The organism is Trinickia sp., assembly GCF_051953405.1.
GTDB lineage: Bacteria > Pseudomonadota > Gammaproteobacteria > Burkholderiales > Burkholderiaceae > Trinickia.
In genome coordinates this window covers 1-45458 of record NZ_JBQCIV010000002.1, presented here as the reverse complement: position 1 = coordinate 45458, position 45458 = coordinate 1, and the positions used below count along the sequence as shown (strand labels likewise).

The window sequence follows — 45458 nt, the reverse complement described above, 5'->3', positions numbered from 1 at the left end:
AGGCGCGCGCGTGCTGTCGCAGGTGAAACGAGTGATCCGCACGAACTATTCGAACCCGCCCACGCACGGCGGCGCAATCGTGGCGACGGTGCTCGGCACGCCCGCGCTGCGCACGATGTGGGAGCAAGAGCTCGGAGAGATGCGCGACCGCATTCGGGCAATGCGCGGCGGCCTCGTCGAGCGCCTGAAGAGCGCCGGCGTCACGCGCGATTTCAGCTTCGTGAATGCGCAGCGCGGCATGTTCTCGTACTCGGGCTTGAGCGCCGCTCAAGTCGACCGCCTGCGGGAAGAATTCGGCATTTACGCCGTCAGCACGGGCCGGATCTGCGTAGCCGCGCTCAACACGCGCAACATCGATACGGTGGCGAACGCCATCGCCCAGGTGCTGAAGTAACGGCTGACGTAGTAGCGAAGCCGCGCTACGCGTAAAAGGCCGCACACCGGGCCGCGCACCGCGCGCGGCCGTACGATGCGCGATTCGGATGGCGCCCTTTCGAGGGCGCCATTTTCGTTATGGCACCGCTGGCCACGGCACCGCCATGCGAGCCAGGCCGGCCATGCGCCTGTGCCGCCTCGGATTGTTCTAGCGCTGGTCGCGATGGATATCGTGGGTGACGAATCCCGCGTCGTTCTCGGGCATGTCGAGCCAGCCCGGTTGCGCCAAGCTCTCGCGGATGTCGCGCAGCCCACAGCCCCAGTGCACGTTCATCGTCGACGAGCCGAATTGATAGTCCTTATAGTTGCCGTCGAATTCCTTGTCGCGATAGACGAGCTGGAAGACGTTGTACCGATGCGACGACGATAGTTCCTCGGCCAGCTTGCACCATGGGTCGTCCCGATGCTCGGGCGCGACACGCGAGAGCACTTCCCGCAGCACATGCCGGAAACGTTGCGAGTGCTGCATGACATCGGTCACAAGACGCGTGCGGCTCGAGTACTGGATGTCCTTCATCCGGCCCTGTACGTCCGTGAGGTTCGTCGGCACGGGGCCGCGCGCGCTCCACAGATCCACTTGGAATGCGAGGGTGTCGCGGCGCGGGGTGGCTTGAATGACTTCCGAAAGCGGCGTGTTGGACATGAGCCCGCCGTCCCAGTAGAACTCGCCGTCGATCTCGGTCGCCGCGAACCCGGGCGGCAGCGACCCGGACGCGATGAAATGTTCGGCCCGCAGCTTCGTATGTTGGTTATCGAAATAGGCGAAATTGCCGGTGCCGACATTGACCGCCGCGACCGAGACACGCGTCTCGCCCGAATTGATGCGATCAAAATCGCACAAGCGCTCGAGCGTCGCTTTCAGCGGTGCCGTGTCGTACCAACTGGCGGTATCCGGCGTGCCTTGCGTGAAGGGCAGCGGCGGCGGCACCCGCGGCACGAAGAAGCCCTTCTGACCATCCACGATCGCGCTGAGCGCCTGCATCGTGGTAAAGGCAGTACGCACGGGCGCGGACGAATCGAAAAAAGCATGTTCGACAGCCGCCGGCAAGGCTAAACCGTAGGCGGGCTGACACACCGTCTCCCAGAAGGTCTTCAGTTTCGCCACCCGGTGTTCCGGGGCGTTGCCGGCGATCAGCGCCGTATTGATCGCGCCGATCGAAATCCCTGCGATCCAGTTCGGCACGATGCCGGCCTCGTGCAGGCCCTCGTAGACACCGGCCTGGTAAGCGCCGAGCGCGCCGCCGCCTTGCAGCACCAGCGCAACCGTTTGATAGGGAGGCAAAGCAAGCGCGGGCGCGGCGCGCGCCGTTCGGCTTGCCGTGTGCTGCCCGCCGGTTTCGTCCACTATCGCGCTCGCGCGAACACGCCTAGCGTTGCGCTCCGCCATCTCGCCTCCTTAGACCATGCACCAGCCGTGCGACACGATGAACGACTGCCCCGTCAGCGCGGCGCTCGGGAACGTGCTGAGGAACAGCACCGTTTGGGCGACGTCTTCCACGGTGGTGAAAATGCCGTCGACCGTCTGGCCGAGCATCACGCGCTTGATCACTTCTTGCTCGGTGATACCGAGTTCCTTGGCCTGCTCGGGGATCTGCTTGTCGACGAGCGGCGTACGCACGAACCCGGGGCACACCACGTGCGAGCGCACATTATGGGCGGCGCCCTCTTTCGCGAGGACGCGCGACAGACCGAGCAGCGCATGCTTGGCGGCGACGTAGGCCGACTTCAGCGGCGAGGCTTCGTGCGAATGCACCGAGCCCATGTAGATGACGATCCCGCCGCGATCGTCCTTGTACATGTGCTTGAGCGCGGCCTTCGTGGTGAGAAAAGCACCGTCGACATGGATGGCCTGCATCTTCTTCCAATCGGAGAAGCTGTAGTTTTCGATCGGATTGACGATCTGGATCCCAGCGTTCGAAACGAGGATGTCGACCGAGCCGAACTGCGCCGCGACTTCGTCGATCCCCGCGTTCACCGCCTCTTCGTTGGTGACGTCCATGGCGATCCCGATCGCCTTGCCGCCCTCGGCGCGAATTTCCTCGGCGACGGCCTGGGCGCCGGCCAAATTCAAATCGGCGATCGCCACCGATGCGCCTTGTGCTGCCAGCGTGCGCGCGATTTCCTTGCCGATCCCGCTGGCCGCGCCCGTTACGACCGCGGCCTTCCCGTTCAGACTCGTATTCAACGACGACATTCGTCACCTCTTAAGCGTACGTGGACAATGACATCATGGCGCACGGCGCGTGACAACCTGGCCGAACTGCATATGCCGTTCGGCCGAGATGGCGCGCCGCGACCGACTTCGCTATTGTGCCCCATCGACCGGCGCAAGCGCGATTCGCCGCAAATCGGATTAAGCTCTCGTTGTTCGAGATTGCGCTTACCCCGTCTTAGGAGGCATACAAATGAATTACCGGCGACTCGGCCGTTCGGGCCTGCAAGTGAGCGAACTCTCGCTGGGTTCTTGGGTGACGTACGGCAATCAGGTGGATCGCCGCGCCGCGCGCGAATCGCTCGCGGCGGCGCGCGACGCGGGCGTGAATTTCTTCGACAATGCCGAAGTCTACGCAGGCGGCAAGGCCGAGGAGATCATGGGCCATGCGCTGAAGGAACTCGCCTGGCCGCGCGTGAGCTACGTGGTTTCCACGAAGTTCTATTGGGGTTTGCACGAAGCCCCCAATCAGTACCACACGCTCAACCGCAAATATCTGCACAACGCCATCGATGGTTCACTCGCCCGCCTACAACTGGATTACGTCGACCTGGTGTTTTGCCACCGGGCCGATCCGAACACGCCGCTCGAAGAGACGGTGTGGGCGATGAGCGACATGATCGCGCGCGGCAAGGCGCTCTATTGGGGCACGTCGGAATGGAGCGCGGACGAAATTCGCGCCGCCTATGAAATCGCCGAACGCCATCATCTGCACAAGCCCGTGATGGAGCAGCCCCAGTACAATCTTTTTTGCCGCAAGCGCGTCGAGCAGGAATACAAGCGTCTTTACGAAGACATCGGCCTCGGCTTGACCACCTGGAGCCCGCTCGCCTCCGGGCTGCTCACCGGGAAGTATCGAAGCGGCGTACCCGAGGGCAGCCGCGCGCAGTTGCAAGGCTACGATTGGTTGCGCACGCAACTGACCGACGCCGACAAGAATCGTCGCGTGGCCCAGCTCGAAGCGATCGCGCAGGAGCTGAACTGCGGCGTCGGCCAACTGGCGATCGCCTGGGTGCTCAAGAATCCGCACGTCAGCACCGTCATTACCGGCGCGTCGCGAGTCGAACAGATCGCTCAGAACATGCAGGCGGCTCAGGTGGCGACGCGAATCACGCCGGAGATCCAGCAAAGAATCGAGGAGATCGTCGACGACGTGGCGCAATGATCCCGATGGGGATGCGCGCAGCGCCGCTCCCATTGAACCGTAGGCCGTATGGCCGCCGTCCTGCTTGCCGTACCTTGCCGTACAATACGCGCCCCGTTCGAGCGCAAGCAAGCTCGAACCGGGCCGCCTGGTGCCGCCGCCCGAAGCGCCGCGTGTGCAACACGGCTTCCGTCTCACTTGGGCCCTGAACCGTTCCTCGTCCTTATGCTCAGCTACCGCCACGCCTTTCATGCAGGCAACCACGCCGATGTCCTCAAGCACACTGTCGTCGTGCAGTTGTTGCGCTACCTGAGTCAAAAGGACAAGGCCTATTGGTACATCGACACGCACGCCGGTGCAGGCGTGTACTCGCTGGCCGAAGGCTACGCGACGAAGACAGCGGAGTTCGAAACGGGCATCGCCAAGCTGTGGAAGCGTACCGACCTGCCCGCCGCCTTGGAAGATTACGTCGAGCAAGTCGGCGCGCTCAATGCGGACGGGCAATTGCACTATTACCCCGGCTCGCCGTATCTCGCTTGGCGCCTCATGCGCGACCAGGATCGGATGCGGCTGTTCGAGTTGCACTCCACCGAGATCGACGTGCTACGGCATAACTTTCGCGATGCGGGACGGCGGGCGATGCTCTACGCGGGAGACGGCTTCGATGGGATCAAGGCTTTACTGCCCCCACCGCCGCGCCGGGCGCTCGTACTCGTCGATCCCTCGTTCGAGGACAAGCGCGACTACGCGCGCACGATCACCTGCCTCGAAGAGAGCCTCAAGCGCTTTGCGACGGGTGTCTACGCGGTCTGGTATCCGCAAGTCACGCGTGCCGAATCGCAGCGGTTTCCTGAGCAATTGAAGCGGTTGCAGGCCACCAATTGGCTGCACGCCACCTTGACGGTCAGCCGGCCGCCGTCCGACGGCTTCGGGCTATACGGCAGCGGGATGTTCATTCTGAACCCGCCTTACACGCTCGCTAGCGCGTTGAAGGAAACGCTGCCCTATCTCGTCGATGCACTGGGCCAAGACGAAACCGCGCAATTTACGCTCGAGTCGCGCATCGCTTGACCGATGCAGAGCGCCGCCAGACTCCGGCCGAGCGGCGGATCGAGAAGACGCCTAGGTGAATTGCATCCGCCGATGTGAGCGATGAGCGATGCCGGCGATGCCAGCGATGTCCGCGGCAACGGCCATAGCGGCCGCCACCCGGATGAACGACTACTGCCGGCTTCCCCGCGACATCCGATAGCCGGGTCCGGCCGCGGGCGCGGCTCCGTTGGCGCCGGGCAAGGCGATATAGGGTGCAACGACGATCGGCGGCTGCCCGTCCGCGGCATCCGGCGGTTGGAGCGTAGGCAGTTGCTGGGCCGGGACCATCGGTGCTCGCGACAGCGGTGCGTTTTGCAGCACCACGCCGCTACGGCCATCGTGGATACCCGTTTGAGTATCGAGCACCACGCCGCTTTGGCCGTCTTGAATGCCGCCTCGGCTATCGAGTATCAGCGGTTGTCCGTCCGCCAGCGCGTGGGACGCCGCGCCCATGAGCGCCAGATAGGCCGCCGCGCGTACGAAGATGCGCAAGCGAAACGATGCGTAATAGCTCATGGGAACAATCCGTGAAAATGCGCGGCGGCGCCTGGCGAATGATCACACCTTAGCGCGGCGGCGATTTTCGCGCCAGTCGCCGGCCCGCATCGAAGCCCACGGCTGGCGTGCGGCTCAGATCGAGTAGCCGTGTGCCTCGAGCGAACGCAGGCGGCGCTCCAGGTCGACGATGTCCGACGACGACGCGAGATACGCTTCGCGGCGGTTACGTTCGGCCGATTCGAACCAGTTGCTGAGCTTTTCGAGGATGTACGCAAACATGATGTTCTCCAAGGGTCGGGTCGCTTCCCCAGCGGATCGCGCATCAGGGATTTCCCGTAAAAGGGTTAACCCGGATTATAGAGAGCTTGCGTCGAAAAGCGAGTGAAATGCTCGAATGATGTGCATTCCGATTTGGAATGGTGCAAGCATGTCATCAGATCGACACGAATGCACCATGGAAGTGCGCGCCCGGGAAAACTCGCTCACCCTTGTCGGCAGTGGCTTGGCGGGGCCTCGTCGCGTGAGTCCGCGCTAGCCAGCCCTTCTAAAATCGGGCAGTCCGGGCGCCCATCGCCGTGACAATGGTCGGCCAGGTGAGTCAGCGTGTCGCGCATTTCCGACAGTTCGGCAATGCGGCGCTCCAGGTCGGCCACGTGTTGGAGCGCGATCGTCTTTACTTCGGCACTAGCGCGCGAGCGATCCTGCCAAAGCGCCAACAGCCTGCGAATGTCGTCGATCGAGAAACCCAGATGCCTTGCCTGACGAATAAAGCGCAGCGTATGCACCTCTTGCCGGCCGTATACGCGGTACCCGGCATCGGTGCGCCCCTTTGGCGCCAGGAGGTCGACGCTTTCGTAGTAGCGAATCATTTTCGCCGTCACACCCGATTCTTGGGCTGCTTCCCCGATATTCATGCGATTGCTCCGGTCATGCGGACTATGTGACCAAAAGCGTATACCTTCCCACCACGGGAAGGTATACGCTTTGCGGGAACGAATCGGCGGTGCCGTTGCCCGAGTGCGGCCGAGCTTCTTTCAACCTGTCTCTTCTAAGAGGAAACCTTGCCATGATCGAATTTCAAGTCGAAGGCATGAGCTGCCAGCACTGTGTCGGCGCCGTCACGAAGGCGATTCGCACGCTCGACGCCAGCGCGCACGTCGATGTGGATCTCGACGCGGCACGGGTGCGCGTGCAATCGCAGGAGAAGGCCGAACGGTTGAGCGCCGCGATCGCCGAAGCCGGCTACACCGTGCAAAGCAGCCGCACGATCGTCGATGCCTGATCGTATGAGCGCATTGCCGATGCATACCGTCGCGGTCATCGGCGCCTCGGGGTTGGTGGGGCGCGCGCTCGTTAGCGCACTCGAAGCGCGCGCCGACTGGCGCATCGTGCCGACGGCGCGTCGCCGAACGGGCGGCCGGACGGTCGCGCTCGACATTCGCGATGCGAGCGCCGTCGTGTCGTTCATCGATCGAATCCGGCCCGATGCGATTGTCATCGCCGCCGCCGAGCGGCGGCCCGATGTCTGCGAACGCGATCCTGCGGCCGCGCGGGCATTGAACGTCGATGCGGTGACGACCATCGCGTCGGCTGCTCGCCGGCACGGCGCGTGGGTGCTGTCGATCTCGACCGATTACGTGTTCGACGGCAGTGCGCCGCCCTATCGCATCGACGATGCGCCCGCGCCCCTGAACGCCTACGGCCGCAGCAAGCTCGAAGGCGAACGCGCACTGGCCCAGGCGACCGATTTCGGCTGCGTGCTGAGATTGCCGCTGCTGTTCGGTCCCGTTCTCGATTGGTCGGAATCGGCGGTGACGAGTTTGGTGCCGGCCATCGTCGCGTCGGCCGCACCGGGTGCCGCCGCAGCGCCGATGGATGCTTGGGCGACGCGCTATCCGACTTACACGCCCGACGTCGCGCAGGCGATCCTCGGCATGCTCGAGCGGCACGCCGCTCGCCAGGCGGTCTGCGGTGTTGCCCAGTGGTCCGGCGACGAGCCGATGACGAAGTTCGACATCGCCTCGCGCATCGCCCGCGTGTTGGGCATCGACGCCCGCCTCGTCGCCCAAACGGCGAGCCTGGATGCCACGCCGCGTCCGCGCGACTGCCACCTCGATTCGAGCCGGCTGGACGCGCTCGGGATCGGCCGGCGCACACCGTTCGACGTGGCGTTCGCGCAAGTGCTCGAGACGTCGCCGGCGCTGACCTGACGGCAATAGCGGTAGCAACGGCACTAGCAGCGGCTTGCGGCCGTGCGCAAGCCACCAAGGCTACCGAATCCTTCGAAGTCAGCAGAAATTGCGGCTCTCCGATTGCAAGCCGCCGAGAAGATGCGACAAATCCACGAGCCGTTTGGCCACGAGATGTCGCACTTCTCCTTGACACTGCCATACGCCGTAGACGGCCAGCAGCGACGCGCCGAGCACTTCCTTGCGCTGCTTTTCGAGCAAGCTCGGCCAAATGATGACGTTGACGTTACCTGTCTCGTCCTCGAGCGTGACGAATATCACGCCTTTGGCCGTACCCGGCCGCTGCCGAACCGTGACGATGCCGCACCCTCGCGCCGGTTGGCCGTTCCGATAGCCGCGCAGCTTCGATGCCGGCATCAATCGCTTTTCCAGCAACTGTGCGCGCAATAACGCAAGCGGATGACGACGCAGCGTCAGCCCCGCCGAGCGGTAATCGGCCACGATGTTCTGTCCTTCTGTCGGCGCGCCGAGCGAAGGGGTATCGTCGGCGCTCGTCGCCACAGCCAGCATGTCCCGCTCGGGCACCGCGGCCACCGAATGCCATAGCGCTTCGCGCCGGTTTCCGGCGAGCGCGAACAGCGCGTTCGCATCGGCCAGCACGTGCAGATCGTGCCGATCGAGTTGCGCGCGGCGCGCGAGGTCGTGCACGCTCTCGAACGCGCGCACGGCCCGCGCGTTTTCGATACGCTCGGCCACCTCTTCCTTCATGCCGCGCAAAAGCGACAGCCCGAGACGCACAGCCGGACGCGCCGCGCCTTCGATCGGCTCGAGCACAGCATCCCACCCGCTAATGGCGACATCGACGGGCAACACTTTCACGCTGTGCCGCCGCGCATCCTGCACGAGTTGAGACGGCGAATAAAACCCCATCGGCTGGCTATTGAGCATCGCGGCGAGAAACGCTTCGGGCTCGTGACATTTGAGCCAACTGCTCGCATACACGAGCAGCGCGAAGCTCGCCGCATGGCTCTCGGGAAAACCGTATTCGCCGAAGCCTTTGATCTGCTCGAAGATGGAATCGGCGAAACTGCGGTCGTATCCCCGCTCGAGCATCCCGTTCACGATGCGATCGTAGTACCGCTGCAAATCGCCCTTGCGCTTCCAGGCCGCCATCGCGCGCCGTAACTGATCCGCTTCGCCCGCGCTGAAACCGGCCGCGAGAATCGCGACCTGCATCACCTGCTCCTGAAAAATCGGCACGCCGAGCGTGCGCCCCAATGCGGTTTCCAGCGCCCGGCTGGGATAAGTCACGGGTTCGAGCCCCTGACGCCGGCGCAAATACGGGTGCACGGCGCCGCCTTGGATCGGCCCCGGACGCACGATCGCCACTTCGATCACGAGGTCGTAGAAAGTTTGCGGCCGCAACCGCGGCAGCATGCTCATCTGCGCGCGCGATTCGATCTGGAACACGCCGATCGTATCGGCACGAGAGATCATCTCGTAGGTCTTACTTTCCTCGGGCGGGATGTCCTGCATCTCGAAGCGCTCGCCGCGCCGTTCGGAGACGAGTTCCAGCGCACGCCGTATCGCCGACAGCATGCCGAGCGCCAACACGTCGATCTTCAGCAATCCTAACGATTCGAGATCGTCCTTGTCCCATTGGATGACGGAGCGATCGGGCATCGCCGCGTTCTCCACCGGCACGAGCCGCGTCAGCTTGCCGCGGCTGATAACGAAACCGCCCGAGTGCTGCGACAGATGACGCGGAAAATTGAGCAGTTGCGCCGCCAGCCGTGCCCAAGCTTGAATCAGCGGCTGATTCGGATCGAGCCCCGACTCTTCGAAACGCTCGAGCAGATCGCGGCTCGTATCGAACCAATGATGCGATTTCGCGACGGCGTCGACGATTTGCGGATCGACCCCGAGCGCCTTGCCCGTTTCGCGCAGCGCGCCGCGCGGACGGTAAGTGGAGACGGCCGCCGCAATGGCCGCGCGATGCCGGCCGTATTTGCGGTAGATGTACTGCACGACGAGTTCGCGCCGCTGGTGTTCGAAATCGACGTCGATATCGGGCGGCTCGCCCCGTTCCTTGCTGATGAAGCGCTCGAAGAGCATGTTGCCGCGCGCGGGATCGACCTCCGTAATGCCGAGGCAATAGCAGACGGCCGAGTTGGCGGCCGATCCCCGCCCCTGGCACAGAATGTTTTGGCTGCGCGCGTAGCGCACGATATCGTAGACCGTCAGGAAATACGGCTCGTAGCGCAACTCGGCGATCAACGCGAGTTCGTGCTCGAGTTGTTGCTGCACGGTGTGCGGGATGCCGGCCGGAAAGCGTCGCAGCGCGCCCGCATACGTCTCCCGCCGCAAATAGGCGGTTGGCGTGAACCCCTCGGGCACGAGTTCGTCGGGATACTCGTAACGCAGCTCGTCGAGCGAAAAGGTGCACCGAGACAGGATGTTGATCGTCTCGCGCAAGGCTTCGTCCGGATAGAGATTGACGAGACGCAAGCGCGAACGTAAATGCGGCTCGGCATTCGGAGCGAGTTCGTAGCCGCACTCGTGCACGCTCTTGCCGACGCGAATGGCCGTCATCGTGTCTTGCAGCGGCTTGCGCGAGCGCACGTGCATGAGCACTTGCCCCAGCGCGACGATCGGGATGCCCTGGCGGTGCGCCACATATTCGAGCGCGCCGCGGTGAATATCGTCCATCGCTCGTTGATGCAGCACGAGCCCCGCCCAGGCGCGGCCCGGGAAGGTTTCGTCGAGCCATTCGAGTTGCGCGGCAAGCGCCTCTTCCTTGGCCGGAAAATCGGGCACGAGAATCGCCAGGCAATCGGGCATCCCGCGCAGGTGCGCATAGTCGGGCTCGGGCCGCGAGAGATCGTACGGCGTCAGCCGGTACTCGCCCTTCGGCGAGCGCGTGCGCGCGAGGGTAATGAGTTCCGATAGGTTGCCGTACCCCTCGCGATTTTGCGCGAGCAGGATCAGCCCGAACGATGGCGAACCATCGGCATGGGACAAACGGAAATACGAGCCGATGACAAGCGGCAACCCGGCTTCCTTGGCCGCATCGTGGGCCCGCACGACACCCGCGAGCGAGCATTCGTCGGTGATCGCGATGCCCGCGTAACCGAGTTGCGCCGCACGAGCGACGAGTTCTTGCGCATGCGACGCACCACGCAAGAACGTGAAGTTGGAGAAGCAAAAAAGCTCGGCGTACGCCGGCAACCCACTGAGACCGGGAACCATCGCCTCATCCGAATAAGCCGTGAAGGAACCAGCGCGGCCCTTCGTCCGCATCGCGGCTGCTCACGCGTTCGCGGTAAATCCAGTAATAGCTTTTATCGTCGGCCTCGGCGACGAAGTAATCGCGGGCGACGAGTTCGCCGTCGAACCAGCCCGCCTCGATGCGCTCGGCCGGCGACACGAGGCGCAGCGGCGATCCGTAAAACGGACGATGGGCGCGCATGAGCAAGCGCACCGGCGTGGCGAGCATCCATGTCGGCCGCGGCAACCCCTCGGGCAGCGAACCTCGATGCGAGCCTTGGGACGAGTCTTTCCACAAACCTTTCGACGCGCCCTTCGGCGAGCCTTTCGGCGAACCCTTCTGCTTCGTCTGAACCCCATCGAGCGGCACCCATCGGTTGGCGACCTCGGGCCGGTAATCGGCCGTGGGCACGGGGCGCAGTACGTTGTCTTCGCCCAGACGCGCCACCAGCAATTCGAGCAGACGCGCATGGCTTTGCGCCGAGCCGCCGGGCTCCGGGAAAAGCTGTTCGGCCGGCGGCTCGGCCGCCTCGACCTTCGACGCGTCGAGCCGCACCGCGATCATCGGCGCCGCCAGTTCGATGCGATGCAGCCGCTCCTTCAGCAAGCGCAGCAGATGGGCTTCTTGCCAAGCGGGCTCGCCGAGCGCGATGTCGAGCAAGGTGGGCGCCATCGCTTGCTTGCCCCGCTCGTGCTCGAGCGCAAGCGTGATGGCCGTCACCGCCAATTGCTTGGCGCAGAGCCAGCCGCACAACTGCACGATCAGACGATGCGCGGCGTGCAGCGCCCCGTCCGCATGCTCGATGCGATCGGGCAATTCGAGGCGGGCGGAAAACGTGGGCGGCAGCGCGAGCCAATCGAAGAGTTCGGGTGCCGTACCGAATGCGCGATCGAGCGAATCGAGTACGTGCTCGCCGCAGCGGCGCTGCAACCCCGCGCGCGGTAACCGGCGAAGATCGGCGATCGACGCGCAGCCTAGGCCTGCGAACCAATCGACGAACGGCCGCGCTTCCGGCACCGCGTGCATCGGCAGCGGCGACAAGACGCGCTCGAGCGTGCCGAGCCGCAGCGCACGCCGGTTGCCATAGCGCGCGAGCAGCCATGCGCCTTGCCCCGTCGGGGCGATGCCGATGCGCGCTGTCAAGCCGAGTGCATCGAGAATCGCGCGCGCCTGCCTGCACAATGCCCGCACCCCGCCGAACAGTTTCAAGCTCGCGCCGATTTCGACGATAACCGTGGCTTCCTCGGCGAGCGCCACGTCGGGCGAGAACCGCATCAGTGCCACGCCGACTTCGCGCTGCGCCGCGGCCTCGCGCGCCGGATCGCGCTCGACCATGAGCACGTCGGCCGACAGCGTGAGCACGCCACCGCGCTTCATGCCGAGCCGAATACCGGCCGCACGCGCGGCCGCATCGGCGATGACCACCTTGTCCTTCTCGAACGCGACGCTGCCGGCCGCCGGCTCAGGCAGCCACTTCGGCCGGAACACTTCGAGCGGCAGTTTCGGCAAATGGACGGCGAGAAAGACGCGCATGGCGAGACAGCAAAACAGGGGTAGGTTGAAGAGGAATCGATAACGGCTCCGTGCACGACGGCCCTCGTCGCTTCACGATATCGACCACCAACCCGCTGGAGGACGGCCGCAGCGCCAACCGCAACAGCGCGGGCGAGGCCTCTTGCGCGACCGTCAAAGGCCGCACCATCACGAACAAGGTATCGCTCGATTGGGCCGCCAGATGCAGACGGCGCAACGACGACGATTGCGCATGCGAGGCCCAAAAAATCAACGCCCCGCAACTACCGGCCCGCAGAATTTGCTCGGCGGACCATAGGGCATCGCCCATCTTCGGCGCCTTGACGAGCAAGAGCCGATCGAGCGACAACCCGATGTACCCGAACCCCAAACCGTTCGGCACTTGCGGCGGCTGCAGCAGCGCGATCGGCCGCTCGCCCAATGCGCTCAGCGCAGGCTGCAACAACCGCATCTCGCCGATTCCCGCCTGCTGGACGAGCAAATCGACCAGCGCGCCCAGTGGCCACCCGCCGCCGGGCAACTCGGCCGCCAACGCCGGGTACCCCGTTTCCAATACGCGCGCGCGGCCGCGCGCAAGCTGCGAGGCCCGCCACAGCGACGGATGGATCTCTTCGGCACGGACGGAAGCGGCAAGCATGGGGGCATCACGAGAACTGTATATTTGTACAGTATCTTACACGTAATCGAAACCCCGTGAACTGGAACTTTTTCTCCGCCTGAAAGGCGTCCTCCCCTTTCGCGCGCGCCCCGAGATTTCGTAAATTCCTCAGAACTTCGTAGTTGCCGGCGCACGGAACTACGGAATGCCATGCGGCACGCATACGGCGCCCTCAATAGAATCCTCTCAGACACGTCAGGTGCCACCGGTCGGTGCAACCCCCATCGCCCTATCGTTTCAAAATCGCCTCTCGCAAGTCGTACGGTGCCGTGGACGTCTCCCTAAAACAACGAAATAAAGGACACCCCCATGTCTTATATCGACGTGGTCGAAGAACTCGAGGACCTGCAAAGTTCGGCGGCACCCTCTTCCCGCCCGGCGCCCGACTCGAACACGCGCGCATCCTGCGAGATCCGCTATATCGACGAATTGGATGTGCCCCCGCTCGCGCGCGCCGACGAGATCGCCGATGCGACCTTCATCGCCGCCGAACTCGGCGCGGCGCGCACGGCGGAAGAACGCGTCCGCATGATTCGCGGCATTCTCAACATCATGGGTTTTTCCGGCCTCGGCTACGCGGCTCTGAAGCTCGATGCGCACAAGCAGCCCGAATACGCCTATCTGCTGCGCAATTACCTGCGCACCGATTTGCTGCCGCAATCGCTCGAAGGCGGCTACCTGCTGCGCGATCCGCATATGCGGCGCGCTTTCGAATCGAGCCGGCCCCACGTGTGGGACATGCGCTCGCTCGTGAACGCATCGCGCAAGGACGGCATCGATCCGCCGCTGCGGCGCTTCTTCGACGGCATGCGCGAAAACGGGCTCGCAAGCGGGCTCGCCTTCAGCCTGCCGATCGCGCGCACGTCGTTGCGTGCGTTGATCCTGTTCGCCGGTCCGCCCGTTCACTGCGAATGGATCACCGACAGCGTCATCGCCCAGGCACTCGGCTTAGGTCTCTCGCTGCACCAGCGCTGCGCCGCCCACGTTCAGGCAATCTGTCGCCAAGACAACGCAAATGGCTTATCGCAGCTCCAGCAGCAGATTCTCGGGGCCGTCGTCGTCGGCATGCCGGACAAGGCGATCGCCGCGCGGCTGAACACCACCGTTCACAACGTCGACTACCATCTGCGCCAGTTGCGAGAAAAATTCGGCGCCCGCAATCGCAGCCAGCTCGCCTACCTCGCCGGCAAGATGCAAGTGGTGTGAGCACGGAGAAGCTGCCCTGTCGCGACGAGCGCACCGGTATCGCGTGCGCTCGTCGCATCTACGATCCTCCTCTATTGCCGGCACGCTCGTTTGATTGCTACAGTTAGCCGATCCAATATTCGGGAACGCATCGAACATGGACCCGTTGCTCGGCACGAACGGCCTCGTGGCAATCGGCATCGCCAGTGCCGTGTCCGTCGTCGCGCTGCAAACGAGTCTGGCCGCCAAACGGCAGGTGAGCGTGGCCGGGCTCGGCAACGTATTCGTCGTCAATGAAGCGCTCGGGCCGGCGCAACGCATCTTCCGATTGTTGTGGCGCCTGCTTGTCCTTGCCGTCGCCGTCACGTATCCGGCCTTTGGCCCGAGCTACAACGGCGTGCTCGAAGCGTTGGCGGTCATCGGTACGCCGCTCGCGCTCGTCTCGCTGATCGTCACGCTGCGTGTCTACGGACGCTCGCGGTTGCCCGACAGTTTTTATGTGCTCGGCACCGCGCTCGCGTGCTGGCTGGCGCTCTGTAGCGATATCTATCTGCGCAACACGGCGCGCAGCGCCCGGCAGATCTACGCCTTGACGTCCCAATTGCACGACGGCGGCCTGCCGCCGCTCGATCGATGGCCGACCTGGTCCGACAGTTTGCTGCCGCTCGCCACGAGTTGCGCCTCGGTAGCCGGTTTCGCCGCCTTGCTGCTGGCGATGCTCTACCTCATGTACGCTTATCTCGCCGCCCGCAGTTTCGACGCTTGCCTTCGCTTCCTCCTGCGCTGCGGTGTCGTGGCGTTCCTCGGCTACTTCGCGGCATGCGACGGATTCACCGCGCTCGCCTGCCACGATTTCGCCTATATCGAACGATTGCTCGAATCGGTCGTACCGGTCTAAGCGCTCGTATTATCGAACGCTCGACGCGGCGTCCACCCGCTCACCGGTAGCGCGCCAAGCATCTTGATCGGCAAGCTAGCCGTCGATCAAGGCGTTTGAGTCTCCTCCTGCCCCCTCGCCCAACGCAGCAATTTCGCGACGCGCTCGAAAAGCGATTCGTCGATGTACTTGCCTTCCGGTACGCCGTCGAACAGCGCCTCGGCCAGCGACGGGTCGTTCACAGTCGGAATGAGAAATTCGCGCGACAACTCCACGATACGTATCGCGGTCTCGCCTTCCGCGCGCAGCGAAACCCACGGCACGGAGCCGCGCGTATACTGCAGCGCCACCGCGACTCGGGACGAGTGCACCACCGCCGACGCGCCTTTCACGCGGTCTTGCATCGCATCGAACACCTGCTCGCGCGCCATGCGCTTGCGCCGCGATGCGATCTGGGGGTTGCCGTTCATCTCGCGATATTCGCGGCGCACTTCCTCGGTGGACATGCGCAGCTTCTTCATGTGCTCGTACTGCTGGTGAACGTAGTCGATCACCGCGAAGCAGATGAAGACGATCGCCGCCCAGCCGAGCAGCAGCGACAGCATACGGCCCATGAGGGCAAGCATGCCCGCCGGCGTCAAATAGCCGGCTTGCAGCGGCGCGTCGAGCGAGCTGTGGATGAGCGCCCAAATCGTCCCCGCGAGGCAGGCGGTCTTCACCGTCATCTTGACGAGATTGATCAGGCTGCGCATCGAGAACATCTGCTTCATGCCGCCCGCGGGATTGAGCTTGTCCAAGCTCGGCATGATCCGTTCGAACGCCACGAGGCCGCCTGTCTGCGCGAGCGCCACCGCGGCCGCCACCACGCCGCCCACCGCCACGATGCCGATGCCGACCATGAGCCATGCGCGCATGGCGCGCGTCAGCACGGCGTGTATGGCGGTAGCCGGATCTCGCGAGGCCACGGCCTCGAACATCGCATCGAACAAGTCGCGCATGAGCGCGATGAAATTCGGCGCCTGCGTGGCCAGCGCCGCAACCGTGGCAATAAACACGAGCGCATCGACGAGTTCCGTGCTGCGCGCAATGTCGCCCTTCTTGCGCGCATCGCGCAGACGCTTCGCGGTAGGCGGTTGATTTTTTTCGCTCATGAGGCCTGTGCGAGCGCGGTCAAAGCATCGACTTCAGCAGCCCGACGAGACCGCTGTCGGGACCGAGGAAACCATGCAGCGACGAATAGACGAATGGCAAGAACAGCGCCATCATCAACACGGCCACCGCGCTTTTGACGGGCTGCGACATGATGAACACATTCAACTGCGGCATGGCACGCCCGATGAGTCCGAAGCCGAGTTCCACGACAGCGAGCACGATAACGACGGGGGCCGCGAGCTTCACCGTCCACAGCATCACGGCGGCGAGGCCGCGCTCGGCGAACGGCAGTAGCGCGTTGCCGAAATGCGGCGCGAACGAATCGACCGGCCACACGCGATACGACTCGAACAACGCTGCCAGCATGAGATTGAGCCCCCCGCCCGTGACGAACAGCGTCACGGCCAGCAGGTTGAGAAACCCCGCCGTCGGCCCGCCCTCGTGCCCGCCGATCGGATCGAAAAACGAGGCGTTGCCCGATCCCGTCTGGAAATCGATCATCGTGCCGGCCGCCGCGATGGCCCACATGACGGTGCTGAACGCGAAGCCCAGCAAGATCCCGATCAGCGCTTCCTTCAGCACCACCGCGATCCACACCAGCGGCGGGACCGTCATCAGCGAGTGAAAATCGAGCGCCGGCGCGATGAACATGGCCATCACCGCCAGGAACCCGTTGCGCACGAGCCCCGTCACCACCGTGGGGCTGAACGCGGGCACGATCACCATGATGGGCATGACGCGCGGAAACACGAGCGTCATCGGACGCAACATGTTGTAGATGTCGTCGAAGCTCGAGACCATGATCAGCTTGTCGCGCCGCTGTTGCGAATCGAAGCCGCGCCGATGCCGAGCAGTGCGGCCTCGTCGGCCAGCGCCTCTTCAAGCGCTTCGGCGCGGCGAGCCGCATCGCGCTCGAGCCGCTCGCCCGTGCGCTTCAACGTCTCGCACTTGGCGTCGACACGCCGCAACGATTTTTGGATTTCCGCGAGCTTGGCCTCTTCCTCCCTCAGCCGTTTCAATGCCTCCTCGATGCTTTCTCGCTTGGCGTCGGCTTGCCGGTCGTACACGAGCACGTCGATGCCGGCGCTGGCGAGATCGGACGCTGGAAATGCGCTCCCACGCCAGCGCTGCGCCAGCCTCTGCAGATGCTCGCTCTTATCGACTTCGAGCTGCTCGAGCGCCCGGCGCGCCCGCTCGAACGCCTCTCTGGCACGGTCCACCTCGGCTTGTTGGCGAATCGACCGTGCAAGCTCGATGTCGCGCCGGACTTCACGCAGCCGGGCGATCTTCCCGATGGTCTTCTCCAAATTTCCCTCTCAATTCGTCCAGTTTCGCCAGCGTGTCCTCGTAAGCCTCGAGCTGATTGCCCCGCTGCATGGAAAATTCGCGCAAGGCGCTGCGCGCCGCCAATGCCCTGTCGGCAAGCGCATCGCTACCGGCCTGGTATTCGCCGATCTGCACCAGCAGTTCGATTTCCTGATACTTGGCGAGCAATTCGCGCATTCTCGTCGCGCTCGCCTGGTGTTCGTCCGACGCGACGCGCGTCATCACGCGCGAGGCGCTCGCAAGCAGATCGATCGCCGGATGATGGCCCGCCGCCGCGAGCTTGCGCGACAGCACGATATGGCCGTCGAGAATCGAGCGCACTTCCTCGGCGATCGGATCGCTATCGTCCTCGCCCTCGACGAGCACCGTGTAGAACGCCGTGATCGAACCGCGCACGCCCTGCCCCGCGCGTTCCAGCAACTGCGGCAAGACCGAGAACGTCGAAGGCGGGAAACTGCGGCGCGTCGGCGGCTCGCCCGACGCGAGCCCCACTTCGCGCTGCGCGCGCGCAAATCGGGTCAGCGAATCCATGAGGAGCAGGACCCGCTGCCCCTTGTCGCGAAAGTATTCGGCCACGGCTGTCGCGACATACGCCGATTTCACGCGCTCCATCGCCGGCCGGTCCGAGGTCGACACGACCAAGACCGTGCGAGCCAGCGCTTCGGGAGACAGATTGTGTTCGATGAACTCGCGCACTTCGCGACCGCGCTCGCCGATCAGCGCAACCACGGCCACATCGCAGGCCGCGCCGCGCGCGATCATGCCGAGCAGCGTGCTTTTGCCGACGCCGGCCGGCGCGAAGATCCCCATGCGCTGCCCGATCCCGGTCGTGAGAAAGCCATCGATCGCGCGCACGCCTGTCGGCAGCGGTTCGTCGATCATGGCTCGCTCGAGCGCACCGACGGGCTCGGCCAACGCGCTCACGCGTACGCCTTGGACAATCGCACCTTTGCCGTCCAGCGGCTCCCCTAGCCCGTTCAACACCCGGCCAAGCAGTGCCTCGCTCACGTCGAACGTATGCTGCCGCCCGGTCGGCACGACCTCGGTCGCAATCGACAATCCGGCGAGCGACCCCAACGGCGTGAGCACAGTGCTTTGGCGCGAAAAACCGACGACTTCGGCCAACATCGGGCGCAAGCCCGGCGTATGCAGTTCGCAGACCTCCCCCAGTTGCGCCTGAATGCCGGAGGCGTGGATCAACAGCCCGGCCGTTTGCGTGACGCGCCCCCGCATGCGCAGTCCGCTTAAACCGTCGAGCGATTGCGCGAAGCCGCCCGAGAGTCCGTCGCCGCGCAGTTGCGCGGCCAGCGCGTCGCGCCAGCTCACCCCAAGCGCGTCGCGAGCGGGCTCGGGCGGCTCGGGCGGCTCGCTCGACGCTTGCTGGCCGGGCAAGGCCTCGGACGAGAATGAAGACGATGAGGAGCGCGCCGACGAGGACGATGGGACGAATTCGTTCATGGAGTCCTCCGATCGAGAATCGCCGCGCGAATCGCCTCGATCTGCGTGGCGAGCCTGGCATCGATGCTGCCCGCCGGGGTTTCGACCACGCAGTCGGACGCGCCGAGCGTGGGATCGGGCACCACCCGAACGGCTTGGGTGCGCAGCACGGTCTCCCCGTCGCCGGCGTGCGCTTCGCGATGCGCGGCCAGCACGTCGCGCATCGACTCGACGGCATCGGGCGCCACGCGCACGATGAGGAACGCCTCTTCGCGCACCAGTGCATCGATTTTGTCCAACACGCGTGCGAATATCCGTTCTCGATCGACGCTCCCGACAAGCTCGTGCAATGCGCGCACCACGAGGTCGGCCATCGTCTTGCGGGCGAACGTCAACGCATGCGCCGTATCGAGCGTGGCGGCATAGGCACGCTGCGCCCCTTCGCGCTCGCCGCGCGCCAGCCCCTCGCGGTAGCCCTCGTTGCATAGCGCCTCTTGGCGGCGATTCGCCGCTTCCAGGATCCGCTCGGCTTCCTGCTTGGCGGTGCTGACGATCGAATTCGCATCGAGCAGCGCGGCGTACTCGTGCTCCTTGAGCACCTTGCGCTCCGAGAGAATTTGCAGATTGTCGCTCGTGATCAGAAAAGCCAGTCCCATGCCTGCAACCTCTCGGGAATCAAACACAGGTAAAGCAGCTCGGCTAGCTCGTCTCGCTGCGCGTCGTTGAGCCGGTACTCGGGCTGCACGTCGGCGATGCGCGGCAATTTCAGGCGCATGCGTGCGAGCACCGGCCGGCCAGCCGTCGCCACGAAGTCGAGCAACAGGCGCGCGCCGCGCGCGCGAATCGTTTGCACGACGAGCTTCGGATAGCGCTGCACGGGCTCGAGCGTTTCGCTGATCGCATCGAATGGCGGCGTGCGCTCGCGCACGAACGCCATCGTTTGTGCGCCGAACTCGGCGAGCATCGCCTTCTCGACCCCGCGCGTCACGTCGCTCTTCAACCACGCCTTGTGCAGACACAGCCCGCACAACCCGGCCAGCTCGAGCAACGGCTCGCGCGGCAGCAATGCAAGGCGTCCTTCGCGTGCGGCGAATTCGAACTCGCACTGCGCGGCGCCCGAATCGTCCATAGGAACATCCACGGCCATCAGCAGTGCATTCGCCAGCACCCGTGCGCCGCGTTCCCTAAAGCGCGCGATCTCGTTCCAGGGCGAAGGCCACATACCGGCCGGCCAGCTCGGATCGACATAACGGTCGGGCCGCAGATTGAATTCGCTCACGAGCCGCGCGAAGCGGCCGGCCCGATCGCTTTGCTCAGTTCGCATGGCGCTGCGCATCGCCCGCCACGACACCGGGCAGCTTGAACAAGCCGCGCCGCAAGACGAACACGGCACCGACGAGCAGCGTGAGCAGCGCCAGCGCCACACCGAGCCACGGCAGGAGGCGCATACCGAGCGCCCAATCGTCGCGCGGCCCCGCCGGCTGCGGCGGCGCGCTTTGCAGGAAGAGCGAGACGTTATCGTAGGTCAGCCCTTCGATGCTGTGCGCGACCATGTCCTTGACCATCGGCGCCATCATCTTCAGATCGACGCCGGAGCGATACTTGATGTAGACCGATGCGGACGACGGCTTGATCTTGTCGGCAAGCGGATCGTTTTCCGGTATGACGACGTGCACATGGGCGACGATCACACCGTTCACGTCTAGCAGCGTGTTTTCGAGTTCCTGCTCGGCGCCGTAGATGTAGCGCACGCGTTCCTCGGCCGGCGTCGAGACCAGCCCCTGCTTGCGAAACAAATCGCCGAGATTTTCGAGCGACGGGCGCGGCAAACCGTCGGCATGCAGCGCATTAAGCGCGGCGGGCACGTCGCGGCCTTCGACGGTCACTTGCCATCCGTGATCCGGCACCTCGGACTTCGAAGCATTGATGCCCGAACTGGCGAGCGCGGCGATCATTTCGTTCGCCGACGACTCCGACAAGTCCATATAAAGTTCCTGCTGGCAACCGGCCAGCAACAACGCACACGCCAGCAGAGCGCCGGTGCGCAACAGCTTTCTCATGATTTGCATCCCCGCTTCGCGGTTGACGACATCGCGGCGCAATCAGCCCCCGACGTCATTCTTGATGAGCGACTTCGTCGTGCCCGTCGACGCATCCGCGATGTTCAAACTGAACTGGTACTGCATGAGCATCGTCGTGGCCGAGTAGCTGAAATCGGCCATCCGCACCATCGACATCATCGGATCGTTCGAATCGATGAAAGACGTCGCATGCACGCCTTGGGAGAACGTCGAATCGAATTTGGCATCCAGCGCGGCCGTCTCAGTGCGCAAATGGGTGACGACCTCTTCGAAGCCGTGCGGCTTGCTGACGCCATGGTGCATCTGGACCGTCCCGACATTGCCGACGGTGGCGGCATCCTTGCCGGCGACTTGATGGTCGAAGTGCTTGGCGTCGGCGGCGCTCGGCGCGTGGCTGGGCGCGTCCGGCATGACGGAGCGCGCATCGACGTGCTCGGCAGCCTGCTGATGGGTGGCAGTCGGCTTATGGACGGCAGCCGGCTCGATTGCGGTTATCGCTGGGACGGTCATGTTGATCTCTCTGTATCGACGGCGTATATCCACCGAAAAACGAAAAACGCTCCGAGGGCGCCGCAAGGCGCCCCCAGGGACGCGTTCAACGTCCTGGCCAGCCTCAGGACCTCGACAGATCCTTCATGTCTTGGCCTTCCGATTTGCTCAGGTCCGCCCTCGCCGTGTTCGTCGACGAATCGATCTGGAGGGCCTGCATCGCCTCGGTGAACTTGGCTTGCGCCGCCTCCATCGCTTGCGCGTCGGCCGTTCCTTGGTTCATATCGTTGATGGACTGGCTGGCGGTGCCGCTGATGCCTTGTGTTCCGCTCATCGTTACTCTCCTTTCCGATACTGCGTCAAAATACGCGCCCCGTTCCCGGGAAGCGCTCTCCGATGCGCGTCGCCGCGCTCCAATGCCCGCGCGGCGCCTGCGCGCCACGCCAGACTGCTTGCCGCGGGTGCTTGCACGCGCGCCTTCGCGTGCCGTCCCGCTTCGTTCAACCCGGCGGCGCAATGGCATGCATCGCCGCCCCGCTCACCTGCATGAAGAACCGATCGGCGCCGCGCGCAAACACCACGCCATCCGGGCCGATGTGCTGCAGTTCGAGCCCGCCCGGCAAATGCGATCCCTCGAAATAGCGCGCCCCGTCCTGCGTCTCGATGAAGCGCGTGCCGGTGCCGTCGTCGTAGACGCCGACGATGTCGGGCACGTCGCCCGCGCTCGGCTTGGCCTTGTGCGGCGCCGCGGCCGAATCTTCGTAAGCCACGCGATCGATGACCTGCAACGCGGGCTTCGCGTCCTTCGTAAAATTCGCCACACGCTGCTGCAACGAGCGCGCCCCCGCGCCGCCGATCACGACCTTGCCGTGCCCCGCGTAGGCAACCGTCAGCGGCGTATCGCTGAAGTAAAGGCGCGCGGATCCGAGCAACTCGTCGATGACGTACACGTCGCCCACCGTCGTCTGCGGAAAACGCTGGACTAGGCGCTGGACACGATCTCTATCCGACAGCGAATTGACGTAGCCGAACACCACGAACCCCTCTCCCGTCGAGACGACCTTCACCTCTGGGTAGTCGTGCAGCGCCTGCGTCACTTCCTCGAGCCGCTCGGTCGCGCTCGCTTGGAACCAGAACGGGTTGGTCGCCCCGATCGCCAGATACGCGCCCCCGGCCAACACGATTACCCCCCAAAGCGCGGCCAACGTGACGAGCACGCGGCGGCTCGCGGCCCAGGCGGCCCAAGGTTGCTGCGCCCACTTCGCGAGCGTGCCGGCGCGCTTCGCTTGAGGCGCCTCCGGGGGCAGCTCGCGCGGTTGCTGCGCCGGCACGATCCCGAGGCGCATCGTGCCCACCTCGATCACATCGCCGTGTCTCAGCGCGCGACGGCCGCTGTCGAGCGGCTCGCCGTTGAGCGACGCCTCGGCCTCGCCGACGTTCTGAACCGTGACGGCGATTTGCCCCACCGAGAGCCGCAGTTGCCGCGGCGAAATCTCGCCGTCGGCTACGATCGCATCGCAGTCGGCGCCCGAGCCCACCCAGTTGTCGCCGAGCTTCAAAGCGATCGTGCGCCCGTATAGCGGGCCGCTCAGGAACGAGAGGCTCCATGGCGCCTTGACGGGACTCGCTTGTGGGGCCGGGGTGTCCATGTCCGTCGTCCTTTCGTCCTCTTATCCTCTAGTCCTTCCTAACGTCCCGACGCCCGGACGAACGGCTCGGGCAGATCGGCAGCAGCCAGTTGCGTGTGCGTCGCCGGCTTGCCCACCGATCCGCTCGAAGGCAGTTCGTTAGCGGCGGTGGCCGACGGGCGATGCGGCGCGGCCGGCGCCGACGCCGGCGCTTGCGTGCCGACCGGGGGCACCTTGCCTTGCTGAGTTGCGCTGCCCGGTACCGTCGTCGCCCCGGGCGACGCATCGTCGGATGCACCGGGCACGACCGTGCGATCGTTCTCGCCCTTGCCCGGCGACGCCGAGGGGTTGTACGGCGCGCCCGGATTCGTCATATGGCCGTCCAGCGGCGCGGCGCCCGGCTCGTAGGCGCTCGCCATCTCCACCACGCGCGGCGTCAACAGATAAAAGCGATCGGTGTGGTCGCCCGTCTTCGTGGTGTACTTGAACAGATTGCCGACCCACGGAATGTCCTTCAGGAATGGGATCCCCGTCTTGGTGACGTTCTCGTCGTCGTTGTTGAAGCCGGCGATGAGCAGGCTCTTGCCTTCGTCGATCATCGCCTTCGTGACGATGTTGCGCTCGGTCACGGCCGGTACATTCGTGACCGTGATATTCGGATTCAGTTGACCGTCGTCGATGTCGATCGACATCATCACGCTCGGGCGGCCCCCGTCGTTCACGATACGCGGCGTGATCTTCACGCTCGTGCCGGTCGTGATCCCGTAAAGCGAGGAATCCTGATACCCGGCGACTTGAACGTAAAACTCCGTCAAGTTTTCGAGAATGGCCTCGTTGTTATCGAGCGTGAGCACGCGCGGCTTCGACAAGGTTCTGGCCTCGCCCTTGTTCTCCAATGCGTTGATGCGCGCAAGGAAGTAATTGAGCATCGAGCCGCCGACAGAGGCCGTCAATGCCAAGCCCGCCGGCACCGTGGCGCCCGTTTGCCCGGCTTCGGTCGTGCTGTCGAACGTCAGCGGCGGATTGGTGCCGTTGCCGAACTGAAGATCGCCATGTTTCGTGTGCAGGCGCCAATCGACCCCCACCGAATCGAGCGCGTTCTCGTTGATGTCGATGATCGTGAGGCTCAGCTCGATCAAGCGCGGGCGCGCATCGAGCGTGGAAATCAACTGCGCATACTGCGGCATGTGCTCGGGCACGTCGCGAATCAGCACGGAGTTCGTGCCCGCGTCGGCCACGATCTGCGGCAAAGAGACCGGTGCGCCGGCGTAGGACGGGCTCAGGCCCAGGCCCGACGCGGTGTTCGAACTCGCCGGATCGTCGCCGGCACGGCCGGCGTCATAGGCACCGCCGCCGCTCAAGCCGGCACCGCCGGGCCCGCCCATGTCGATGCGAGGCACGCCGATGGTGTCGCCCGAAGACAGCTTGACCTGGCGCGTCGCGTCGGTCATCCGACCGCCGCCCGGCAGCGCATTGCGGCCGCCGTTTTTGCCGTAAAGCTGCGAGAGAATCGTCGCGATCCCGGGAATCTTGACGGCCTTACCCGAGCGATTGATATCGAAGTCCGATGCGAACGCGTAGCGCAGCGGGAAGGCATGAATTTCCGCGCGATCGAGCCCGCGCGAGGGATCCGCCAAGGTCTGGATCGCTTGCCTCACGAGTTCGATGTAGCGCTGCGGGCCTGACGCGTAGATCGTATTTTCCCGATCGCTGATGATGAGCGGGAAACGCTTGTCGGGAATCTGCATCGCCTGCAGCGTGCGCGAGAGTTCGCCCGCGCTGCCCCGTGGAATCGGAAACACTTGCGTCTGCGCATCGGCCGCGCGGCCGATGTAGAGCAGCGAGCCGTCGTAGTAGTACGTGAGCCCGTAAGTCGCGCACACGCTGCGCAGCGTGGCAAGCGGCGTCCCCGAAAAATTGCCGCTGATCGTGCCTTCCACCTTATCGTCGACGACCGCCGTCACGCCTTGCGCGGCAGCGAGTTCGCGGATGAAGTCCGCCACCTTCTTGCCGTCCGCGACGATCGTATAGGGCCGTTCGCGCCATTGCAGCTCCGCACCCCAAGCAGCGTTCGTGCTGGTGAACGCGCTCGCCGCACACACGACCAGCGGCACGAGCGGCACGAGCGCGGCACGCCGCGGCAGCGTGGCCCGCATGAAATTTGCCAGCACAGCAAGTGTTTCTATTCTCAAAACAACCTCGCAAAAGACTGCTGACCAAACAGCAACACCGAGCGGCCGATCCAGCCGCCCACCAGAATCAACGTCACCATCACGGCGATCATGCGTGCCGCCATCCCGATCGACTGGTCTTGCACCTGCGTGATCGCCTGCGCCACCGCGGTCACGAGCGCCACGCAAGCGGCGACGAGCACGACGGGCAACGACAGCATCAACACGAGCAGCAACGCCTGGCGAGTGATATCGAGAATCGTTTCCGTAGTCATTCGATGCCTGTTTCGAGCGTCTATCCGAATGTTCGACCCGCGGCGCGGGCTTCAGGGCTTCACTCGGCCGGGTTCGCCACCCAGCCGATCGTGTTGAGTTGCACGTCTTCTTCGAGTTCTTGGTACGACAGCACGGGCACGTCGGGCAACACCGCGGCGAGCGTGGTCCGCACGTAACGCCTCACATTCAGCGAGACCACCACCGCCACGCGATCGGCTGCGCCATCGGCCTTGCGGCCGCGCGGCCGCATTTCGCTCAAGCCGGCCCGCCCGTTGAAGATCGTGCGCGCCTGCTCGCAGACGTTCTCCTTGATCCCGCGCGCGAGGCCGAGCACGTTGCCGGTGCGTGTGCGCACCACCGCCTCTTCGAATCGCGTCTGCAACTTCGGCTCGAAGAGGATCACGTCGAGCTTGCGGCCGCTGCCCGCGTAGCGGTCGGAAATCATGCGTTTCAAGTCGACGCGAACGAGTTCGACGAGCGCGATCGTGTCGTCCGGCTCCTTGGGTGCCCACGTGATCATGCTTTCGAAAATGATGCGCAAGTTGCGGATCGGGATGTCCTCCTGCAACAAGCGGCGCAGGACCTCGGTCACACGCTGTAGGGGGACGACGCGCGTCAACTCGCTGACCAGCTCGGCGTGATCGCGGCGCACGAGGCGGATCAGTTGCTGCGCCTCCTGAATGCCGATCAGCGATGCTCCGTGCTTGCGCACGACGCTCTCCACGTGCTCGGCGATGATCGTCTCCGAACGCAGCCCCGCGGCGCCGATCTCGTCGACCGCCGTCGCACGCTCGCCCACGGCACCGTTGACTTTGCGTTCCTTACCTTTGTCGGGCGCCGTCAGCGCCTGCGCCGGCAACCACACGACTTGCTGGAACGGACCGAACGCCTCCCCCGGCTCGCGCTCGATATGCTCGGGAATCGGCGTCACGCCATCCCACAGCCGCTTGTCGGGCCGCACATAGCCGGACGATGCCAGCACGTCCTGCACGAACACACGGTAAGCGTTCTCCGGCAGCGAGGCATCGAAGCTGACGTGCACGCGCGGCAGGATCGGCCCGATGTCGGCATCGACACTCGTCTTCGCCTGCGCAAACGCTTCTTGCAGGCGCACGAGGTTGATATGCGACGACAACCCGCGCGCGAGCGTGATGGCCAGCGGTGCCGTAATTCCCGACGTATGCAGATCGATTCGCGCTTCCTCGCCGTCGTCGGCAGGCGGCTCCGCGAGCGAGATCAGCTTGAGCGGCGGCATCGTTTTACGCCGACGCAACAGCAACGCGCCGCCACCGCCGATCGTCGCCGCCAACGCCAGAAACGACCACGTCGGAAAGCCCGGCACGACGGCGAACGCGAGCAGCACGGCGGCGGTAATCAGCAGCGCGCGCGGGTGCGCCGTGATCTGCTTGCCGATCTGTTCGCCGAGCTGACTTTCGCTGGCATCGCGCGTCGCCACGCGCGTCGTCACGATCCCGGCGGCGATCGAGACGAGCAGCGACGGGATCTGCGATGCCATGCCGTCGCCGACGGTCAGAATCGCGTATCGATGCAACGCATCGCCGATGCTCATATCCTTCATCAGCGTGCCGATCGCGATACCGGCCAAGATATTGATGAAGGCGACGATGACGCCGGCGATCGCATCGCCCTTCACGAACTTCATCGCGCCGTCCATCGCACCGTGCAACTGCGACTCCTGCTCGAGCCGCTCGCGCCGTTGCTTGGCCTCGTCGGAATTGATGATGCCCGCGCGCAGATCGGCGTCGATGCTCATCTGCTTGCCCGGCATCGCATCGAGCGAGAAGCGCGCGCCGACTTCGGCCACGCGCTCGGAGCCCTTTGCGATGACGACGAACTGGACAATGGCGATGACGAGAAAGACGACGCCACCCACGACGATGTTGTTACCGACGACGAGGTGCCCGAATGCGTCGATGACGTGCCCCGCCTGCGCGTTGAGCAGAATCAGCTTGCACGAGGCGATGTTCAGCGAAAGCCGCAACAGCGTCGTGAACAACAACAACGCCGGAAACGACGAAAAGCTGACGGCCGAAGGCAAATAGGTGGACACCGTGAGCAGCACGATGCTCACGGCCAGATTCAACGAAATGAGCCCGTCCATGACTGCCGTCGGCAGCGGCAAGACGAAAAGCGAGACGACGATGGCAACGAAAGCCGCCAACGCAAGGTCGTAGGGCCTCGTGGGACGACGCATGTCGTCGGCGCCGCCGGCCGCGCCCGGCCACCACTGCAGCAACCGTTTTTGAAGCCCCGTCATAGCTCGCCCTTGCACTGAACAATCGTGAATATGCGACGGTCAGTTTAAAAGTTCGCGACCGCCTGTCTCAAGCGCGAATCTCGTAGTGCAAAGCGGTATCCACGCAAATGAGTAGGGCGAAGACTACTGAACTGGCCGGTTTAAGCGAGACCGAGGGACAGATATAGTGATCGACATGCAAATTGCCGCGTAATCGGGCGCACCGCCGCTCCTACTACGCACTTCCATAGAGGAGATCCGCATGTCGCGCCCCTTGGCCCGCAAAGGCGTATCGAAGGTGGACGATGAGCGGGCAGTCAGACGAGGGATCGACATCATCGAACTCGAGGATTGCCAGCTCTTGGTCAGCGAGGCCGTCAGCCCGCCCGGCAAGCCGTCCCGCGGGGACCGCGGATCCGAGATTGCCAACGATCTCGCCGGCGCGATGTCGCCCGACGAGCGTAAGCAGTTGATTCACGTAGCCTTGCGCACGATCGGCTTCGATTGGCTCTGCTATTGCCGCCTGACGCGCCTGGGCGAACTCGTCAACCGGGTGCAATATTTTCATCCGTGTTCGCCGCCCGGCTGGGCACAGCGCTATGTGGATAAGCGCTACTTCGAACTCGATCCGCGCATGGCTTTCGCGTGCCGCCACGATTGGCCGCTCGTTTGGGACCATACGACGCTGATTCACGAGGGCGGTGCCGACGAGCGCAACGAGCGCATGCAGCACTTTCTCGACGACCTCCAAGCGAGCAGCATGCACAGCGGCATCGCGTTCGGCCTCGTCGATCCCGGCAGCCGCGAGCACAGCGTGATGATCTTCAGCTCGGCGAACCCGACGCGCGGCTGGATCAACGACCACACGATCGGTCAGGCCTACGCGGTCGGGCTCGGCATTCATGCGTTCTTGGCCGGGAAAGTGTGGGAAGCGGAAAAAGAACCCGAGCTGTCGGACGTGCAGCGGCGCATCCTGAAGTTTACGGCGAGCGGCATGAGCGACCGCGAAATTTCCACGCAGTTGAACATGTCGATCAGCAACGTCGATTACCACATGCGGCAGATCCGCAAGAAGTACGGCGTGCTCAACCGCGTCCAGCTCGCGTACCTTGCCGGGCGTTTGCTCGTCGCCTGACCGATCGTGTCCGCCACCGCGCTTCACTCGCCGCGTGCGGCGCCCGCTCAGTCGAATGCCGCATCTAGCGCCGCGCAGTCGTTAGCGAACGCGGCCGCGCTACCGCGCGTCGCAGCGGTCGCCGCTCAGGCGCTGAACCGCGCCTACGCTTGGCCCGCCCCGTTCGTGCTGGCGCTCGAGAAGGGCCGCTACGAACTCAAGTGGGATGCCGACGCGCAGATGAGCGGGCCCCTGCGCGTCTATCCGTTCACGTTCGGGCCGGCCGAAGGCCGGCTGGTGCTCGATGCGATCGGCGAGCGCGAATTGATCGGCGAGGCCGCGAGCGATCGCGTGCCGGCCGGCATCCGCGCCGCACTGCTGGCCGATGCGTTGGCGCCCGTCGTCGATGCGCTCGAGCGCGTGACGCGGCAAGCGCTCGAGATCGGCGTGCCGGACGAATCCGTCAAGGACGACGTGTCCCACGCCCCGGCCGCCTTGCGCTTTCGCGTGACGAAAACCGGCACCAACTGGCATTGCCACGGGGCGTTGCGCTTCGCCGACGAACGTTATCTCGGGATCGCCTGCCCGCAAGATCCGCCGCAACCCGAACTCGCCCCCGGCGATTTCGACGCGCTGCCCATTGCGCTGCGCGTCAGTATCGGCAGCTCCGTGTTGAGTATCGGCGAATTGTGCGCCATCGCCCCCGGCGACATCGTCAGCATCGAAAAGTGGCGCTCCGCCGGATCGGGGCTGCACTGCACCGCTACGACGCTCGACGGCCGCGTGACGCTCTCCGGCAAAGCGGCCGGCACGCGCATCGTCATTGAACACATCGAGGAGAATGCCGTGGCTGACAAACCGCCGGGCGACGCCCCCGCACCACGCCGGCCGGCTCCAACGCCCGTCTCCGCCGTGGCGGCCCAAGCCGCCGCGCAGGGCAACACCGCGCCGTCCGCGGCCGCGACGCCCCCGGTCTTGACTCGGATCGACGGTCTCGAGGTGCGCGTCACGTTCGAACTCGACGAGCGCTCGATGCCGCTACGCGAACTCAAAGCGCTCAAGAGCGGCTACGTGCTCGAACTCGATCAACCGCTGAACCAAAGCACCGTCTATATCCGCGCCAATGGCGCATTGGTCGGTCATGGCCACCTGATCGCCGTCGGCAATCGCCTCGGCATTCGTATCGCCAGCTTCGCCGAGGGCAAAGATGAGTAGTTTGCCGAGTCCCGTCTCGATGATCGCGCTGATCGTCGCGATCGGCATTGCGCCGTTCGCGGCGCTCATGGTCACGAGTTATACGAAGCTCGTCGTTGTGCTCGGGTTGCTTCGAACCGCACTCGGCTTGCAGCAGGTCCCGCCGAACACGGTGCTCAACGGTATCGCGCTGATCCTCACGATCTACATCATGTCGCCCGTGGCCTCGTCGATTTTCGACAACATGCAGCAGCAGCATGTGCAGGTGGGCAGCTCGATGAGCGTCGACGACGTCATGGCCATCGGTCAGGCCATCGGGCCGCCGCTCAAGAAATTCCTCGAGCAGCATACGGTGCCGGCCGAACGCAACTTCTTTCAACGTTCCGCGACGGCCATCTGGCCGTCCGCACGCGCCGAAACGCTCAAGTCGGACGACATGATGGTGCTCGTGCCGAGCTTCATGTTGTCGGAGCTGACGCGCGCGTTTCAAATCGGCTTCGTGATTTACGTGGTGTTCGTGGTCACGGATCTCATCATCGCCAACGTGCTGCTCGCGCTCGGCATGCAGATGATTTCACCCACCACGATCTCCGTGCCGTTCAAGCTGCTGCTGTTCGTGATGCTCGATGGTTGGTCGCTGCTCGTGCACGGACTGGTGATGTCGTATCACTGACCGGAGGATAGGACCATGCGCCGATGGCTGTGGTTGATCGCATTGCAGGCGACACTCTTCGTCGGTGCCGGCGCGGCGCATGCCGCCGATTTTCTTTCGCTCGCGCAGCGCTGCGCGCCGCAGGTCGATCCGCACACGATGGCGGCCATCGTCAGCGTGGAGTCGGGCTATAACCCCTATGCGATCGGTGTGGTGGGCAGGCATCTCGTGCGGCAGCCGACGAGCGAAGCCGAGGCGTTGGCCACCGTTCGGATGCTGACGCGGCTGAACTACAACTTCAGCCTCGGGCTCGCGCAAGTGAACCGTTACAACCTGGCACGCTACGGCGAAACGGCCGAAACGATTTTCGATCCGTGCGCCAATCTGCACGCGGCCGCCGCGATCCTCAGCGAATGCTTCACGCGTGCCGTCCACGTCGACGCGAACGAACAAGCCGCCCTGCGCAAGGCGATCTCGTGCTACTACAGCGGCAACTTTTCTACCGGCTTCACCGCGGGTTACGTCGAGCGCGTGGTGGACCATGCTGGCACCGACGTCGGCACGGAGGTGGCCCCGATCCCGCTTGCGCGCGGCAGCTCGCCGGGGCGACCCGCAGCTTCGCACGGCGAGACCGACGACGCGCGCGCGCCTAGCATGGGCAAGCACGTGCACGCGACCCTCGCGCTCTCGCGCGGGTCCGGGCACTCACGCTGCTCGCCAGGGATCGTCGTGATCTCCGATTGCGAAAGCGACGGACTGCAGAACAACGGCTCGATCAAAATCCTGCATTAGCCAATCCGAAGCTTCGGCTCATTTCGCTGCGCAGCCCGTCGACGTATTTACCGACCGCCTCCTTGGCAATTTCGATCAACCGCTGCGGCCACGCCACCTCGACGCTCGAACGCCACGCCGCGACGAACGGCATCGGCGGCGGTACATCGGAGCAATTGATGACCTGCAGCGATCCGTCGAGCACCAGGTTCTGAACGAGCGCGAGCGGCATGACCGCCACCCCGAAGCCGTCGTGCGTCAGCTTGGTCATGGCGGCCACCGAATTGACGCAGCTGATCCATGCCTCGTTGATCCCCTGCGCCTGCAACATCCGCATGAGGTCTTGGTGCGGACGCGAATGACGCGAGAACGTGATGATCCGTCCGCGCGCCAACGAGCGCAGCGACACGGGCGCCCCGGGCTCGCCCAGTTGCAGGGCCGCGAGCGGCTCGGGCGCGGAAATCCAGCCGTACGGCAATTGCAGCAGCTCGACGCTACGGATCGTCTCGTCGCGCAGCAGATCGGTTTGGAACACCAGGTCGAGCATGCCGCGGCGCAATTGCTCGTTCAGGTTCAAGGCCGTATCGACCGTGACCTCGATGTCCAAGTTCGGGTACAACCGCGTGACGTCGGTCACGAAATCGATGAACCACGTGTGGACGGCGCTATCCATCGCGCCGATGCGGATCGTGCCGAATGCGAGCTTTTCGTCGCGGATCGACGTGCGTAGGCGCGTCATCGTCTCGGCGATGTGCTCCGCGTAGTGAAGCACGCGCTCGCCTTCGCGCGTGAGCACGACGCCTTTGGGATCGCGAATGAAGAGTTTGGCGTCGAGTTCTTGCTCGAGCACGGAAATGCGGCTGGAGATCGCCGCTTGCGTGGAGTGGAGTTTGTCGGCCGCCAGACTAAAGCTACGCAGCCGGGCGACCCAGATGAACGTCTCCAAGAACCTCAAATTCATTGCGCTTCCCCTGCATATGCTTCGCTGGCGCGGCGCCGGGCAGACCACCGCGCCGGCACCGCGCAATGCTACCAGGCTACAAGAACAAGAAGATGTTCAACAAAACGATGTTGACGGTCAAGAGCAAGATCGCGGTCGGTACCTGGGCGCGGATCACGCCGTACTTGTCCGGGAGTTCCAGCAGCGCCGCCGGCACCATGTTGAAGTTCGCCGCCATCGGCGTGAGTAGCGTGCCGCAGTAGCCCGAGAACATGCCGATCGCCACCATCGGCGCCGGATTGCCGTGAAATACGCCGAGCAGCACCGGCACCCCCACCCCACCCGTCATCACGGGGAAGGCGGCGAAGCCGTTGCCCATGATCACGGTAAATAGGGCCATGCCGATGCAATAGACCGCGACAGCGACGAAACGCGAGTCGAGGTCGATATAGGACGTCGTCAGGTGGGCGACGGCCTTCCCGACGCCCGCGTCGGCAAACACGATGCCCAGCATGCCGAGCATTTGCGGCAAGACGACGGCCCACGACAGCGCATCCACGAGCCGCCGACCTTCCTTCATCGATTGACCGACGGAATCGCGCGTGAGCCGGCAGGCCACGATCAGCGCCACGATGCAGCCGATGCCGAACGAAACCAGGGTGGTCGCACTCGGCTGCAGCAGCGGCTTGCCGCCGAAGACGAGATGGCTTGCGCTCAGCGTGCCGATGACGGTGACGAGCGGAATCGTCAGTGCAGGCGCGAACAGCTTGTTGCCCAGACGCGTCGCGCTAGCGCGGCGATCCGCTTCGCTGCGCTGGACTGGCTTGGCGCTCGTCACGCCGCCGAAGCCGGCCACGAGCGCCATCGCGATCACGGCCACGCCGACGACGGAGGGCGGCAACCAATCGCCGATCAGGAACACGAGGCCGTACAGAATCCAGAATCCCCCCGCCAGCAAACGCTTCGGATGCGCGCGATCGGTGACGATCATCCCGCCGACCACGAGCAGAAACAGGCCGACGAGCCAGAAGAAGTGAGTGATGGTGAGCGTCATGCGTTTTCTCCTTGCGAGGCGACGGGCGACGATTCGGCCTTGCGGCTCGGCTGAGCACCGCTCTTGTGGGCGGCTTGTCCACCGAGTTCCGCGGCGAGCGAGCGATCGAGCCGGTACAGACGCGCGGCATGAATGAGGAACGCGGCCAGCGCCGTCGGCATGCCCCACACCGCGACGTGCATCGGCGCCACGACGACGCCGGCTTCCTTCAAGAAGGTGACCATCAAAACGATGGCGCCGAACGCGACGAAAATGTCCTCGCCGAAGAACAAGCCCACGTTGTCCGTCGCCGCCGCGAACGCGCGCAGGCGATAGCGCACGGCATCCGAGAGCGGCCCGAAGCGCGACTGCGCCGCGCCTTCGGCCATCGGTGCCACGAGCGGCCGGACCATCTGCGGGTGGCCGCCGAGGCCGGTCAAGCCCAGCGCGGCGGTGATTTCTCGCGCAAACAGGTAGACGATCAACAAACGTCCCGGCGTCGCCGCCTTGATGCTGCCGATCCACATCTGCGCGCGTTCGCGCAAGCCGTGCCGCTCCAGCAGGCCGATCACGGCGAGCGGAAGCAAGATGATCAGCGGAATCATGCGCGTCTTGATGAAGCCCGTTCCCAGCGCGGCGAGCACCGCCTGAATCGGAAAGCCGGCGGCAAAACCCGTGGCGATGGCCGAGGCCGCCACGATCAACATCGGATTAAAGCGCAACACAAAGCCGGCGACGATCACGGCGACGCCGATTAGTGGATATAGATTGACCCCTGTATGCATGATTCGATCTCCTCCTGTTCCTCTGGCCGGTGCGATACGTGCAACACGCATCGCATCCGGCCAGCTATTGGCTAGAACGACAAAATGAACGACCTACCCGTCTCCTTCTTTCTGCGAACTTGCTTCATTCCGCGAAACCGTACCCACCGCCGCCCGGCGTTTCGATGACGAACACGTCCCCGGCTTCCACCACGGTCGTATGCGTCGCGCCGAAGCGGTCGATCGCGCCGTCGGCACGCTCCACCCAGTTGCGACCGGCTTCGCCGCTCTTGCCGCCGGCCAGGCCGAACGGTGCGACGCGACGGCGGTTAGCCAAAATGTTGGCCGTCATGCGGCGCGTGAAGCGAATGCGGCGCGTGGCGCCGTCCCCGCCGGCTTGCTTGCCGAGCCCGCCGCTACCCGGGCGAATCGCATGCTGTTCGACGACGACCGGGAAACGCCATTCGAGCACCTCGGGATCGGTCATCCGCGAGTTGGTCATGTGCGTCTGCACCGCCGAGGTGCCCGGGTGATCGGCGCCCGCGCCGGAGCCGCCCGCGATCGTCTCGTAGTACTGATGCGTGTCGTCGCCGAAGGTGAAGTTGTTCATCGTGCCTTGCGACGCCGCCATCACGCCAAGCGCGCCGTAGAGCGCATCGGTCACCGTCTGCGACACTTCGACATTGCCGGCCACGACGGCGGCCGGATACGCGGGGTTCAGCATCGAGCCGTGCGGTACCACGAGATCGATCGGGCGCAACACGCCTTCGTTCATCGGAATGTCTTCGTCGAGCAGCGTGCGGAACACGTACAGCACGGCAGCCTTGCAGACGGAGCGCGGCGCGTTGAAATTCGTCTGACGCTGGCGGCTCGTGCCCGTGAAATCGACGCGGGCCTGCCGCAGCTCGCGATCGATCGTCACCTTCACCCGAACCTCGGCACCGTCGTCCATCTCGTAGCCGAACTCGCCGTCGGCCAGCTTGCTGATCGCTCGGCGCACGGCTTCTTCCGCGTTGTCCTGCACGTGCTGCATATAGGCCAGCACGACAGCGGCGCCGTAGCGGTCCACCGCGCGCAGCAACTCGGCCGCGCCCGATTCGCAGGCGGCCACCTGCGCGATGAGGTCGGCGATGTTCTGATCCACGTTGCGGCTCGGGTACGGCCCGGCGAGGAACAGCTTGCGCACCTCGTTTTCGAGGAAGGTGCCGCCTTCGACAATCTTGACGTTGTCGAGCAGCACGCCTTCTTCGAGGATCGTCGTGCTGTTCGGGGGCATCGAGCCCGGCGTGATGCCGCCGACGTCTCCGTGGTGGCCGCGCGCGGCCACGTAAAACAGCAGCTCGGCGCCCGCGCGGTCGTATACCGGCATCACGACCGTGATGTCCGGCAAGTGCGTGCCGCCGTTATACGGCACGTTCAGCATGAACACGTCGCCCGACTTGAGCGTGTTGCCGTGCTGATTGATGACGCACGTGACGCTGTCGCTCATCGAGCCCAGGTGAACGGGGATATGCGGTGCATTGGCGATCAGATTGCCGGCTCGGTCGAAGATCGCGCACGAGAAATCGAGCCGCTCTTTCATGTTTACCGAGTACGACGTCTTTTCGAGCGTCGTGCCCATTTGCTGCGCGATCGACATGTACAAATTGTTGAAGATCTCGAGGTGCACCGGGTGGCGCTCCGTCGTGATCGATTCCGCCAAGCGCGGGCGTCGGTCGGAATCGATCCATTCCGACTCGCTGCGCTGCAGGATCAGCGTGCCGTCGTCGAGCATGTTCGCGCTCCAGTCGGCCTGCAGCACGATGGTCGAGATCTCTTCGCTGATCAGCGCCGGGCCGTGAATCGTCGCGCCGGGGCGCAGATCCTTGCGTACGAAGAGCGGCACCATGCGCGCATGGCCGTCGAAGAACATCCGCACGCGGTCCTCGTGCGCCGCCTCGCGATCGGCGCGCGGCGACGTGGCCGATGCGGCGGCAGCCACGCCCGGCAGCGAGGCCGATTGCTGGGTCGCGCCGACCGCTTCGACCGCGATCGATTCGATCACGAGCTTGCGGTTCTCCATGACAAAGCCGAAACGCTTGCGGTGCAGCGATTCGAAGGCGTACGTCATGCCGGCGGCGTCCGCGAACGGCACCTCGAGCGTCGAATCGGTGTCCTTGTACTTCAGCCGTGCCGTGCGGTGCGCGCTCAGCCGCTCGCGCGGCACGCGCTGGCTCAGAATTTCCTCGGTGGCTTCGCGCTCGAGCGCTTCGAACGCACTGCGCAAATCGTTGACTGCGGCCGTGTCGAGCAGCGCTTCGACCGCGCGCTCGCGAACGGCCCGCTGATCGGCGAGCCCCATGCCGAAGGCCGAGAGCACGCCCGCAAACGGATGCAGGACGACGCGGCGCATCCCGAGCGCTTCGGCGACCGCGCACGCGTGCTGGCCGCCGGCACCGCCGAACGCGCCGAGCGCATAGTCGGCCACGTCGTGACCGCGCTCGACCGAGATGGCTTTGATCGCTTGCGCCATGTTGTCGACGGCCACAGCGAGAAAGCCTTCCGCCAGCGCTTCGGGGCTCATCTCGCGGCCCGAATCCTCGCGCACGGTTTTCGCGAGCGCTTCGAACTTCTGACGCACGATCGCGGCATCGAGCGGGAGATTGCCGTTCGGTCCGAACACGTGAGGGAAGTGAGCAGGCTGCACGCGGCCGAGCATCACGTTGCAATCGGTGACCGTGAGCGGGCCGTTGTTGCGATAGCACGCCGGGCCCGGATACGCGCCCGCCGATTCGGGCCCGACTTTCAGGCGACCGTTCTCGTAGCTGCAGATCGAACCGCCGCCGGCTGCCACCGTGTGGATGTCCATCATCGGGGCGCGCACGCGCACGCCGGCGACCTTCGTTTCGAACACGCGCTCGTAGGCGCCGTCGTAGTGGGCGACGTCGGTGGAGGTGCCGCCCATGTCGAAGCCGATGACCCGGCGCTCGCCCACCGCCTCGCAGGTCTTCACCACGCCGACAATGCCGCCCGCGGGGCCGGACAGAATGGCGTCCTTGCCTTGAAAGCGATCCGCATCGGCAAGACCGCCGCTCGACTGCATGAACATGAGCCGCACGCCGCCCGTCTGGCGCGTCACTCGGCCGACGTAGTCGCGCAGCACCGGCGACAGGTAGGCGTCGACGACGGTCGTATCGCCGCGGCCCACGAGCTTCATGAGCGGGCTGACTTGATGGCTCACCGAGATCTGCGAGAAACCCGCTTCGCGCGCGAGTTCGGCCACGCGCAGCTCGTGTGCGGGATAACGATAGCCGTGCATGAGCACGATCGCGATGGAGGTGATGCCGTCGGCGCGCGCGCGTTGCAGCATATCGCGCGTGGCGGCTTCGTCGAGCGATTTGAGGGTGCGGCCTTGCGCATCGATGCGCTCGTCGATTTCGGCGACACGCTCGTACATCAGCGAAGGCAGTTGAATATGGCGCGCGAAGATATCGGGGCGCTCTTGGTAGCCGATACGCAGTTGATCGGCGAAGCCGCGCGTGATGGCGAGCAGCGTGCGCGCGCCTTTGCGCTCGAGCAGCGCATTCGTGGCGACCGTGGTGCCCATCTTGATCACGTCGATCTTCTCTTGCGGGAGCGGCTCGTCGGCGCTCAGTCCGAGCAGATCGCGCATGCCTTGCACGACGGCGTCCTGGTAGCGGTCCGGGTTTTCGGACAACAGCTTGTGCGTGATCAGGCGGCCGTCGGGACGGACGGCGACGATATCGGTGAACGTACCGCCACGATCCACCCAGAACTGCCACTTGCCGCTGCCCGATTCGCTTGTGCCCATCGGGCTCCCTTGTTGCGTTGCATCGTTCATTGTTGCGTCCCCCATCATCTGAGCCGTCGTCGGCCGGACCGCCGGCGCACGGTTGCTTACCCATGTTTGCTGGGACCGATTTTCGATGGGGCACTGCCGGCAGGCGAGCTAGAAAAATAAAATCTGGCCATCAAAAAAATTTGTAGGCTGGCTGCGGACGCGACAAATCGCAGCCCGCCTTGCGAGAGGGCTGCGATTCGGGTCGGTGTCGATCGCGCGGGCGCGATTCGGGTTATCGCTGTCTCGGCCTTGGGGCGGCGCTGGGCCGCTCTCCTTGCGCGTGGTCAGCCGATGCGGATGACGTCTCCTATATAGATGAGGTTCGGGTCGCGTGTCCCGCCGGGTTCCGGCGTGCCGCCGTCGAGCGAGCTGAAGTCGAACTCCGGATTGAGCAGCTCGAAGCGCTTCCAGGCGCCCTCGTCCTTCTGGGCCGCATCCATGCCCGAGGTGTCGATCTCCTCGACGATCGTGGTTTCGTACTTGTCGAAGATCCCATCGAGGGTGTCGCCGCGTTTGACTGTGACCGTCGTTGGGGTGGGCGACGGGGTTGGGGTCGTGGGCGATGAGCCGGTCGAAGGCGATGAGCCGGTCGAAGGCGATGAACCCGTCGATGGCGATGCACTTGCCGAGGGCGATGCACTTGCCGAGGGCGATGCGCTAGTGGATGGCGTAGGGCCTGCCGATGTCGTCGGTGTCGGCGACCCCGAACCGGACGGCGTGGGAACGACCGGCTGCGGATGAGGAGGATGCTTGTTCTGACCGTTCCCGTAGAACGACGAGATGAGACTCGTCGCGCCCATGAGCGCGAGGCCCGCTCCGGCACCGACCGACAGCCGCGGTACCGTTCTGGGTTTTTCGACGCCGCCGTTCATCTCCGCTCGAACCGCATTTCGAGCAATGCGCGAAGTGGCGTACCCCACCCCCGCCGCTACGCCAGCGTTGATCCAGTCGAAGACCTGAGTCGGCGGTACGGTTGTCATCGCGTTCATCACCATTTGGCCCGAATACGCGAAGTTACCGATGCCGATGGCCGGCCAGGCACCGAAGTTCATGACCTTGCGAATCGGCGTGATCTCGGTCAAGTTCTTCCGGAACATGCCGCTCGCGCCGCCTAGCACCTGATAAAGCGTGAAAGCTCCGTTCCCAACGAGTAGCGGCAGCGCATACAGGTGCGTTCCAAGCCCCGCCATGATGCCCTGGACTGCCGTCATCGTGCTGACGGTATAGCCGGCGCCCGTGACCATCGAGAGCATCGAACCGAACTTGGTCGAGAAATGCGTATCGTCGACGGTACCCCATGAGTACCCGACCGCTTGATCGGTCCGCGCATTGACGTCGCCGTTGGCGCCGACCCGCTGCATGAACCGGTCGTAGCCCCCTTCTCCCGCATCGACGTTCAGGGGTAACAGGCTGGCGATCCGCGCGGTGGCCTCCGCCTCCGCAAGCACTGCGTTGACGCCGGTGGGCCCTTCGAGCCGGTCGGGGTTAAGCCCCGATGACGGCAGCGAACGATTCAATCGCCACGCCGTGAAATTGAAGATGCCGCGCGGCATGATGCCCTGTTCGTTCACGGGCTCGACCGTCTTGCGGTTCAGCTGTGTGCTTGCGACCTTCAGGTTGAGCGACACGGCGCGCACGAGCAAAGCCACCCCGCCGATCGCCGACGTCACCGCTCCCGCGTGCAGCGTTATCGCGCCTACGGCGGTAAGCGCGGCAAGGCTCACCACGGACCCGCCGAAGGTACGTGCGATCTTGCGATTGCGGTCGCGGCTGACGGTCAGCACATGCTCCTTGTTGTCGGCCTGGCGCGTTGCCACGAAGTCGACGCCCAGCATTTGCGCGAGCTGGTCGCCGAGCGAACGGCCCACGCGGGCCGCGTCGATACCGACGGCCATGGCTTCGTCGCTAAAGGGCGGATAACCGCGATCCGCTCGGTACTGCGAGAGCGCTTCGAGTTGATCCGCGTTGAGCGCCGGTTCGGCGAAGAGGTCTGCGGCCTGGTCCCGGCACTTGGCAATAAACGCCTGGAGATCGAACGGTTGCGCAGCTCCGGCTTCGCCTGCCGCGCTCGTCGCCGCCGACGCAGCGCTCGAAGTTGCCGCTTCCGTGGCAGTCGTTGCTTCCGTGGCAGTCGTTGCTTCGGTCGCAGACGTTGCTTCGGTCGCAGTCGTTGCTTCGGTCGCAGTCGTTGCTTCGGTCGCAGTCGTTGCTTCGGTCGCACTCGTTGCTTCGGTGGCACTCGCCGCTCCGGCGGCATTCACCGGTTGAGCCGGTGTCGACTCTCCCGCGGCACTCACCGGCTGAGCGGACGTCGACGGTTGTTGCGTCTCCGGCGCTTCGGACGACTGAGCCGGAGGTTCCGTGCCATGCGTACTGGCGATGCTGCCGGCCGAATCCGCATATCGATATACATCGGCCACTTGCTGCGGCGGCACTTCTTCTCCGGTTGCCGCCAGCGTGACCAATTGCACGACCTGGCGCGGTGGCGGCGTCATCGCACTCGTCGGCTGGATCGGCGGTGCCGCTCTCAGATCGTCGCCCATATAGACATCGGGCGGCGGCGGACCATCCGGACGAACGCCGGGATGCGCGGCCTCGTACTGCGCGACGAAAGTATCGAGCGCATCCCTGCGATCTTTAGGCAAGTTGTCGATGAACTTCGCCACGATCGGATCCGATCTGCCCTTCGCCTGCTGGTAGCGGAACCACGCCTGCGCGGCTCGGGCGCGATCGACGACGCTCATGGCGAGCCCGCCCGCGTACCAGCCGAGCAGTTCGGGATCGCGCTTTTCGAGTTCGCGCAACATGGCTTGCTGCTGCGCCCACGGCGTGTTCGCTTGGAGCTGCGTCTGCGAATTGACCTGGTCGCCGCCGTAGCCGACACGTCCGCTGCCGATGGCCCGTAAAGCGGCGGCTACATTCTCCGGATCGGAATAAATGTCCGCCTTGACCGGGCTCCACGAATCGTCGAGGTTGACGTGCGACAGCAGCGGATTTCCGAGCATCCAATCGAGGTTCGACCAATGCAGCGGCCCGTGGCCCGCCCAATTGCCCAAACCGCCGGCGTGCGCCCATACGATCGATGCCGGCTGTTGAGACGGCGCCGAAGCCAGAATTTCGCGCAAATCGGCATCCGACAGCGTGAAATTCCGATCTTGCCAGTCCAGCCCGCTCAGGTCATAGGCGCCGGCCTGCATGAACATCTTCATCAGGTAGTGGAAATGCTGCCCGGTGCTTGGCGTGCGAACGGGCGCACCGTCTTTGCCGAATTCGATATCGCCGGCATCGGCGTGAATCGTCACCGGCACGCCGGCTGCCCGCGTTCCTTCGAGCAGCGCGGCAAACGCAGGTTCGGCGCCGGACATACCGCGTTCGCCAAAGGTGACCGGGTGCAACTGCGGACCCCATTGACGTCCGCGCAGCGCCGTCATCATTTCCTTCGTATTGGGATTGACCTCGCCGTTCCAGATGACGTCGATCTCCGGGTTTTCGACCATCAGCATGGCGAGGTACGTCTTCGGGGAGACGACCTGCCCGCCCACTTTCATGCGCCCGTATGCCGCCAGCTCGGTTCCCACGACGCACGGAATGTAGCGCCGCTGGGCCTCGTCCGATAGGCCGCGATACTGCGCGAGCATCTTTCGATCGCCGTCGAGCGACGAGGCGATTTCGGCAAAGTCCTTCCCCGTGTAAGGCGCCCAACTGCCGGACATCGCGCGAGTGGTGTACGGCAGCCCCATCAGCGTATACATCAAGCGCGCGTCCGGGTGCTCATCGAGCGCTTGGGGCCCATTCAACATCCGGTCATTGAACGCCTTTGGACCCGCGCTCAACGGTTTTGCAAAGGTCGTGAAGTGGTTGTGCAGATCGACCCAATACAGGCGGCCGGTCTTCGGATCGACGCGCGGAACAAGCGGGCGCCCCAGATTGATATTGATGTTTTTCGAGGCATACGCCCCGCGGTCTGGGCGGCCCTTCGGCTCTTGGAACTTGGAAAACACACGAACCGGTACCGCCAGTGCCTGCGCACGTGTATCGACGTTGGGTTCGCCGATCTGCTTTTCGTACAGAACCTTGTTGCCGATCTTGATACGAAGTTTCACGCCGAATTTGCCATGCACGCGCTCCACCAAGCGAGGACCGTCCGGTGCCGGCAGCTCTTCGGCCGTGTTGCACCACTGGCGAACGACGACGGGACGCTGTGCCAACTTTTCCGGCGGCGTTCTCGATATCACAACGGCGTGCTCGAGGCCGTCCGGCGCTTCGCCGAACTCGTCGTCGCGACTGCGCGGATCGACAACCTGCGTCGGGTGACCGCTCTGCCAATCGATCGTCCCCTCTCCGGCCCGGATGACCCCCTGCGCCTGCACGTCGTCGGCAGTGACCGTTCGCACCCTACCGGCCTCGCTATGCGGGACGTGCAACACATAAACATAAAGGTCGGTGGGCTCGCAAATCGCCCCTGTCTGCAGGAAGGTAGGCATCGCCCACCATGCCCTGGAGCCGATGACCACGTGGTCGTCGCCGTTTGCGGCCGACAGTATGCTCACGCCGTTCTTCCAAGCCGGCGCGGAAGGATCTTCCGAGGCGGCGGAAGCGGGGCGCGGCACATGATGGTCCGGCGTAACGGTAGCTGGGCCTCGCGGCGCCGTACTCGAACTCGAATTGCGGCTACTTGGCCGTTGCCGCCGCGGCCGCGGCTGTTGTGGTTGCGACTGTTGCGCCGGCTGCGGCTGTTGCTGAGACTGCTGTTGCGGCTGTTGCTGAGGCTGTTGCTGAGGCTGTTGTTGCGGCTGCTGTTGCGATTGTTGCTGAGACTGCTGTTGCGGTTGCGCTTGTTGTTGCGGCTGTTGCTGGTTCGAGCCGCCCTCGTTCCCGGTGCCCGAGTTCGGGGAATTGGTGGCGGGTCGCTCTCCCACGGGGGGCGCTGCCGTCCCAGCGTTCGAGTTGCCGATCACGATCACCGTGGGCTGCTCGTTCGTCGTGCCTCGGTTGAGCCGGACGCCGCCCGGGTCCGTCGTCGCGAAGCTCGGAACCGCTTGGGACTGGCCGGTCGCCGGGGCTCGATTCGCTGCGCCCGCGTTCTGATCGCCGCTCTGCGGCTGCTGCCGTTGCGGCTCGCTCGAGGGACTATTCCCGTGTCCCGTCGTCGCGGGATTGGCGGCGGTACGCTCGGTCGCGGGCTGACTTACCGTCGCTGAAATAGCGGCGCCACGCGGTGTCGCGCTCTGTTGATTCGAGCCACCGGTGCCGAGTGGAACACGTCCTGGATCTGTCGTCGCAAAGTTCGGCACGACCAGAGGTTGAGGGCTTGCCGAGCTTCGATTCGTTCCCGAAGGTGGATGGCTGCTTTCGGGCAGCTGCGACTGCTGCCGCTCGTTCGAGCGCCCATTGTTGCCGTCTGGATTCGACGCAAGCGCGAGGGGTTGCTCCTCCAAGGGTTGACTTGCCGTTCCGGAATTGCCGGCGCCGCGCACGATGACGGGCTGTTGATGCGAGCCGCCATGATCGAGCCGAACGCTGCCGGGATCCGTCGTCGCGAAGTTTGGCACGGCGGGCGTCCGGCCGGTTGCCGGCGCTCGATTTGACGTCTCCGAATTCGGCGTGCCGTTCTCGAGTGGCTGGACCTGCGGCTCAGTCGAGCGGGTGTTCTCGCCGCCTGTATTCGCCGGATTCGGGGGGACTTGTTCTTCCAGAGGTTGACATGCCGTCCCTGAATTGTCGGTACCACGCACGATGATGGGTTGTTGATTCGTGCCACCGTTATCGAGCCGCACGCGACCCGGGTCCGTGGTCGCGAAGTTCGGCACTACCTGAGGCTCGCCGGTTGTCGGAGCTTGAGGCGTGGCGCCCAAACTCGGATCGGTGCTCACCAGTTGCTGCGGTTGCTGCGATTGTTGCGGTTGCTGCTGCTCGTTCGAGCCGCCGTTGTTGCCATCGCCGGTGCTCGTCGTGTACGCGGCGGTTTGGGCCTCTAAAGGCTGACTCGACGTATCCGAATTGACAGTGCCGCTCGCCACCGGCTGCCGATTCGTGCCGCCGCCATTAACCTTAGTCGAGGCACCGCTAACAGCTTGAGCGCTGCCGGGATTCGTCGTCGCGAAGTTGGGCACCGACTGAGGTTGGCCCGCTGTCGAGTCCTGCCCCGCTGCACTCGGGTTGGCGTTGCCGCCCTGGAAAGGCTGTTGCTGCTGGTCCGAGCCGCCGTTTTCGCCGCCCGTGTTCGTCGTGTACACGGCAGCTTGCGCGGTCACCGGTTGGCCTGCCGCTCCCGCATTGGCATTGCCGCTCGCTCCCGGCTGATTGGCCGTGCCGCCACCGACCTGGACCGAACCGCCGTTATTGACCTGAGCACTGCCCGGGTTTGTCGTCGCGAAGTTCGGAACCGATTGAGATTGGCCGGCCGTCGTTCCCTGCCCCGTCGCGCCCGGGTTCCCATTGCCGCCCGCAAACGGCTGTTGCTGCTGATTCGACCCGCCGTTTCCGCCACCCGTATTCGTGGTGTACGCCGCTGTTTGCGCCGTTAAGGGTTGATCTGCCGCACCCGGCTGATTGGAAGTGCCGCCACTAATTGCGATCGAACCACCGTTGTTGACTTGAGCGCTGCCGGGATTCGTCGTCGCGAAATTCAGTATCGGTTGAGGTTGACCGCCTGCCGAGCCCGCCGCCGTGCTTCCCGCGTCCGCATTGCTCGTCGCGCCCTGGTTCGGCGCCGCGCCTGTCATGCTAACGTTGGCAGCCGTGGCAACCGTACCCGACGCGCCGGTTGCGCCAGCGGCCGCAGTCGGATTGCTCGGACTGCCTGACGTCAGCGCGGCTTGTGCAAGCGTGGTCGCTCCCGCAGCGGCGGCCGCGTTTTCCGTTGTGCCCGTGTCGCCCACGCCATCGCTCGCCTGGTCGCGGCTACCGCCTGCTCCGCCTCCGTTGCCGCTGCTTGCCGCAACCGACGTCGCTTTAGCACCGCCCTTCGATGGCGGCGTCTGCGGGCGCATCTTCGCCACCCCGAAGCCCACACCCATCATGCCTGCCGACGACAGGAACTGCGCCCACTGATCCCCAGTCGCGTTATCGCCCGCCTTGACGAGCTGGTACCCCTGGTGCCCCATCGACACGATGTTCGTCACCATCGCCCCCACGCCGATCAGGTTCATCACAGCCCCGGGCTCGTAGGCCTTCTCCACCTGGCCCAGTCGCTGCGCGACCTTCGTCGAACGCGCCGCCACCCCGCCCATGCCGGCCTT

The 45458-nt window shown here is 64.7% G+C and carries 37 protein-coding genes; 11 read left to right on the top strand and 26 right to left on the bottom strand.

Annotated elements, in window-relative coordinates; translation table 11 throughout:
* A partial coding sequence (locus ACTHN9_RS00195) for an aminotransferase class I/II-fold pyridoxal phosphate-dependent enzyme (protein WP_440534728.1) occupies positions 1-394 on the top strand: 394 nt, incomplete at its 5' end.
* Between the two features lie 189 nt (positions 395-583).
* Here the strand turns inward: ACTHN9_RS00195 and ACTHN9_RS00190 are convergent.
* Both ACTHN9_RS00190 and ACTHN9_RS00185 read right to left on the bottom strand, forming a co-directional pair.
* Positions 584-1822 (bottom strand): DUF3734 domain-containing protein, encoded by a 1239-nt coding sequence (locus ACTHN9_RS00190; protein WP_440534727.1) that lies wholly within the window; start codon positions 1820-1822, stop codon positions 584-586.
* Positions 1823-1831: 9 nt separating this feature from the next.
* The gene (locus ACTHN9_RS00185) at positions 1832-2629 is read right to left on the bottom strand and encodes a 3-hydroxybutyrate dehydrogenase (RefSeq protein ID WP_440534726.1); all 798 of its coding nucleotides are present in this window, start codon (positions 2627-2629) and stop codon (positions 1832-1834) included.
* Between the two features lie 211 nt (positions 2630-2840).
* On the opposite strand from ACTHN9_RS00185, the gene ACTHN9_RS00180 reads away from it, so the two are divergent.
* Together ACTHN9_RS00180 and ACTHN9_RS00175 are read left to right on the top strand one after the other, a co-directional pair.
* On the top strand, positions 2841-3812 hold the full coding sequence (locus ACTHN9_RS00180) for a potassium channel beta subunit family protein (RefSeq protein WP_440534725.1): 972 nt from the start codon (positions 2841-2843) through the stop codon (positions 3810-3812).
* 204 nt (positions 3813-4016) lie between these two features.
* Positions 4017-4862 (top strand): 23S rRNA (adenine(2030)-N(6))-methyltransferase RlmJ, encoded by an 846-nt coding sequence (locus ACTHN9_RS00175; protein ID WP_440534724.1) that lies wholly within the window; start codon positions 4017-4019, stop codon positions 4860-4862.
* 150 nt (positions 4863-5012) lie between these two features.
* Here the strand turns inward: ACTHN9_RS00175 and ACTHN9_RS00170 are convergent, their stop codons facing one another.
* The 3 genes from ACTHN9_RS00170 to cueR all read right to left on the bottom strand — a co-directional run bounded on the left by ACTHN9_RS00170 (position 5013) and on the right by cueR (position 6295).
* Complete coding sequence (locus ACTHN9_RS00170; RefSeq protein ID WP_440534723.1) at positions 5013-5399, bottom strand: hypothetical protein; 387 nt, start codon at positions 5397-5399, stop codon at positions 5013-5015.
* A 114-nt stretch (positions 5400-5513) separates the two neighbouring features.
* A complete protein-coding gene (locus tag ACTHN9_RS00165) occupies positions 5514-5660 on the bottom strand; it encodes a DUF3563 family protein (protein WP_440534722.1) in 147 nt (48 codons plus the stop codon).
* Between the two features lie 203 nt (positions 5661-5863).
* The gene (cueR, locus tag ACTHN9_RS00160; protein ID WP_440534721.1) at positions 5864-6295 is read right to left on the bottom strand and encodes a Cu(I)-responsive transcriptional regulator; all 432 of its coding nucleotides are present in this window, start codon (positions 6293-6295) and stop codon (positions 5864-5866) included.
* 152 nt (positions 6296-6447) lie between these two features.
* Between cueR and ACTHN9_RS00155 the strand changes: the two genes are divergently transcribed.
* Positions 6448-6663 carry a heavy-metal-associated domain-containing protein gene (locus tag ACTHN9_RS00155; protein ID WP_440534720.1) on the top strand — a complete coding sequence of 72 codons (216 nt, stop codon included), beginning with the start codon at positions 6448-6450 and terminating at the stop codon, positions 6661-6663.
* 19 nt (positions 6664-6682) lie between these two features.
* The gene (locus ACTHN9_RS00150) at positions 6683-7591 is read left to right on the top strand and encodes a dTDP-4-dehydrorhamnose reductase family protein (RefSeq protein ID WP_440534731.1); all 909 of its coding nucleotides are present in this window, start codon (positions 6683-6685) and stop codon (positions 7589-7591) included.
* Between the two features lie 78 nt (positions 7592-7669).
* Here ACTHN9_RS00150 and ACTHN9_RS00145 read toward each other — a convergent pair whose 3' ends face one another.
* The 3 genes from ACTHN9_RS00145 to imuA are packed head-to-tail and all read right to left on the bottom strand — an operon-like array spanning position 7670 to position 13008.
* Positions 7670-10819 (bottom strand): error-prone DNA polymerase, encoded by a 3150-nt coding sequence (locus ACTHN9_RS00145; protein WP_440534719.1) that lies wholly within the window; start codon positions 10817-10819, stop codon positions 7670-7672.
* 4 nt (positions 10820-10823) lie between these two features.
* Positions 10824-12371, bottom strand: coding sequence for a Y-family DNA polymerase (locus tag ACTHN9_RS00140; protein ID WP_440534718.1), 1548 nt, complete (start codon positions 12369-12371; stop codon positions 10824-10826).
* Positions 12301-13008, bottom strand: coding sequence for a translesion DNA synthesis-associated protein ImuA (imuA, locus tag ACTHN9_RS00135; RefSeq protein ID WP_440534717.1), 708 nt, complete (start codon positions 13006-13008; stop codon positions 12301-12303). The genes ACTHN9_RS00140 and imuA overlap by 71 nt, the downstream gene beginning before the upstream one ends.
* A gap of 330 nt (positions 13009-13338) precedes the next feature.
* Between imuA and ACTHN9_RS00130 the strand changes: the two genes are divergently transcribed.
* Together ACTHN9_RS00130 and ACTHN9_RS00125 are read left to right on the top strand one after the other, a co-directional pair.
* Positions 13339-14235 carry an autoinducer binding domain-containing protein gene (locus ACTHN9_RS00130; RefSeq protein WP_440534716.1) on the top strand — a complete coding sequence of 299 codons (897 nt, stop codon included), beginning with the start codon at positions 13339-13341 and terminating at the stop codon, positions 14233-14235.
* Positions 14236-14371: 136 nt separating this feature from the next.
* On the top strand, positions 14372-15112 hold the full coding sequence (locus tag ACTHN9_RS00125) for a hypothetical protein (RefSeq protein WP_440534715.1): 741 nt from the start codon (positions 14372-14374) through the stop codon (positions 15110-15112).
* Between the two features lie 86 nt (positions 15113-15198).
* On the opposite strand, the gene ACTHN9_RS00120 is transcribed toward ACTHN9_RS00125, so the two are convergent.
* The 13 genes from ACTHN9_RS00120 to sctV form a co-directional block, all read right to left on the bottom strand.
* On the bottom strand, positions 15199-16242 hold the full coding sequence (locus tag ACTHN9_RS00120; protein WP_440534714.1) for an EscU/YscU/HrcU family type III secretion system export apparatus switch protein: 1044 nt from the start codon (positions 16240-16242) through the stop codon (positions 15199-15201).
* Positions 16243-16261: 19 nt separating this feature from the next.
* On the bottom strand, positions 16262-17044 hold the full coding sequence (sctT, locus tag ACTHN9_RS00115; RefSeq protein ID WP_440534713.1) for a type III secretion system export apparatus subunit SctT: 783 nt from the start codon (positions 17042-17044) through the stop codon (positions 16262-16264).
* Between the two features lie 2 nt (positions 17045-17046).
* On the bottom strand, positions 17047-17550 hold the full coding sequence (locus ACTHN9_RS00110; RefSeq protein ID WP_440534712.1) for a hypothetical protein: 504 nt from the start codon (positions 17548-17550) through the stop codon (positions 17047-17049).
* Positions 17513-19027, bottom strand: coding sequence for a FliI/YscN family ATPase (locus ACTHN9_RS00105; RefSeq protein WP_440534711.1), 1515 nt, complete (start codon positions 19025-19027; stop codon positions 17513-17515). The genes ACTHN9_RS00110 and ACTHN9_RS00105 overlap by 38 nt, the downstream gene beginning before the upstream one ends.
* Positions 19024-19662, bottom strand: coding sequence for a type III secretion system stator protein SctL (gene sctL / locus ACTHN9_RS00100; RefSeq protein ID WP_440534710.1), 639 nt, complete (start codon positions 19660-19662; stop codon positions 19024-19026). The genes ACTHN9_RS00105 and sctL overlap by 4 nt, the downstream gene beginning before the upstream one ends.
* Positions 19644-20330, bottom strand: a complete 687-nt coding sequence (locus ACTHN9_RS00095; protein WP_440534709.1) for a SctK family type III secretion system sorting platform protein — start codon at positions 20328-20330, stop codon at positions 19644-19646. Before ACTHN9_RS00095 ends, sctL begins: the two co-directional genes overlap by 19 nt.
* Complete coding sequence (gene sctJ, locus ACTHN9_RS00090) at positions 20320-21066, bottom strand: type III secretion system inner membrane ring lipoprotein SctJ (protein ID WP_440534708.1); 747 nt, start codon at positions 21064-21066, stop codon at positions 20320-20322. The genes ACTHN9_RS00095 and sctJ overlap by 11 nt, the downstream gene beginning before the upstream one ends.
* A gap of 42 nt (positions 21067-21108) precedes the next feature.
* The gene (locus ACTHN9_RS00085) at positions 21109-21597 is read right to left on the bottom strand and encodes a hypothetical protein (protein WP_440534707.1); all 489 of its coding nucleotides are present in this window, start codon (positions 21595-21597) and stop codon (positions 21109-21111) included.
* A gap of 103 nt (positions 21598-21700) precedes the next feature.
* Positions 21701-21910: a hypothetical protein gene (locus ACTHN9_RS00080; RefSeq protein ID WP_440534706.1), complete on the bottom strand. Its 210-nt coding sequence runs from the start codon at positions 21908-21910 to the stop codon at positions 21701-21703.
* A 166-nt stretch (positions 21911-22076) separates the two neighbouring features.
* On the bottom strand, positions 22077-23225 hold the full coding sequence (locus ACTHN9_RS00075) for an FHA domain-containing protein (protein WP_440534705.1): 1149 nt from the start codon (positions 23223-23225) through the stop codon (positions 22077-22079).
* 38 nt (positions 23226-23263) lie between these two features.
* Positions 23264-25360, bottom strand: coding sequence for a type III secretion system outer membrane ring subunit SctC (gene sctC / locus ACTHN9_RS00070; RefSeq protein WP_440534730.1), 2097 nt, complete (start codon positions 25358-25360; stop codon positions 23264-23266).
* 32 nt (positions 25361-25392) lie between these two features.
* Entirely contained in the window at positions 25393-25650 is a 258-nt protein-coding gene (locus ACTHN9_RS00065; protein ID WP_102646851.1) for an EscS/YscS/HrcS family type III secretion system export apparatus protein, read from the bottom strand.
* A 59-nt stretch (positions 25651-25709) separates the two neighbouring features.
* Entirely contained in the window at positions 25710-27866 is a 2157-nt protein-coding gene (gene sctV, locus ACTHN9_RS00060) for a type III secretion system export apparatus subunit SctV (protein WP_440534729.1), read from the bottom strand.
* A 304-nt stretch (positions 27867-28170) separates the two neighbouring features.
* Between sctV and ACTHN9_RS00055 the strand changes: the two genes are divergently transcribed.
* Genes ACTHN9_RS00055 through ACTHN9_RS00040 form a run of 4 tightly spaced genes read left to right on the top strand, consistent with a single transcriptional unit; the run spans position 28171 to position 31660 of the window.
* Positions 28171-29043, top strand: a complete 873-nt coding sequence (locus ACTHN9_RS00055) for an autoinducer binding domain-containing protein (protein WP_440534704.1) — start codon at positions 28171-28173, stop codon at positions 29041-29043.
* Positions 29044-29049: 6 nt separating this feature from the next.
* Positions 29050-30237, top strand: a complete 1188-nt coding sequence (gene sctQ / locus ACTHN9_RS00050) for a type III secretion system cytoplasmic ring protein SctQ (protein WP_440534703.1) — start codon at positions 29050-29052, stop codon at positions 30235-30237.
* Complete coding sequence (gene sctR / locus ACTHN9_RS00045; RefSeq protein ID WP_440534702.1) at positions 30230-30889, top strand: type III secretion system export apparatus subunit SctR; 660 nt, start codon at positions 30230-30232, stop codon at positions 30887-30889. Before sctQ ends, sctR begins: the two co-directional genes overlap by 8 nt.
* Positions 30890-30904: 15 nt before the next feature.
* Positions 30905-31660 (top strand): lytic transglycosylase domain-containing protein, encoded by a 756-nt coding sequence (locus tag ACTHN9_RS00040; protein ID WP_440534701.1) that lies wholly within the window; start codon positions 30905-30907, stop codon positions 31658-31660.
* Here ACTHN9_RS00040 and ACTHN9_RS00035 read toward each other — a convergent pair.
* From ACTHN9_RS00035 to ACTHN9_RS00015, 5 genes are all read right to left on the bottom strand, one after another.
* Positions 31644-32600 (bottom strand): LysR family transcriptional regulator, encoded by a 957-nt coding sequence (locus ACTHN9_RS00035; RefSeq protein ID WP_440534700.1) that lies wholly within the window; start codon positions 32598-32600, stop codon positions 31644-31646. The two genes, ACTHN9_RS00040 and ACTHN9_RS00035, sit on opposite strands and share 17 nt — an antisense overlap.
* A gap of 76 nt (positions 32601-32676) precedes the next feature.
* Entirely contained in the window at positions 32677-33633 is a 957-nt protein-coding gene (locus ACTHN9_RS00030) for a DUF979 domain-containing protein (protein WP_440534699.1), read from the bottom strand.
* Positions 33630-34397 carry a DUF969 domain-containing protein gene (locus ACTHN9_RS00025; RefSeq protein ID WP_440534698.1) on the bottom strand — a complete coding sequence of 256 codons (768 nt, stop codon included), beginning with the start codon at positions 34395-34397 and terminating at the stop codon, positions 33630-33632. Before ACTHN9_RS00025 ends, ACTHN9_RS00030 begins: the two co-directional genes overlap by 4 nt.
* Before the next feature lie 124 nt (positions 34398-34521).
* A complete protein-coding gene (locus ACTHN9_RS00020; protein WP_440534697.1) occupies positions 34522-38217 on the bottom strand; it encodes a hydantoinase B/oxoprolinase family protein in 3696 nt (1231 codons plus the stop codon).
* Between the two features lie 284 nt (positions 38218-38501).
* On the bottom strand, positions 38502-45371 hold the full coding sequence (locus ACTHN9_RS00015; RefSeq protein WP_440534696.1) for a hypothetical protein: 6870 nt from the start codon (positions 45369-45371) through the stop codon (positions 38502-38504).
* Positions 45372-45458 lie beyond the last annotated feature (87 nt).

Excerpts from the sequence above, each read along its gene's own strand:
- ACTHN9_RS00190 (WP_440534727.1), bottom strand. The coding sequence starts at position 1,822 with ATGGCGGAGCGCAACGCTAGGCGTGTTCGCGCGAGCGCGATAGTGGAC.
- ACTHN9_RS00185 (WP_440534726.1), bottom strand. The coding sequence starts at position 2,629 with ATGTCGTCGTTGAATACGAGTCTGAACGGGAAGGCCGCGGTCGTAACG.
- ACTHN9_RS00180 (WP_440534725.1), top strand. The coding sequence starts at position 2,841 with ATGAATTACCGGCGACTCGGCCGTTCGGGCCTGCAAGTGAGCGAACTC.
- ACTHN9_RS00175 (WP_440534724.1), top strand. The coding sequence starts at position 4,017 with ATGCTCAGCTACCGCCACGCCTTTCATGCAGGCAACCACGCCGATGTC.
- ACTHN9_RS00170 (WP_440534723.1), bottom strand. The coding sequence starts at position 5,399 with ATGAGCTATTACGCATCGTTTCGCTTGCGCATCTTCGTACGCGCGGCG.
- ACTHN9_RS00165 (WP_440534722.1), bottom strand. The coding sequence starts at position 5,660 with ATGTTTGCGTACATCCTCGAAAAGCTCAGCAACTGGTTCGAATCGGCC.
- cueR (WP_440534721.1), bottom strand. The coding sequence starts at position 6,295 with ATGAATATCGGGGAAGCAGCCCAAGAATCGGGTGTGACGGCGAAAATG.
- ACTHN9_RS00155 (WP_440534720.1), top strand. The coding sequence starts at position 6,448 with ATGATCGAATTTCAAGTCGAAGGCATGAGCTGCCAGCACTGTGTCGGC.
- ACTHN9_RS00150 (WP_440534731.1), top strand. The coding sequence starts at position 6,683 with ATGCATACCGTCGCGGTCATCGGCGCCTCGGGGTTGGTGGGGCGCGCG.
- ACTHN9_RS00145 (WP_440534719.1), bottom strand. The coding sequence starts at position 10,819 with ATGGTTCCCGGTCTCAGTGGGTTGCCGGCGTACGCCGAGCTTTTTTGC.
- ACTHN9_RS00140 (WP_440534718.1), bottom strand. The coding sequence starts at position 12,371 with ATGCGCGTCTTTCTCGCCGTCCATTTGCCGAAACTGCCGCTCGAAGTG.
- imuA (WP_440534717.1), bottom strand. The coding sequence starts at position 13,008 with ATGCTTGCCGCTTCCGTCCGTGCCGAAGAGATCCATCCGTCGCTGTGG.
- ACTHN9_RS00130 (WP_440534716.1), top strand. The coding sequence starts at position 13,339 with ATGTCTTATATCGACGTGGTCGAAGAACTCGAGGACCTGCAAAGTTCG.
- ACTHN9_RS00125 (WP_440534715.1), top strand. The coding sequence starts at position 14,372 with ATGGACCCGTTGCTCGGCACGAACGGCCTCGTGGCAATCGGCATCGCC.
- ACTHN9_RS00120 (WP_440534714.1), bottom strand. The coding sequence starts at position 16,242 with ATGAGCGAAAAAAATCAACCGCCTACCGCGAAGCGTCTGCGCGATGCG.
- sctT (WP_440534713.1), bottom strand. The coding sequence starts at position 17,044 with ATGGTCTCGAGCTTCGACGACATCTACAACATGTTGCGTCCGATGACG.
- ACTHN9_RS00105 (WP_440534711.1), bottom strand. The coding sequence starts at position 19,027 with ATGAACGAATTCGTCCCATCGTCCTCGTCGGCGCGCTCCTCATCGTCT.
- sctL (WP_440534710.1), bottom strand. The coding sequence starts at position 19,662 with ATGGGACTGGCTTTTCTGATCACGAGCGACAATCTGCAAATTCTCTCG.
- ACTHN9_RS00095 (WP_440534709.1), bottom strand. The coding sequence starts at position 20,330 with ATGCGAACTGAGCAAAGCGATCGGGCCGGCCGCTTCGCGCGGCTCGTG.
- sctJ (WP_440534708.1), bottom strand. The coding sequence starts at position 21,066 with ATGAGAAAGCTGTTGCGCACCGGCGCTCTGCTGGCGTGTGCGTTGTTG.
- ACTHN9_RS00085 (WP_440534707.1), bottom strand. The coding sequence starts at position 21,597 with ATGACCGTCCCAGCGATAACCGCAATCGAGCCGGCTGCCGTCCATAAG.
- ACTHN9_RS00080 (WP_440534706.1), bottom strand. The coding sequence starts at position 21,910 with ATGAGCGGAACACAAGGCATCAGCGGCACCGCCAGCCAGTCCATCAAC.
- ACTHN9_RS00075 (WP_440534705.1), bottom strand. The coding sequence starts at position 23,225 with ATGGACACCCCGGCCCCACAAGCGAGTCCCGTCAAGGCGCCATGGAGC.
- sctC (WP_440534730.1), bottom strand. The coding sequence starts at position 25,360 with ATGCGGGCCACGCTGCCGCGGCGTGCCGCGCTCGTGCCGCTCGTGCCG.
- ACTHN9_RS00065 (WP_102646851.1), bottom strand. The coding sequence starts at position 25,650 with ATGACTACGGAAACGATTCTCGATATCACTCGCCAGGCGTTGCTGCTC.
- sctV (WP_440534729.1), bottom strand. The coding sequence starts at position 27,866 with ATGCGTCGTCCCACGAGGCCCTACGACCTTGCGTTGGCGGCTTTCGTT.
- ACTHN9_RS00055 (WP_440534704.1), top strand. The coding sequence starts at position 28,171 with ATGTCGCGCCCCTTGGCCCGCAAAGGCGTATCGAAGGTGGACGATGAG.
- sctR (WP_440534702.1), top strand. The coding sequence starts at position 30,230 with ATGAGTAGTTTGCCGAGTCCCGTCTCGATGATCGCGCTGATCGTCGCG.
- ACTHN9_RS00040 (WP_440534701.1), top strand. The coding sequence starts at position 30,905 with ATGCGCCGATGGCTGTGGTTGATCGCATTGCAGGCGACACTCTTCGTC.
- ACTHN9_RS00035 (WP_440534700.1), bottom strand. The coding sequence starts at position 32,600 with ATGAATTTGAGGTTCTTGGAGACGTTCATCTGGGTCGCCCGGCTGCGT.
- ACTHN9_RS00030 (WP_440534699.1), bottom strand. The coding sequence starts at position 33,633 with ATGACGCTCACCATCACTCACTTCTTCTGGCTCGTCGGCCTGTTTCTG.
- ACTHN9_RS00025 (WP_440534698.1), bottom strand. The coding sequence starts at position 34,397 with ATGCATACAGGGGTCAATCTATATCCACTAATCGGCGTCGCCGTGATC.
- ACTHN9_RS00020 (WP_440534697.1), bottom strand. The coding sequence starts at position 38,217 with ATGAACGATGCAACGCAACAAGGGAGCCCGATGGGCACAAGCGAATCG.